The organism is Dactylosporangium sp. NPDC051087 (assembly GCF_055586325.1).
The window spans coordinates 192,189-248,901 of record NZ_JBVJIJ010000006.1; the positions used below are offsets into that span (position 1 = coordinate 192,189).

Genomic DNA, 56,713 nt, shown 5'->3' on the forward strand with positions numbered 1-56,713 from the left:
CCACCCGACCACCCCCTCTCATCTGCGGCCGACCCTCCCCCCCCCCCCCCCCCCCCCCCTCTTCCCCCCCCCCCCCCCCCCCCCCCCCCCCGCGTTCGCGTCGCACGCGGTCCGCGTCGCCGACCCGATCGCCGTCCTCGCCGGCGACCTGCGGAACGGATGGCGGATAACAAATTTCATTCTCATGTGCCGAAATCGCGGGAAATCGCGCCGTCGACATGAAAAGTGTTACGCCGAATGCGTGCGCGAAGTCCGCCGCCTCGGCTCTGGAACTTTCATGGAAACAGTGAATCCGCAGCGTCTGCCGAGCGTGCCGGGTCGTGGGTCCGAGCTGCGTATCTGTTTGTATGCAACGGATTCCGGCACCTCCGGCAACCTGCCGGGAGGTGCACTCTTGCGGCATTGTGATGGGTCCTGGGAACGTGCCGATGTCGGCATGAATGGACCGGGTCGACCCTCTAGCGGCGCATGGCCGGCCGGAATCAGGCCGTAATGATGTGCGGCGTGCGTCAGTCCACATGCAGATAGTGCGCTCGTGCCGCCCGACCGAGTGGAGTGAGATGAAACAACGGGAACCGCTGTGGGCGACCGCCGTGGTCGTGGTGTCGGTCGCGCTCGTGGCGGCGTTCGCCGTGGTCGGTGGCGTTCGCCGTGGTCGGTGGCGCCGCCGGCGGAACGGCGTCGGCCGCCGCCACCGGTGGCTGCGGGAAGGCCCCGACGTTGATCGCGCCCGGCGCGTCGGTCTCCATCGGCTTCCAGGCGAGCCACACCGGCAACACGGCCAAGCCCACCGCGTTCACCCTCAACGGTGCCACCTGCACGGTCCGGTAGGTGCCGGTGTACCGCAACCCCAGTCAGGAGAGGCTCATGAGAAGGCAAAGAAGGACCGGCGCGGCACTGGCGTCGGCGGGCGCGCTGCTGCTGGCCTCGGCCGCTGTCGCCGGTGCGCTGCCGGCGCAGGCGGCGGCGACCGGATGCGCGGTGAGCTACACGGTGTCGTCGCAGTGGCAGGGCGGGTTCGGCGCCAACGTCACCATCACCAACCTCGGTGACGCGGTGAAGAGCTGGTCGCTGACCTGGTCGTACAGCGCCGGGCAGACCGTCACGCAGTTCTGGAACACGGCACTGACCCAGAGCGGCGCGGCCGTCACCGCCAGGAACGTCAGCTACAACGGGGACATCGCGACCAACGGCACGACGTCCTTCGGCTTCAACGCGTCCTCGACCGGGAGCAACCCCGACCCGGCCGGCTTCGCGCTCAACGGGGTCGCCTGTACCGGCGCGACGAACCCCACGCCGACCGGCCCCAGCAGGACCCCGTCCACCGGACCGGCGACGCCGGACATCACGGTGAACAGCGCCACCAGGTACCAGACGATCGACGGGTTCGGCGCCGCGGTGTCGATCTGGGGGAGCGCCTGGTCGACGGCCGAGACGCAGACCCTGGTCGGGTTGGGCGCCAACCAGTTGGGCCTGTCGATCGTCCGGACCGGCATCTCGCCGGTCTCCAGCGAGTGGCCGACCCAGGTGAACGCCTTGAAGACGGCGGAGTCGTACGGCTCGGGGGTGAAGATCCTCGCTTCGCCGTGGACGGCACCGGCGGCCTGGAAGACCAACAACAGCCGGACCGACGGCGGCAAGCTGAAGACCGACTACTACGACGACTACGCGAACCATCTGAACGGCTACGTCCAGTACATGCGCAACCAGGGCGTGACGATCGACGTCACCTCCGTGCAGAACGAGCCCGACTGGCACCCGGACTACGACTCCACGCCTACATCTGGTGGTACGGCAAGCGCTACTACTCCTTCATCGGCGACGGTGAGGCGGCCTACGGGACCACCGCGGGCGCGCCGCTGAAGCGCGGGTACGCGTTCTCGCAGTACGCCAAGTACGTCCGGCCCGGATACCAGCGGGTCGCGCTGACGAAGAGCGCCAAGGCCGCACCGCTGGAGGTGACGGCGTACCAGGGCGGCGGGAAGATCACGCTGGTGATCCTGAACCGGTCGACCAGCGCGGTCAACAACGCCGTCATCCAGGCGCCGCAGAACGTCACGAGAGCGGAGCACTACCTCACCTCGCAGAACGCCAACGCCGCCAGCCAGCCGACGAGCGTGAACGGGGGACAGGTCACCGTGAACGTCGGCGCACGCAGCATCTCCACGGTCGTGTTCACCCTCTGACGTCCTGACCGGGTGGGTGCGGACGGACCGTCGTCCGCACCCACCCGCGGCACGTGTCGCGCCTGCCGGGACGACCTTTCTGCCCGCCGCGCGATAACGGTTTTCCCGGGTCAGTTTCCAGAATTTCGGAGCGTCATTTGACGGCCGGATCGCGGCGACCTCTGGGTCGAGGATGCGACGCCTGGAAGGCGTCCTGCATAACGTTTTCATGGCCTTCTGCATCGCAAAGGCGCGTCTTGCAGAGCGACTTTCGCTGCGCTATGTTAGCGCTCACATCAGGATGTCACCGGTGCGGTCTGAATGTTCAGCCGTGCCAATACCGAGCAGCAGCAGAGGCCGGGACCGCTACCCGGTCGATGCACACAGCGCCCACGACTCCGGCGTCGCGTTGACGGATCCCAGCCGTGCAACTCGCCGTCCGGTGAGGTGCCATGCCCGGAAACGGTTCGCCGGCGACACCCGACACCCCAGCAGGAGGTCCACATGGCAACACGGCTACCAAGGCGCCGTCTGCGCACGGCGGTCCTGGCCGTCGCGGCGACGGCCGCGCTCGCCGCGGGCATGTTCGCGAGCGTCGGAACATCGCAAGCGGCGACGACCCAACCCTGTGACATCTACGCGGCGGGCGGGACGCCGTGCGTCGCGGCGCACAGCACCACCAGGGCGCTGTACGCGGCGTACAACGGCCCGCTGTACCAGGTGCGGCGCGCCTCGGACAACACCACCCGGGACGTCGGGGTCCTCAGCGCGGGCGGCTACGCCAACGCCGCGACGCAGGACTCGTTCTGCGCCGGCACCACGTGTCTGATCACGATCATCTACGACCAGACCGGCCGCAACAACCGCCTCACGCAGGCCCCGCCCGGCGGGTTCCAGGGCCCCGCCGCCGGCGGCTACGACAACCTCGCCAACGCGACCGCCGCGCCCATCACGATCGCCGGGCACAAGGCGTACGGGGTGTTCGTCGCCCCGGGCACCGGCTACCGCAACAACGCCACCAACGGTGTCGCCAAGGGGGACCAGCCCGAAGGCATGTACGCCATCTTCGACGGCACGCACTACAACGGCGGCTGTTGCTTCGACTACGGCAACGCCGAGACGAACAGCCGCGACAACGGCAACGGCACCATGGAAGCCATCTACTTCGGCAACAACACCGTCTGGGGCAAGGGCGCCGGCAACGGCCCCCGGGTCATGGCCGACCTCGAGAACGGCCTGTTCTCCGGCGTCAACCCGAAGCTCAACAGCGGCAACCAGAGCATCAGCCACCGCTACCTGACCGCCATCGTCAAGGGCGAGCCGAACCACTGGGCCATCCGCGCCGGCAACGCCCGGTCCGGTGGCCTGACGACCATGTACGACGGCATCCGCCCCACCGTCGGCGGCTACAACCCCATGAAGAAGGAAGGCGCGATCATCCTCGGCATCGGCGGCGACAACAGCCACGGCGCCGCCGGCACCTTCTACGAAGGCGTCATGACCTCCGGCTACCCCACCAACGCCACCGAGGACGCCGTCCAGGCCAACATCAACGCCGCCGGCTACGGCACTGGCGGCACGGACCCCGGCAACGGATCGCTGACGCCCGGCTCCAGCATCTCGCTGCGCGCCACGACCGCGTGCTGCACCACCCGGTACATCGCCCGCAGCGGCGCCACCGTCAACACCGCGGTGGTGACCTCGTCGAGCTCGGCGACCGACAAGGCCAACGCCTCATGGGTGGTCCGGGCCGGCCTGTCCAACGGCTCCTGCGTGTCGTTCGAGTCCAAGAACACGCCGGGCAGCTACCTGCGCCACCGGAACTACCAGCTGAACCTGAACGCCAACGACGGCAGCGCGCTCTTCGCCTCCGACGCCACATTCTGCGCGCAGGCCGGTAAGAACGGGCAGGGCAACTCTTTCGCGTCCGCCAACTTCCCGTCCCGGTACATCCGCCACTACTCCAACAACGTCTACATCGCCAGCAACGGCGGCTCGAACGCCTTCGACGCCACGGCGTCCTGGTCGGACGACGTGAGCTGGGTCGTCAGCACCCCCTGGACGGCGTAGCCCGCTCAGCTGACGGCCGCCTCGGGTTCGAGGCGGCCGTCGGTGTCGTGGGACATGCGCCGTGCCACCCGGACGATGCGGCAGGATCCCTGCTTCCGGCAGCCGGACGCGACTCGCCGACGCAAGAGCAAATAACACTATTTTGCCGGCGGGAGGCTGCCGTGAATCGCTTCCGGAAACCGGATCGTCGCGGACTTGACTTACCTCGGCCGTGTCATCCACAGTCACCTGCACGCGCCGCCAGCCCGGGACAGTGGTACGAACGATGCGAGCTACAGGCACCAACGAGACACGACTGGTGATCGCCGCCCAGACCGGCGACCGGCGAGCGCTCGACGAGCTGCTCATGGCCTCGCTGCCGCTCGTCTACACCATCGTCAGGAGGGCACTGAGCGGTCACTGCGACATCGACGACGTCGTGCAGGAGACGATGCTGCGTGCGCTGCGGCGGCTGCCGGCACTGCGGGAGCCGGAGCATTTCCGGCCGTGGCTGGCCGCGATCGCGATCCGTCAGGTCGGCACGCACCTGAACCGCCGCCGGGCGGCGGCGGCACGGCACACGGTGCTCGACGCGGCCGCCGACCTGCCGGACGACGACGCCGACGTGCAGGATCTGACGCTGCTGCACGTCGACCTGTCCGCCCAGCGCCGCCAGGTCGTGCTCGCGAGCCGCTGGCTCGATCCGCAGGACCGGACGCTGCTGTCGCTGTGGTGGCTGGAGGTCGCCGGGCGCATGACGCGCAACGACCTCGCGGCGGCACTCGGCGTGAGCGTCGCGCACACCGGCGTGCGCGTGCAGCGCATGCGGCAGCAGCTCGAGCTGAGCCGCACGCTCGTCGCCGCGCTCGCGACCGTGCCGCGATGCGCGGAGCTCGGCATCGCCGCGCAGGACTGGGACGGCGTGCCGGGCCCGCTGTGGCGCAAGCGGCTGGCGCGGCACGTGAGGTCGTGTCCGGCGTGCGGCGCGAGCGGCGAGGACCTGATCGCCCCCGAACGGCTGCTCGTCGGCCTCGCCCTGCTCACCGTTCCCGCGGGACTGACGGCGACGCTGCTCGGGAAGAGCGGTGCCACCGCCGGGGCGACCGCCGCCATGGTGGCGTCCGGTGGCGCCGGTGCCAACGCCGGTCTCCTGGCCCAGCTGGTGCAGGCCGTGGTCGCGCATCCCGTCGCGGCGGCGCTGACCGCCGGGACGCTCGTCGCCGGGGCCGCCGTCACGACCAGCGGCTGGCCCGCACCCGATCCGCCCGCCCCGGCGGTGATCGCCGCACCCGCGGCACCGTCCGCGACGCCTTCGCGGATCCCGGGCCCGGCGCCGGCCGGACCGACGGCGACCGGCGCCGCCACGGTCGGCGCGCCCCCGGCCGCGACGTCGGCGAGCGGCCCGCGCCCGTTCGCGCTCGGACCGATCTCGCTGGAATCGGTCAACGCGCCCGGCAGGTTCGTCGCGACGAGCGGGAGCCTCGGGGTGCTGGTGGAGACCCCGCCGGCCGGCGGCGGTGCGGACCGCCCGCGCGTCACGTTCGAGGTGATCCCCGGCCTCGTGGACACCCGGTGCTTCACGATGCGGGCCGACGGGCGGTATCTGCGGCACGCGTCCTGGCGGTTCCGGCTGGCGGCCGACGAGGGCACCCGCCTGTTCCACGCCGACGCGACGTTCTGCGTCGGGGCCGGTTCGGCGCCGGGCTCGGTGACGCTGGAAGCGTCGAACTACCCCGGATGGTTCCTGCGTCACCGGGATGACGAACTCTGGGTCGACCACTCCGACGGCACCGCAGCGTTCCTCGCCGACAGCTCGTTCCAGCCCCGCAAGCCGCTCACCGGATAACCACGGTCGAGCCCGAACGGTGCCCGGCAGGAGCAGCCGCACGCCGGCCTCGCCGCCCGCGTCGTCACCGGAGAGCAGTGCCCGCCATAGGGCATCGATCGGCATCCGCGAGCGCGGACGTCCGACGGTGCGGTCCCAGATGTTTCATCGTGTTACACCAGTGCTCCGTGATCAGGGAAATTGACTGCCTGTTCAGATGCGGAAACTGGTGTTGACGCGGTGTGGGCGGAATGGTTTGCTCCATGGCGGCACCGTTACATCGATGTTCCAATTTGTTACATGATGTTTCGGCGGCATCGGTCACCACCGCCACGGTGGCTCGCGCTCTCATCGAAGGAGCACCGCATGCACCTCCGCACAGCACTCGGGCTGACGGCCGCCGCCGCGCTCGCCGCCGGTGCCGCGCTCGTCGCGCCCGCCCTCACCGCGCAGGCCGCGACGACCGGCCCGACCGTGTCCGCATGGGTCACCACACCGGACCGGTCCCAGCTGCTCAACCCCGTCGCCGGTCAGGTGTTCAACTCCGACGGCACCCGCGCCGGGCAGATGATCACCATCGATCCGCAGCAGACGTTCCAGACCATGGACGGCTTCGGCGCGTCGATCACCGACTCGTCGGCGGCCCTGCTGTACCGGCTGAGCGCCGCACAGCGCGACCAGGTCATGACGTCGCTGTTCCACCCGGTCGACGGCATCGGCATGAGCATGCTGCGCCAGCCGATCGGCGGCTCCGACTTCGACGACGAGCCGCACTACACCTACGACGACCTGCCCAGCGGTCAGACCGACTACCAGATGACCCGCTTCAGCATCGCCCACGACGAGGCGCAGATCCTGCCGCTGCTGCGCCGCGCCCTGCAGCTCAACCCGGGCCTGAAGATCGTCGCGTCGCCGTGGGGGCAGCCGGCCTGGATGAAGGCCAACAACTCCCTCGTCGGCGGCCGGCTCAAGGACGACCCGGCGATCTTCCGGGCGTACGCGCTGTACCTGGTGAAGTTCGTCCAGGCGTATCAGGCCGCCGGCGTGCCCGTGCACTACCTGACCGTGCAGAACGAGCCGCAGAACCGCACGCCGGACGCCTACCCGGGCACCGACATGCCGGTCGCGCACCAGGCGGCCGTCATCAACGAGCTCGGCCCGATGCTCCGCGACGCCGGCCTCGCCACGAAGATCATGTCGTACGACCACAACTGGACGCAGCACCCCGACGACGCGGCCGACGCGGCCCGGCTCGGTGTGCCCGCGGAGCCGAACTACCCCTACGACGTGCTGCGCACCTCCGCCGCGCAGTGGATCGCCGGCTCCGCCTACCACTGCTACGCGGGCGACGCCGGCGCGCAGACCGCGCTGCACAACGCGTTCCCCGGCAAGGACATCTGGTTCACCGAGTGCTCCGGCTGGCACGGCGTCAACGACTCGCCCGCCCAGGTCTTCTCCGACACGCTGAAGTGGCACGCGCGCAACCTGCAGGTCGACGTGCCGCGCAACTGGGGCAAGTCCGTCATCAACTGGAACATCGCCCTCGACCCGCGCGGCGGCCCCGTCAACGGCGGCTGCGGCAACAACCCCGCCGGCATGTGCTCCGGCGTGCTGACCGTCGACGGCACCACCGTCACCCGCAACGCCGAGTACTACACCATCGGGCACCAGTCGAAGTTCATCAAGCCCGGCGCGGTGCGGCTCGCCTCGAACAACGCCGGCGACCTGTACAACGTCGCCTACCGCAACCCGGACGGCTCGACCGCGCTGTTCGTCGCCAACATCGGCGGCGGCACGCAGACCTTCGGCGTCTCCTGGAACGGCATGGTCGTCAGCTACACGGTGCCGCCCGGCGCCATCACCACCCTCACCTGGCCCGCCGGCGGCGGCACGGGCGGCGACACGCAGCCGCCGTCCGCGCCCGCCGGGCTCGCCGCGACCGGGACGACGGCCACGTCGACCGGCCTGTCGTGGCAGCCGTCGACGGACAACGTCGGCGTCACCGGATATCTGGTGTTCCGCAACGGTACGCAGATCGCCACCACCACGGCGACGAGCTACACCGACACCGGCCTCGCCCCGTCGACCGCCTACACCTACACCGTCCGGGCCCGTGACGCGGCCGGCAACCAGTCCGCCGCCTCCGGCCAGCTCACCGTCACCACCACCGGCGGACCGATCGACCCGGCCGCCTGGTACCAGGTGATCAACGTCAACAGCGGCAAGTGCGTCGACGCGGCCGGCGGCGGCACCGGCAACGGCACCGCCGTCCAGCAGTGGGCGTGCGCGGCCGGCAACACCAACCAGCTGTGGCAGTTCCAGCCGACGGGCGGCGGCTTCTACCGGGTCGTCAGCCGCAACGCCGGCACCGCCGCGTGGGACGTCGCCGGCGGACCCGGCAGCACCGGCAACGGCGCCAAGGTCCAGCTGTGGACGTACGGCGGCGGCACCAACCAGCAGTGGCGACCGGTGGCGTCCGGCGGCTCGTACACCATGAACCCGCGCAACAACACCGGCCAGTGCCTCGACGTCACCGACGTCTCCACCGGCGACGGTGCCCGCCTGCAGCAGTGGACCTGCTCCGGCGGACCCGCCCAGGCGTTCCGCCTGGTCGCCGCGACCGGCTGACCACCACGGCCGGGGCCGGTCCGGAAGATCGCGGACCGGCCCCGGTCCGGCCGCCGGATGCCGGCATGGCGGGTGGCGCCCGGACGGGCACGGTTCCGGTTCGAAGCCGGGAGCAGTTCGCTTGCCCGGGCCGAACCTGGGTAACCCGGCGGTGGAACGAGCCCCCGAGTACCTGGAGGTCCAACGTGCCGACCACCGAGCAGGACCGTGACGTCGTCGACCTGCTGGAAGAACAGCACCGCCAGATCGCGGCGCTGTTCGCCGAGGTGAAGTCCGCCCGGGGTGATGCGAAGGAGGAGGCGTTCCGCCGGCTGGTACGGCTGCTCGCGGTGCACGAGAGCGTCGAGGAGCTGATCGTGCACCCGGCCGCCCGCGCCGACGGCGGGGACGCGGTCGTCGACGCCCGGCTGCGGGAGGAGCACGACGCCAAGCAGACCCTGTCCGAGCTGTACGAACTGGGCGTGGGCGCGGCCTCGTTCGACGGCAGGTTCGCCGCGTTCGAGCAGGCGGTCGTCGCCCACGCGATGCACGAGGAGATGGAGGAGCTGCCGGCGCTGCGCCGCGCCACCGAGCCGAAGGAGCTGCGCCGCCTGGCCGATGCCATGCGTGCCGTCGAGGCGATCGCGCCGACCCGGCCGCATCCCTCGACGGGCGAGTCGGCGACCGCGAACATGCTGCTCGGCCCGCCGCTCGCCGTCTTCGACCGGGCCCGCGACGCCGTCCGGAGCCGGAGCGCCGGCACCGGGCAGAAGGCGGCCGCCCGCTGACCGCACCCGCGGATCACCGGCCCGGACCCGCCGGAGGGACGTCCTCCGGCGGGTCCCCGCCCGCGCCACGGCCGGGCGTCCCGACCGGCCGCCGGCGCGGGCGGCCCGGTCAGCACCAGCCGGCGGACGCCGGGGCGCTCTGGAACGAACCGGACACGGCGTACACGGTCGTGCGGCAGTCCGACCCGCCTGTCGAGGTCGTGGCGGTCACCTCGCCCGTCCCCGCCTGCGCCGGCACCGTGATGGTCCGGTCGACGTAGTACGGGCGGTACGACTGCCCCAGCGCGGGTCGGTGTACGGCTCCCAGTACTGCCGGGTGATCGTGACCCGGAAGTACGCCTCCTCGACGGAGTTGTCCTTGAACCCGATCACCGTGGTCCCGTCCTGGGCCCGGGAGATGGTGCGCGGGCTGCCCGGCGCGGCGATGGTCGCGGTGTACGTCCTGCAGCCCAGCGACGGGTTGCCCGGGTTCGGCGCGCCGGCGGGCACCACGCTGATCGCCCACGCGCAGACCTGGTGCGTGCCGAGCCCCGCCGGGACCGTGGCGTCGAAGCCGCGGTACGCCCCGTACGACGGGTACGCGTCGGCGACGTCCTGCCGGTACGTGTCCGCGCTCAGTGTCCGCTTCCACACCCCGTCGATGTAGACGTCGACGACGAGCGGCGCGGCACCGCTGTCCCGGTCGATGCCCCAGCCGCTGACCCGCACGGCGTTGCCGACGTAGCTGACCGCGTCGAGCGTCCCGTGCACCGGGGTGTCCCGCGGCGCCGGCGGCAGGTCCTCCCCACCGCCGTCGCCGCACGCCGGCGGCGGCACCGGCCGGTCGCACATCGGCTCGGCGGAGGCCGGGCCGGCGGGGATGACGATCGCGCTCAGCACACCGGCGAGCGCGACCGCGCCCACCTGAAGAAGATTTCGTCTCACGGCAGTACTCCTCTGCACCGGTCATCCGTATTGATGACGGGGAGGAATGTAGAAACGGAATCCGATGCCGCGAACAATGCGCCGGGGACGCTGGCACGAAATGGGGATTCGCCGGCCTTTGTCCCGGTGTACCGGGACACGAATCGGGACCGGAGTCAGGACACCTGTCCCTTTCAGGCCGGGCCGGACGCCTGATGGAATTGCGCGTGCCCCATAGCGGGAATGCAATTGATGAATCGTGCCGGAAATGCCTACGACGGTGCGGCGGCCGCGTCGAGGGTGACGACGAAGACCGAGCCGCCGGCCGGGCCGGGCTCGTGGTGGACGTCGCCGCCGTTGGCGTGCGCGAGGCTGTGCACGATGTACAGGCCGAGACCGGTGCCCTTGACGCGGGCGGCGTCGCGGTCGGCGCGGGCGAGCCGCTGGAACAGCCGGTCGCGGAACTCCTCGGGCACGCCCGGACCCCGGTCCTCGACCCGCAGCTGGACGCGGCCGCCGAGATCGGCGACCCGGATGGCGGTGGCGCCGCCGGCGTACTTGGCGGCGTTGGAGATCAGGTTCGTCAGGATGTGCTGCAGATGGCCCGCGTTGACCATCGCGCCGCGGGACGGGCCGTGGACCGGGATCTCGGTGCCGGTCGCGGCGAGCGCCTCGGTGATCTGGTCGTACAGCTGGACCGGCTCGCGGTGGGCGTGGATGGCGCCGGCGTCGATCCGGACCATCGTCAGCACCTCCTGGACGATGTCGTCGAGGCGGTGCGCCTGCCGGGAGATCCCCTCGATGATCTTCGCCTTGCGGGCGTCGTCGATCGCGGTCCAGTCGTCGAGGAAGATCTCGGTGTAGCCGAGGATCGCGGCCAGCGGGTTGCCGATCTCGTGGCCGAGCATGCCGATGAGGTCGAACTTCAGCCGGTTGGCGTCCTCGAGCTCGGTGTTGCGGTCGGCGAGTTCCGCGGCGGCCGCGTCCCGGGCCCGCTCGGCGGTCCGCCGCCGGCTCGCGTCGGTGACGACCCCGATGAAGTGATCCGGCCGGCCGCCGACGTCCCGGACGAGGGTGATCGTCGCCTCCGTGTCGACCCAGTACCCGCGGGCGTGGCGCAGCCGCGCCTCCATCGTGAACGCGGTGGCGTACCCGGTGAGCAGGTCACGGATCGCCGCGGCCGCGACGGGCAGGTCCTCTGGGTGCAGCTTGTGCATGCTGCTGGTCCCGGTGAGCTGGCTGGGCGCGTAACCCAGCATCGCGGCGTACGCGGCGTTGACCTCGGCCAGGCTGCCGTCGAGGTTCCGGACGATCTGCCCGACCGCGGAGTTCTGGAACTGGGCGCGGAAGCGCACCTCGCTGGCCGCCAGGGCGTCCTTGGCGGCGCGTTCCTCGGTGACGTCGGTGTTGACCTCCAGGACGGTCCCGGCCGGCCCGGCGCCCTGCAGGACCTGCCGGCTCAGCACGGTGACCGTGCGGCCGTGCGACGTCGTGTGCTTCAGCTGCCCCTCCCACCGGTTGTCGCGCTGCAGGACCCGGGTCTGGTCCGCCGACGTGCCGCCGTCGGGGAAGCCGGTGCCGAGCAGCTGGTGGGTGACCTTCCCGGTGGCGTCGGCGAGGGACCACCCGTAGAGGTCCTCGGCGCCCTGGTTCCACCAGAGGATGTGCCCGTCGAGGGTACGCACGATGACCGCCGCCGGGATGAGCTGCAGCAGCGCGGCCTGGCGGTGCAGCTGCGCGAGCTCCGCGCGCCGCTGGGTGATGTCCTCGACCTGGTTGACCAGGTACCGCGGCCGCCCGTGCTCACGCACCAGCGCGACGTGCACGGTGGCCCAGATGGTGTGCCCGTCCTTGTGCACGTACCGGCGCTCGACGGTGAGCGTGTCACCGTCCCCCGCGAACAGCTGCCGCACGAGACCGTCCGTGCTGGCCAGGTCGTCGGGGTGCTGCAGGTCCCGGAACGTCATCGACATCAGCTCGCCGGTGCTGTACCCGGTGATCGCGCTCATCGCCGGGTTCGCGTGCAGGTACCGGCCGACCTGACCCGGCTCGAGACTGGCCAGGACCAGACCGAGCGGCGAGTTGTCGAACGCCAGCTTGAACCGGGTCTCGCTCAGCTCCAGCGCCGTCAGCGCCCTGGTCCGCTCGGCGAGCATCGCCGCGGTGTCCGCGGCGACGTCGGCGTGCCGCAGCGCCGAGCTGAGACTGTCGGCGAGCAGCGCCAGCTGCTGCTCGTCCGTGTCGTCGAAGACCCGCGGCCGGACCGCGGACACCTTCAGCGCACCGATGACGGTGTCGCCGGCCGACAGGGGAGCGATGAGCATCGACCCGATCCCGAGCCGCGCGCAGGTCTCCCGGTTGACCCGCGGGTCGTCGCCGGTGTCGGCGCAGGACGCCGGGGCGCCGGTGGCCAGCACGGTGCCGCTCAGCGACCCGACGACCGGCACGCGGGTGCCGAGCGCCGGCGCGAGGGTCCCGGCGGTGGCGGAGTAGACGAGCATGTCGCCCTCGAGCAGCTCGACGACCGCACCGTCGGCGGCGGGGAAGAGGTGCACCGCCCGTTCGGCGACGACACTGACGGCGCTGTCGCGGTCGGCGGCGGCCGCCGTCACCTCCCGCTGCACCAGCAGCGTGTCCCGCAGCCGCTGGAACTCCCGCTCGGTGGCGTGCGCGGCGGCCCGCTCGGCGGTGACGTCGAGCATCTGCAGCACCGCGGACACCGGCCCGTCGGCGTCGGTGATGACCGACGTGTGCCCGGCGACGTCGACCCGGTGACCGTCGCGGTGGTGCAGCACCGACTGCCGCACCGTGCGTCCCTCCCGCCCCTCGGCGAGCGCGTCGAGGGCCTCCTCCATCGCCGCCGGCGAGCCGGCGAGCAGGTCGCCGACGGTCAGCGTCACCGACTCGTCGGCGCTGTACCCGAGCAGCCTGGTGAACGCCGGGTTCGCCAGCGTGATCCGGCCCCGGTCGGCGCCGCGCAGCCCGACGACGACCTTCGCGACGGGGCTGTGATCGAACACCTCCGCGAAGCGGCGCTCGCTGTACGCGAGCCGCTCCAGCGCCGCGAGCGCCTCACCCCGCTGCGCCGCCAGGTGCTCGTTGACGTCGGTCGCCTCCTGCAGCAGCCCCCGGTTGCGGGCGACGTCGTCGGCGTGCCGCAGCGCGCCCGTCAGCGCGTCGGCGAGCAGCGTCAGCTGCTGCTCGTCCGCGTCGTCGAACGCCCCCGGCACCGGGCTGACCACGGTGAGCACCCCGCGCTGCCCGTCGCCGCCGAGCAGCGGCGCCACGATCACCGACCGGACCCCCGGGACGGCGCGCTGCGCCACGGACACCCGCGGGTCGGCGCGGACGTCGTCGCAGCGCAGCGTCGTCGCCGTCCGCATCGCCAGCCCGCCCAGCGAACCCTCGAGCGGGAGCCGGACCCGCTCGCCCGCGGCGGCGCCGGTCCCCGCCGCGACCTGCAGCGCCGTCCCGGTAGGGTCGACCAGCCCCACGATCGCGGCGCTCCCGCCGGGGATCACCTGCAACGCCCGCTCGGCCATCAGCCGCAGCACGGCGTCGGGGTCAGCGGCGGCGGCGGTCACTTCACGCTGCACCGCGATCGTCGTCTGGAGGCGGCTGGTGTACCGGGCGGCGCGCGCCTGCGCCCCGACGGCGGCGGTGACGTCCTCGGCCTGGACGAGGGTGTGCGGCGCGCCGCCCGGCCCGTCGATGGCGACCACCCCCAGCCGCGTCCACACCACCGTGCCGTCGGGCCGCAGCTGCCGCTTGTCGGACCGCTGCCGGTCGTCCGGGTCCTGGTCGTCGGGGTGCGTGAAGTCCCGGTACGAGCGCCCCAGCAGCTCCGCCGGCGCCCGCCCCAGCATGGTCCCGTAGGCGGCGTTGACCCGGACGAACCGCCCGTGCTCGTCGGCGATCGCCATGCCCAGCGGGTTCGCGTCGAACGCCGCCCGCGCCTGCTCCTCGCTGCGCCGCAGCGCGTCCTCGACGGCGACCGCGCCGGTGATGTCCCTGGCGATCCCGACCACCAGGCCCTGCCCGGGCAGCTCGGCGCCGTTCCACTGCAGCCACCGGTAGTCGCCGTCGCGGGTGCGGTACCGGTTGCGCAACCCCTCGACCGGTCCGCTCCGCGCCGTCACGGACTCGGCCGAGGCGGTGCTCGCGGCCACGTCGTCCGGGTGGATCAGCGCGGTGATGTCCATGCCCTGCAGGTCGGCCTCGCTCCAGCCGAGCAGCCGCTCCCAGGAGGCGTTCGCCCGCACCACCTGCCCCTGCGGCGTGCTGACCAGCAGCAGGTCGGGGGTCGCGGACACGATCGTGTCGAGCAGCTCCACCGCCTGCCGCTCACCGGACTCCACGACGTCCATCACGACGTGCCCGTCGTGGGTCGCCACGGCCCTGGTCGCGGTCCACACCCTCGACCCGTCGAGCTTCACGAGCTGCCGCTCGATCGTCGCCTCGCGGCGCTCCCCGCGCGCGAGCATGTCGAGGGTCCTGCGCACCTCGGGCCGGTCCTCGGGGTCGAACAGGACCGTCGCGGACCGGCCGACCAGGTCGTCGTGCTCGCCGCCGACCAGCGCGCAGAACGCCGCGTTCACCTCGACCAGGGTGCCGCCGCCGAGGTCGGCCACCGCCTTCGCGACCGCGCTGTGCTCGAACGCCTGAGCGAGCAGCTGCAACCGCGACTGCTCATCGAGCCGTCCCAACATGCCGACGCCCACTGTCCCCATATCGGCGCCGCCGTGGAGGACCTGAGCGACTCCTGCACTTTCCTCGCGGCGCGCGTGGTTTCACGCCGGCGCGGCCCGTGCCCTTGGTGTGGAGAGCACGGGCCGCGGGGTCAGCGACCGTTACGCGGTCTGATACCAGATGTCCAGTGCGGCGCCGGTCGGCGCGAACCGCTTCCACTGCAGCTGGTCGGTCTCGTTGGGGGCACGCAGGCCGAACGTGATGTCCGCCCCGCCCACGGCCGCCTTCTGCTGGACGGTGCCGGCCAGGCCGGTGAACGTCACCGTCTGCGGCGCCGTGCCGCAGGTGGTGCCGGCCGCCGCGGAGAGCGCCGCCACCTTGGTCTGCCAGTACCCGGTCGAGTTGGCCCAGGTGGTCGTCGCCGGAGCCGTCAGGTCCTGGGTCCGCCACAGGTCGACCGGCGTCGCCGTGCACGTGCCGGACTGGTTCAGCGTCAGCGTGACCTGGGCGTTGAGGATCTGCGTGCCGGCGACCGGGGCCAGGCCGTCGAAGCGGACGAACGACCGCCACACCCGGGTGGTGCCGAACTCCCTGCCGACGCGCATCGAGTCCCGGTTGGTCGTCCAGAACGACGTCGTCGGGTAGCCGCTGGACACCTGGGTCCACACGTACGTCGAGACGTGCACCTGGGCGGTGCCGTCGGCCTGGACCCTCAGGCTGGTGGTGGCGGAGCGGTGGTCGAGCGCCTCGACGGTGATCCCGCAGGCCTTCGCCGCCGCGGCGGCCGCCGCCTCGGTCGGCGCGACCGGGGCGCAGGCGGGTGCCGCGTGCCCCGCGGCAGGCGTGAACAGCACCGATGTGGCGGCAGCGGCCACCGCGAGCAGGCTCTGGGCAGACTTCTTCCAGGCAGACGTCATCGAATCCCCCGTGGATCGCAAAGGCCACCGGCGTGCGACCGCGCCTCAACGCATCGCCACCAGTGGATGTCGATCCACAACTTAGGTCAATGCGCTCCGCGGATCAAGACGGTGCAGTCATCCGACGGATGCCCGCCCGCCGCACGAGCATGCATCGTGGGTCGCACTCCGCGCGTACCGGCGCGCGAAAACACGGTGAGGACAACGTCGTTGAAAGACGTCCGCATGACGCACATCGGAGGCCCGACCGTGCTCGTCGAGGTGGGGCGGTGGCGGCTGCTCACCGACCCGACGTTCGACCCGCCCGGCCGCCGGTACTCGTTCGGCTGGGGCACTGGGTCCCGCAAGCGCACCGGCCCGGCGCTCGCACCCGACGAGGTCGGCCCGGTCGACGCCGTCCTGCTCAGCCACGAACACCACGCCGACAACCTCGACGACCGCGGCCGGGCGCTGCTCGCCGACGTGCCGACCGTCGTCACCACCCGGGCCGGCGCCCGCCGACTCGCCGCCACGGTCCGCGACGCGCGGGGGCTGCGCGCCTGGGAGGAGACGGTCCTCGAGGCGGCGGACCGGCCGCGGATCGCCGTCACCGCGACCCCGTGCCGGCACGGCCCGCCGCTGAGCCTGCCGGTCGCGGGACCGGTCGTCGGGTTCGCGCTGCGCTGGGACGGCCAGGAGCACGGCGTGCTCTGGATGACCGGCGACACCGTGCTGTTCTCCGGGGTCCGTGAGGTGCCGCGCCGCATGACCGTCGACACGGTGCTGCTGCACCTGGGCGCCGTCCGGTTCCCGCTCACCGGCCCGGTCCACTACAGCATGACCGCGACCGAGGCCGTCGAGCTGTGCTCGCTCGTGCGGCCCCGAACGATCGTGCCGGTGCACTACGAGGGCTGGGAACACTTCAGTCAGGGCCGGGAGACGGTCGAGCGGGCGTTCGCCGCCGCACCCGACGGCCTCGGCGACCGGCTGCACTGGCTGCCGCTGCCCGCCGGGGCGTAGTACCGGCGACGCGGCGCCCACAGTGTGGCGGTCGTCGAGGTCGGCCGCACGTGATCTGAGCTCGCGGGCTCAGATCCGCGTTCTCGCCTGCTCGATGTTGCCGACGACGGCGTGGGCCTCGTGCGCCCGGGCGAGGGCGTGCGCCTCGTCGAGGATCGCGACGGCGTCCGCGCGGCGGTCCTGGGCGGCGGCGATGTAGGCGAGCCCGATCATGTTGGACGCCACCCCCGGCATGGCCCCGATCTCGCGCCGCAGCCGCGACGACTCCTCCAGCAGCTCGCGCGCCTCGTCGAGCCGGCCGTCCGTGTGCGCCGCGATGCCCAGGTGCCGCAGCGCCTCGGACCGCACCCACGGGTCGCCGGCCGCCTGCGCCAGCCGGGACGACCGCTCCAGCAACGGCACCGCGGTCGCGTTGTCCCGGCGGATGTACTGGTGCAGGCAGCCGACCCAGAACAGTGCCTCGGCCTCGCCGCGCGGGTCGCCGAGGGCCTCGTACAACCGCAGCGCCCGCTCGAACGACGGCAGCTCCTCGGGATCCTCGCCGCCGGACCCGCTCTGTATCCGCGCGTGCAGCAGCATGCCCCGCGCCAGCGCCGTCTCCGCCTCGACCGCGGCCAGTCCCCGCTCCGCGTCGGCGAGCGCGCTCAGGTCGCCGCCGAACACCGCCCGCTCGTACGCGGCCCTGGCCCGGTCGATCCGTTCGTCGGTGCTCATGCTCGTCCCTCGCCGGCGTCGATGCCGCGTGTCGTGTCGGGTGGGTCGGGTGGGTCGGCGCGCCGGTGCCAGGCGTGCTCGGCGGCCGCGTGCCGCCAGTGCGGCAGGGGCGTGGCGGCGACGGCGGCCGCCGGCTGGTCCGGGTGCAGGCCGAGTGTCCACAGTGCACCGGCGGTCACGAACAGCCGGTGCCAGCCGCGCGCCCGGCCCGACTTCTCGTCCCTGCCGCAGATCACGTGGAGCATGACCTCGTCGTCGGCGAACGGCATCCAGTCGATGCCGCGCTCCCGCAGTCAATGCCGCAGCGCCGCCGGGTGCCGCGGGCCGCCGGGAACGTTCTCGTATTCGAGCACGCAGACCCATTCGGTGTTCGACCGGTCCATGCATCCATGATGCCGCATCCGCGCCCGCCGCACCGGCCCGTTCCGCCCGCCCACGCGCAGGCGACGCCGGTGCTTGCCCACGCACAGGCGACGCAGGTGCTCGCTCATGCGCAGGCGACGCAGGTGCGGGCGAACGGCCGGATCGCGAGGCGGCCGGCCGGGATCGGGCGGCCGCAGCGCTCGCAGGTGCCGTAGACACCCGCGTCCACCCGGGCGAGGGCCTCGTCCACGTCGGCCAGCCGGCGTCGCGTCGCGGCGAGGACTGCGGTCAGCTGCGCGCGCTCGTACGCGATGGTGCTGCCCTCGGGGTCGTGCTCGTCGTCGGCGTTGGAGTCCTGGCTCGCCTCGAACACCGCCCGCAGGTCCGCCTCGAGCCGGTCCACCTCACCGGCGACGGCCGCGCGCAGCCGCTCCAGCTCGGGACGTGCCCCGGAGTCGCCCACCGGTCCACGGTACTGCGTATGGTGCGAACATCATGCCTGTGCCGCCCGCCCGCCCGGCGGTCTCCGTCCCCGCGCGGGTCGCCGCCGCGGTGCGGGCGCTGGGCGCGCCGGGACAGGAATGGCTGGCCGGCCTTCCCCGGCTGCTCGCGGACCTCGAGGCCGACTGGTCCGTCACCGTCGGCGCCGCACTCGACGGCGGCACCGCCGCCTACGTCGCCGAGGCGGTCACGCACGACGGCCACCCCGCCGTCCTGAAGGTCCTGATCCCGGCGGGCAGCGCGGAGCTCACCCCGTTCGAGCGGCAACTGACCGCGCTGCGTCTCGCGGACGGGGACCCGTACGTGACGGTGCTCCGGCACGACGTACCGCGGCAGACGCTGCTGCTGGAGCGCCTCGGCCGGCCGATGGCGGCGCTGGGCTGGCCCGCCGCCCGCCAGCTGGAGGCCCTGGCACGGACCGCCGCCCGCGGCTGGCGTCGCGTGCCGGACGGCGCCGCGCTGCCCGACGCGGCGGCAGCGACCCGCTGGCACGCGGACTTCGTCCCGGCGACGTGGGAGGAGCTCGACCGGCCGTGCCCGCAAGCGGTCGTGGACCTCGCCGTCCGTTGCGCCACCGCCCGCGGTGCCGCCGCCGACCCCGCACGAAACGTCCTCGTCCACGGCGACGTGCACGCCTTCAACGCCCTGCGGGCACCGGCCGGCGGCTTCAGGCTCGTCGACCCCGGCGGCCTCGCCTCACAACCCGAGCACGACCTCGGCGTCATCCACGCCCGCGGCGTCCAGGAATTCCTCGACGCGCTCGCCGCCGCCGACCCGCCCCGGGCCCGCGCCATGCTGCGCGACAGCTGCCGCACCGCCGCCGGCGTGACCGGCACCGACCCCGTCGCTGTGCGGCAGTGGGCGTTCGTCGAACTGGTGTCGACCGGCCTGCTGGTACGCCGCCTCGGCCGGCACGACGAAGCGTCGGCCTTCCTGACCGCCGCCACCAACCTGGCCGCCGCGAGCGTCAGCCGGCCGGGGTGAGCAGGCGAGCCACGCCCGGGACGTGCCAACGGATCTGCCCGGGCACGGTCTTCGTGGCCGGGGAGCTCGGCGATCGTGAAGCTCAGCACCGACCGGACGAAGGCGGAGCCGTCGCGGGCGAGCGGGACCAGGAGCTCGACGGTGCCGGGGTCGGCGAACGGGCGCAGCGAGCCCACGGCCGTCGCCCGGGTCAGGGCGTCCGGGTCGTGCAGCGCGGCGGCGACCACGTCGAACGCCTCCCGCTCGCCGCTGAGGCCGGTGAGCGCGCCGAGCGCGGCCCGCCGGATCCGCGGCAGCGAGTCGGCCGAAGCCTGGCGCAGCAGGCCGAGGTCGCCGGGCTCGACGACGTAGCCGAGCGCCCACAGACCGGCCGCGCGCAGGTCGGGGTGTTCGGCGGCGACGAAGGACAGGATCGTCGGACGGCAGCCGGCGGGGTCGGCCCACATGACGTCGGCGACGAGGGCGCAGATGTTGTCGCGGTCGTCATGGGGTACCGGCCGGGCGAACGCCCGCAGTACCAGCGGAAACGCTGCGGTGCCGCGGATGCCGAGCAGGATTTCGACCATCAGGTCCCGGCCGTACCAGTCGTGCCGGTCGAGATACCGTTCCAGCGCGGCCTGCACCGGCGGGACCAGGGAACGGTCCCCGCTCGCGGCCAGCGCCTGGACCGCCGGCCCCGGGTCCCCGTCCAGCGTCTCGACGTGCCGGAACACGGCGTCGAGCGGCGTGCCGGGTGCGTCGTCCGTCATCGTCGCCACGGTCGGAACCTTGCCAGAACGTGGTCAGAACGTGGCGATCGGGTTGACCGGGCTGCCCGACGTGCCGGCGAAGCGGACCGGGGCGACCGTGAGATGGAAGTCCCACTGGCCGAGCCCGGCGGCCGTCGTCGCGCACGCCTCCAGGTCGCAGTTGTCCAGCAGCCACAGGCCCATCGCGACGAGACCGACGGTGTGGACCGGCATCAGCACGTCGTCGTACCCGGACGGCTGCACCTCCTGCGGGGTGTCGGCGCCGATCAGGGCCACCTGCCGTTCGTGCAGCCACGGCAGGCAGGACGCGTGCCAGCCGGCCTGCGTGACACCGCCGGCCGGGCCGGTCTCGTGCCGGGCGCGGCCACGGCCGGTCCGCAGCAGCACCGCGTCGCCGGGCCGCACCCGCACACCCTGGCGGCGCTCGGCCTCCTCGAGATCTTCGGGGAACACGCCCTGCCCCGGCTCCAGCCACGGCACGTCGCGGACCGTCGCGGTGTCCAGCAGGACGCCACGGGTGACGATGCCGTTCGCCGCCGCCGTGACCGCCGCCCACGCCGACCCCGTTTCGGCGTCGACCAGCGAGTGCGGCCGTCCGTTGTACATCGAACCGTCCCAGAAGATGTGGCACGGCGAGTCGACGTGGGTGAGGGTGTTGCCGTGGAACGTCAGGCCGAGCCGCTCGGTCGAGAAGCCCCAGCGCCGGTCGTTGTGGAAGGCGGCCGGCATGTGCTCCGCGCCGGGCATGTCGGCGGCGCACGGGCACGCCGTCGTCGAGCGCTCCAGCTCGTCCGGGACGGCGATCTCCCACGCGCACGACACGCTCCGGCCGTGGCGCACCGCCCGCGCGGCGGCCAGCCGGACGTCGTCGGTGATGTGGTTCAGCGTCCCGAGCTGGTCGTCGTCGCCCCAGCGTCCCCAGTTGGACAACGTGTCGAAGTATCCGAGGACGTCATCCTGCGTCGGTACCGGTCGCCGCGCCGCCATCCAGAACCGACTCCTCCGGTCGCGCGGTCCGGGACACCGCGGGTGGACCTGACCGTACCGCGGACGCACCGCAGCTGTGCTCAGGCGACCTCGACGGCGAGGAACGCGCGGGCGGCCGCTGCGCCCGCGGCCGCGTCCCACCTGTCGCCGATGACCGCCCTGACCAGCTCGACGGTCACGTCCGCGTCCGCCGCGATCAGCGCCTCGACGGCGGCCGGGTCCGGTGCCGCGCCCTTGCCGCCGCCCTGGACGAACTCGGTGATGAGCTCGGCACAGTGCGCGTCGTCGGTGGCGGGCATCCCGACGGAGTCGAAGCCGTCGTACAGGTCGTAGGCGGCGCGTCGCCAACCGCCGTCGAAGCCGTACACGAAGCCGAGCCGCTCACCGCCGGCGATGACCCGCCGCGCGTGCGGAGCCCACCAGTCCGGCGCCCCGGCGAGCAGGTCGGTCTCCGGCTCGCCGAACATCTCGGCGAACGGACCGTAGTGCGTCTCGGAGTACTCGTGGTCGTTGCCGACCATGACCACCCGGCCGCCGCCGACGTGATGGAGCTCGGCCCAGTTGCCGCCCCAGTCGTCGTAATGCCACAGCGGACCGTCGGCGAAGGAACCCCGCCGGTCGCTGCCCTGCGCACCGCAGATGGCGGCGAACGCGGCGAGCCGGCCACGCATCTGGGCGGGCGGGCACAGATCGACCGTCACGAGCATGGGTTCACGGTACGCGCTGCGTCGCGTCGCGGAACGCCAGCCCGGCCGTGTCCATCGCGGCGCGCAGGTTCCGCAGCGCGTACGGCCCGACGCCGTGCAGCGCCCGCACCTCGGCCTCGCTGAGGTCGGCGACCTGTTCGAGGCGGAGCACACCGTGCGCGGTGAGCGCCCGGGTCGCGGCGGCGCCCAGGTGCGGCAGCGGGGTGCCCGGCTCAGGTTCCGGCCGGTCGGGCGCCGCCCGGGGATGCCCCTCGTGCTCCAGGACGGCGGCGCCCCGCGCCGAGAGCCGGTAGCCGATGTCGAGCGACTCGGTCAGGCCGCGCTCCTTGAGCTTGCGCACGTTCTGCTTGAACGGTGCGGTCTCGCGACCCATCCGTTGCGCGAGGTCGGGTGCCCGGGTGGCCGGCAGCTCGTCGATGAGCAGGAGCGTCGCCCGGGTCCAGGGCCCGGTCGGCGAGGCCCGGTCGAGCCGGTCGAGCCACTCGACGAGCGTGCCGATCTCCGCACCGTCGGGCACCGCTTCCCGCAGCGCGTGCCGCGGGTCGGCGCCCGCGTACCGCAACCCGATCCGGTACACGGGTCGCTCGGGGTGGACGCGGTCCAGACCCTGCCGGAGCGCGGCCAGCGACGCCGCGCCGGCCCGCCGGGCGTCCGCGGCGGTCAGCCTGCTCACCGGCACCCGGTCGACGGACGTGATCTCGACCAGCCCGACGGCCGTGCGCATCCTCGTGCCGACCTTGACCCGGGGCCGGTCCCACCGGCGGAACGCCACGTCGACGTCGCCGGCCCGGATCGCCGCCAGTTCTGCGGGACGCATCTGCATTGCTGTAGTTCAGCACACGGTGGAGGCGCTCAGGCGGATCCCACGGCGATCAGCCCGTTGCGCCGGAAGGTCATCATCTGGCGTTCATGGCCGACCCGGCGACCTTCGACGCCGTGCTGGCCCGCCTCGTCGAAGGTGGCGTGCCGTTCGGCAACGACCCGGCCACCCCGGACAACGGCCGGTTCGACCATCCGCTGTGCGCCCGCGGCGTCTACTTCCGCGACGCATCCGGGAACCTCTACGAGGTCATGACATCCGAATAGGCGCGCACGCTATCCGCTGCTCGGGCCCGGCACCGGCCGGCAACCGTTGGGTATCGCTTCGGATCGGGTCAGGGCGTCCCGTACGGCGCCGGCGAGGGCCTCGATGTACTGGCCCTGCGACGAGTAGCGGTCCGGCACGGAGACGCTGACGGCGATGTCCCGGTCGACGGTGGTCCAGGTCGTCGACCTTCCCGCCGGCCGCGTCGCCCAGCACGTGCCGGAAACCAGGTACACCATGTCGGTCCGCGCCAGGGCCTGCCTGGGCGCGTCGCAGCGCACGAGGATCGGCGGCGCACCGAACGCCGCGGCGAACCGGTCGACGGGTGCGGCGACGGGGCGGCGCGCCGCCTCGAGGAGGTTCCCCGGCAGGCGGCCGACCAGCGCCTCGCACGGCGCGGCCCGCCCGGCGGCGGGCGGTGCGACGGACACCGGCAACGCGTCCGTGGGGACCGGGCCGCTCCCACCCGCCGGCTGCGGGCGGCTCACCAGCCACAACGTGACCCCGGTGGCGACCGCCGCCGGCACGGCGACGGCGGTGGCGATCGCGTAGGGCAGCCTGCTCGTGCGCTCCATGTGAACCTTCCCGGCACCACCGTCGACGGCACGGCGACGCGGGTCATCCTACGATCAGGCCGGGGCGACCGCGTTGTGCTGGGCGGCGAGGAGGTCGCGCAGCGCGGCGGCCGGCATCGGGCGGGCCAGGTGGTAGCCCTGGCCGAGGGTGTAGCCGAGCTCGGTCAGGCGGTGGGCCTGGTCGGCGTTCTCGATGCCCTCGGCGACCGTGTCCAGCCCGAGGGCCAGGGCGAGCTGCATGACCGCCCGGGCCACCGCCTGGCGGGCGTCGGCGGCGGGGGAGCCCGGCGGGTCGAGTTCGATGCCGTCGACGAAGGACTTGTCGAGCTTGATGATGGCGGCCGGGAAGGCGCGGAGCAGGCTGAGGGACGACTCGCCGGTGCCGAAGTCGTCGAGGGCCAGGCGGACGCCGAGGGCGTGCAGCTGGTGCAGGGCGCGGGAGACCTGCGGGCCGCGCAGGACCGCGGACTCCGTCAGTTCCAGCACGAGGCGGTCGGCGGGCAGCCCGGAGTCGGCGAGGGCGGCCTGGACGTCGGCGACGAAGTCGGGGTCGTGCAGCTGGCGGGCGGAGACGTTCGGGCCCATCTTCTGCAGGGCGTCGGGGCCGAACTCGGCGAGCCAGCGGGCCGCCTGGCGGCAGGTCTCGCGCAGGACCCAGCGGCCGAGGGGGACGATCAGGCCGGTGCTCTCGGCGGCGGGGATGAACTCGGCCGGGGAGATCATGCCGCGGGTCGGGTGCTGCCAGCGGACCAGGGCCTCGACGCCGACGACGCGGCCGGTGTGCAGGGCCATGATGGGCTGGTAGTGGATGGTGAACTCGCCGGCGTCGAGGGCGCGGCGCAGTTCGCCGCCGAGCTGGGCGTGGTTGGCGACGGGCTGGGCCATGCCGTCGTGGTAGCGGACCCAGTTGCCCTTACCACGCTGTTTCGCGGCGTACATGGCGATGTCGGCGTCGCGCAGGAGCCGGTCCAGCGGGGTGCCGGCGGGTGAGGTCGCGATGCCGATGCTGGCGTGGACCAGCAGGCGGTGCGCGCTGAGCGGGGCGGTGAAGGCGTCCAGGATCCGTTGCGCGATCGTCTCGCCGAGAGCGGTCGGCTCGGTCACGAGGACGGCGAACTCGTCGCCGCCGAGGCGGACGGGCAGGCCGTCGGTGCCGCTCTCCCGGCCGAGCACCTCGGCGAGGGCGATGAGCAGGTCGTCGCCGACGTCGTGGCCGAGCGAGTCGTTGATGGTCTTGAAGTCGTCGAGGTCGACGAGGAGCACCGTCGCGTCGCCCCGGGTCAGCTGCGCGCCGAGACGCTGGCGGAACAGGGCGCGGTTGGCCAGGCCCGTCAGGCCGTCGTGGGTGGCCTCGTGCTCGAGGCGTTCCTGCGATGCGCGTTTGTCGGCGAGCAGGCGGGCGTTCTCCCGGAAGGCGACGAACTGGCGGACGGTGACGAGCCCCGTCACCAGTACCGACGCGGCGATGACGAACTTGTCGGGCCAGGACGGCTCGCCGGGGATGACGGCGATGAGCGGCACGTCGACGGCCGCGACGGCGAGATAGGGCAGCCACGCACCGGCGCGGCTGGGGCGGGCCGCGTCGGGCGCCCACTGCCGCCGGACCGCCAGGGCGCCGAGCGCCGCCGCGAGCGGCATGACCACCGCGTGCGCCGGCACCGAACCGGGGTCGCCGCCGTGCACCAGCAGCAGCGCGACGACGGCGCCGGCCAGGCCGGTCGAGCCGACCAGGCGCAGCGCCGACCGGTCGATCGGACCGCCCCGCACGTAGGCGACCTTGGTGATGCCGCCGGCCGCGAGCACGAACGACATGCCGAGCAGCGTGATGGCCTGGGTCGACCACTGCTGCGTCGAGGTGATCATCGGGGCGAGCCCGAAGTGGAACAGGACGGTGCCGCTGCCGAGGAACGCGATCGAACGGTCCAGCCACTGCCGCCAGCGTTCGCCGGCGCTGGTGACGCCGAGCGGGACCCGTACCATCGCCCACATCGCGGCGAGGAAGCCGATCCCCGCCAGGACGGCCGCCGCGATCGGCAGCGGCGGCAGGACGGACGTGTCGCGGAACCCGGCGACCGCGAGGACGGCGAAGCCGAGGCCGACACTGCCGAACGCGACGAGCAGCAGCCGCCAGAACCGGCGGGCCGGGCGGCTGAGCGGGGCGCGCCGCAGCAGGTCGAGGACCGCCGCCGCGGCCGCCGCCGACGCGAGCGGCAGCGGCAGGTACGCCACGGTCGCCGGGCCGACGCCGGTGGCCAGCCACAGCACGTACCACAGGGCGCCGGCGACCGTGATGCCGAGCGTGGCCACGACGTAGCGCCTCGGGGCACGGCTGTCAGCGGTCACGAAGGGCACGATCGACCGGCCGGGCGCGCGGCTGAAGGAGCGAACCGCGCCGCCACCGAACGGCAACCGGCCGCCGCGGTTGTGCACTGTGGGACCACGACGTGCACGCACAGCCCCACGACGGCGTGCGGACCGGCCGTAGATTGTCGGCGTGCTGGTGCTCGACACGCAGTCCATGCCCGCGGGCGAGCGGGCCGAGGCCTTCCAGTCCACGGTCAGCTTCAACTGCTCGTCGAGCATGGCCTCGTTCGAGGACCCCGGCGCGATCCACGCGCGGATGACGGTGTCGGACCTCGGCCCGGCGAAGGTGTTCAACATCGACGCGACGGGCACCACCCTGCACCGCACGCCACGGATCGCCCGGTCGTCGGACGAGACCTCGATCGTCCTCGCGCTGCCCGTGCGCACCGACAACCACATGTCGTGGGCGCGGGAGGAGCGGCTGTTCGGGCCGCGCGACCTCATCCTCGTCGACCTTTCGCTGCCGTACGTGTACGGCTGGAAAGGCGCCGGCGCCTCCTACGCCGTGCACGCCGACGTGGACCACCTGGGGCTGCCCCGGGACATGATCCACGCCGCGGCCCGCGAGCTGCGCGGCAGCCCGCTCTACGACCTCGTCCGCGGGCACGTCGCCCGGGTGACGGCGGACGCGGAGACGATCGCCGGCGGCGCCGCCGCGCACGAGGTCGGCGCCGCGTCCGCGGAGCTGATGCGGGCCCTCGTCATGTCCGCCGCCGGCGACGACCGCCGGCAGCGGGAGGCGATGGACTCCTCCCTGCGGGCGAGGGTCGAGGCGTACATCGGCAGGCACCTGCGCGACCCGGACCTGACGCCGGCCCGCATCGCCGCCGCGAACGCCATCTCCGTGCGGGCGCTGTACAAGCTGTACGAGGGGCAGAGCCTCGAACAGCCGATCATCGAGCGGCGGCTGCGGGGCGCGCGGGCCGACCTGACCGCGCCGCGGATGCGGTACACGTCGATCGCCGCGGTCGCCCGGGCGTGGGGCTTCTCCAATCCGAGCTTCTTCACCAGCCGCTTCCGGACCGCGTTCGGGGTCACGCCCCGCCAGCTCGTCGCGACCCGGGCGGACTGAGCGCACGTTCGTGCACGGAGGCGGCAGAACTGTGCGCCCGCAGCACATTCCGGCCGCCGCGGCGGTGCGACATTGGCTCCCGTGACGGATGCGGTGATGCACGGACGCGCCCCCGAGCTCGCCACGGTCGCGCGGCTGCTGGCCGACGCCGGGGCGGGCAAGGGCGCCGCGCTGGTCGTGCGCGGGCACGCCGGGATCGGCAAGACGATGCTGCTGACCGCGGCCCGGCGCGCCGCCGCCGACGCGGGCATGACGGTGCTGCAGGCCAACGGTGCCGAGGCGGAGGCGGCGCTGCCGTTCGCCGGACTGCACCAGCTGCTCGCACCGTTGCTGGGCACCCTGCCGGCGCTGACCCCGCAGCTGCGCCGCACCCTGCGCGGCGCCTTCGGCGAGGTGGACGCCCGCCCCGACCTGTTCTCCGTGGGGCCGGCGGTGCTGGAGCTGCTCGGCGAGCACGCCGCCGGCACCCCGCTGCTCATCCTGGCCGAGGACGCGCACTGGCTCGACCCGGAAACCCTCGAGGTGCTCGTCTTCGTGGCCCGGCGGCTGCGGGCCGAGCCGATCGCGGCGATCCTGGCGGTGCGGGCCGCGCACACCGAGGTGCTCGCTCGCACCGGGCTGCGGCAGGTGTACCTCGGTGAGCTCGACGACGACGCCGCACGCAGGGTGCTGAACGACCACGCGCCAGGGTTGCCGCCGGGACCGCGGGACCGGATCCTCCGGGAAGCGGCCGGCAACCCGCTCGCGCTCGTCGAACTGCCCCGGCTCGTCGGATCCGGCGCCGACGCGGGCCTGCCGGAGCTGCTGCCGCTCAACGAACGCCTGGAGTCGGCGTTCAGCGACCGGTTCGCGCAGCTGCCCGCCGCGACCCGGGCGGTCCTCGCCGTCCTCGCCGCCGACGACAGCTGCCCGCTGCCGGCGCTCCTGACCGTCGCGGCGGCCCTGACCGCCGCGCAGGTCACCGCGGCGGCGATCCAGCCGGCGATCGACGCGGGCCTGCTGCAGGTCCAGGCGCAGCGGCTGCGCTTCCGGCACCCGCTCGTGCGGTCCGCGGTGTACCGCACGGCCGGCGCCATCGCCCGGCTCACCGTCCACGCCGCGCTCGCCGAAGCCCTCGGCGACGGCCCCGGCGGCCCCGACCGGCGCGCCTGGCACCGCAGTGCCGCGACGCTCGGACCGGACGAGGCCGTCAGCGGCGACCTGGAGGCCGCGGCCGGACGGGCCGTCGAACGCGGTGCGCTCGGGGCCGCCGTCACCGGACTGGACCGGGCCGCGGAGCTCACCGGCGACCCGGCCCGCCGCTCCTCACTGCTGCTGCGCGCCGCGGACCTCGCCGTGCAGCTGCACGACCGCGGCGTCGTGTCCCGGCTGCTGGCCAAGACCGACCCCGCCCAGGGCGGCGCCGCCGACCGGGCCCGGCTCGCGCTGCTCCGCGACGTCGTCGAACCCGGCGACGTCCGCGACCCCGCGAGGGTCGAGGCGCTGTGCGACCTCGCCCTGGACGCCCGCGCCGCGGGCGCCGCCGACGTGGCCGCGGCCCTGTGCTGGCGGGCCGCCGCCCGCAGCTGGTGGGCGTGGCTGCCGCCGGAGACCGGGGCACAGATCACCAGGGTCCTCGGGAAGCTGGACCTGCCCGACGACGACCCACGGTCGCTGGCGATCGTCGCGTACGCCCAGCCGGACGTCTCCGGCCCGGACGTGCTGCGGCAGCTGGCCACGCTCGTGCCGGACCGCAGCGACCTCGACGGCATGTGGCACCTCGCCGAGGCCGCCCTCGTCCTCGGCGACTTCGTCACCGCGTCCTCGTTCCTGTCCACCGTCGCCGCCGGGTACCGGGCCCAGGGCTGGGCCGCCCTCCTCGCGCAGACCCTCGCCGCCGCGGGGTTCGTCCGGCTCTGGCTCGGCTCGTGGGCGGCGGTCCGCGCGGACACCGACGAGGCCGAAGCCCTCGCCGAGGAGACCGGCGAGCAGCTGTGGGCCGTCTCCGCCCGGGCCGCCCGCGCCCTGCACGAGGCCATGGCCGGCAACAGCGGCACCGCGACCGCCCTCGCCGACGCGGTCCTCGCCAGCCCGCACGTCGCCGGGGTCCGCTTCGCCGCCGAGACCGCCCAGCACGCCCGCGGGATCGCCGCGAACGCCGCCGGCCGCCACGACGAGGCCCTCGACATCCTCCTGCGCGTGTACGACCCCGCGGACCCCGTGCACCATCTGGAGCTCGCCGGGTGGGCGCTGCCGGACCTCGCCGACGCCGCCGTCCGCTCCGGCCGCCGCCACGACGCCGACCCGATCGTCGCGGCCTTCCGCGCGCGGGCCGGACACTGCCCGTCGCCGATGCTGCAACGCTGCCTCGCCTACGCCGACGCCGTCCTCGACGCCGACTTCGACCGGGCCCTCGCCATGGACCTCAGCGCCTGGCCCCTGCACCGCGCCCGCCTGCAACTGGCGTACGGCTCCTGGCTGCGCCGCCGCAAACGCGTCTTCGACTCCCGGGTGCCGTTGCGCGCCGCCCGCGACGGCTTCGACGCCCTCGGCGCGCGGGCCTGGGGCAGGCTCGCCCGGGAGGAGCTGCGCGCGTCCGGCGAGGAGAGCGCCGGCCGCACCGCCCGCTCCGGCGACCGCCTCACGGCCCAGGAGCTGCAGACGGCGATCCTCGCCGCGGCCGGCCTGAGCAACCGCGAGATCGGCCAGCGGCTGTTCGTGTCGCACCGCACCGTCAGCTCACACCTGTACCGCATCTACCCGAAACTCGGCATCACCGGCCGCGTCCAACTCCGCGCCGCCCTCGACGCCCTCCCCGCGCACGACACCTGACCGGTTGCCGGCCGGTCAGCCGCTGCTGCAGCTGGACTCGTCGCTGTACGGGACACCGCGGTCGCCCCGGTAGCCGCCACGGCCCGTGACGCGTTGCTCCGGCAGGTTCGCGGCCCGGGCGAAGGCCGGGTCGGCGGTCCACAGGACGGCGGTGCCGAAGAGCCCGACGGCGAGCGTGGCGGCGGCCGGGCCGTTGGTGGTCAGCGACGGGTTGTGCCGGGGCGCGAGGGCGTCGTGCCGGCAGCGCAGGTCGTCGACCACCCGGTCGCCGCCGCGGGTGCGGATCCGCGTCATGGCGGCCATCACGATGCCGGTGATCAGCGCGACCAGTCCGCTGACCAGCGTCAGCAGGGCGACCACGAAGGTGGACAGCTCGGGGGTGTCGCCGGTGGGCAGGTTCAGCGCGAAGCGCGCCGCGCCGAACACCGCCAGCACGAACAGCGGCACCGTGGCCAGCCGCATCGCCAGGCGCCGCCCCGGCGGCAGCAGCGCACCCTGCCCGCGGAGCTGATCGCCGATGCGGTCGAGCACGGCACGGACGGCGGGGCTGGACGGCAGCCCGCGGACCGCCATGCCGCCCCGGGCCGCGTGATGGACGGCGACGGCCAGCTCACCGCCGCCGTGTGGCAGCTGCCCGCCCGTGTAGATGACGTCGCCGGACGCCTGGACGCTGCCGGTACTGCGCAGCGCCGCGACCGCCGCGTACAGCGCCTGCAGCGGACCGCCGGTCAGGTAGGCCACGAACTCGGGACCCGGCTCCCGGTCCGGACCCGGACCACCGCCGCCGCGGAGCACCACCCGTAGCGCCACCGCGACGAGCCACGCGAACAGCACGACGACCACGAACGTGATCAGTTCCCGCGCACCGCCGAGCTCGCGGGGATCCAGGCTCGCCATGCCGCCGAGGATAGGTCCGCGCCGCCACCACCGCGCTCGAGGAGCGGCTCGGTTGCCCGGTCGGTTGCGGGACGGGTGCGGCGGAGCAGGCGCCGGATGACATCGCGTCGGGTCATCGGGTGGAACGGGTGGACCGGCGGCCCAAGGTGGGTCACGGGCAGTGACTTACCGGCTGCCTCGGGTCATCGTAGATCTTGCGCCGCACCACTCAGCGGCGGGAACGGAGATCCCATGCCTAGATACGCTTCACGGCGGCGGGCTGCGGCAGGACGCCGGATCGTGGCGGCCGTCGCGGCCGCGGCCGCGGTGACCGCCGGGCTCGGTGCGGCCGCAGGACCCACGACGCGACAGCAGGTCGGTGACGGCGGTTGGGCCGCGGGGGCCTGGCTCGGCGGCAGCACCGGCAGCGGCGGCACGACGCTCGCCGCGGTCCGCCAGTCCATCAACGCCTCCACCGGCGCGGCGGCGTCCCTGACCGGGGCCGGCGTCGGCGTCGCGCTCATCGACACGGGTGTCGCCCCGGTCGCTGGCCTGCCGGCGTCGCAGATCGTCAACGGGCCCGACCTGTCGTTCGAGTCGCAGGACCCGGACCTGCGGTACCTCGACACGTACGGGCACGGCACCCACATGGCCGGCATCATCGTCGGCAACGACCCGACGACCGGCACGGTCGGCATCGCGCCGAAGGCGAAGCTGACCTCGATCAAGGTCGGCACGGCCAACGGCGCGGTCGACGTGTCGCAGATCATCGCGGCGATCGACTGGGTCGTCGCGCACCGCAACGACGACCCGGCGAACCCGATCCGCGTCATCAACCTGTCCTACGGCACGGGCGGCACCCCGAACTCGTGGACCGACCCGGTGCAGTTCGCGGTCGAGCAGGCGTGGCTGAAGGGCATCGTCGTCGTGGCCGCCGCCGGCAACGACGGCAACAACGACATCGTCGTCAGCGACCCCGCCAGCGACCCGGCCGTCATCGCCGTCGCCGCCAGCTCCACGAAGGGTACGGCCAACGCGGCCGACGACGACTTCGCCTCGTTCACGACCATCGGCGGCAGCAACCGCAGCGTCGACTTCGTCGCTCCCGGCGAGTCGATCGTCTCGCTCACCGTCCCGGGCTCCAACGTCGACCTGACCTACCCGTCGGCGAAGGTCGGCACCACCCTGCTGCGCGGCAGCGGCAGCTCGCAGGCCGCCGCGGTCACGTCGGCGTCGGTCGCCCTGCTCCTGCAGGCCCGCCCGACCCTGACCCCGGACCAGGTCAAGACCGTCCTGAACACGTCGGCCAGCTTCGTCTCCGGCCTGGCGATGACCCGCAACATCAAGGCCCTCAACCTCAACGCGGCCCTGGCGTCGCAGAACACGTACGCGACCGGCTGGAACCGGTCGACCGGCAACGGCAAGCTCGACGACGCCCGCGGCTCCAGCCGCGTGGTCCGCGACAACGTCCCGCTCAGCGGCGACAACTCGGTCTGGGGCCCCTTCAGCCCGGCCGCGTGGGCGCCGCGCAGCGCCGCGGTGACCAGCTGGTCCGGCGGCACCTGGATGGGCTCCCGCCTGGCCGGCGACGGCTGGACGGGCACCTCGTGGGCCTCGAAGACGTGGGCCCCGGCGACCTGGACCACCAAGCCGTGGACCGGCGCCTCGACGTGGACCGACCCGGACTGGGAAGGCCACTACTGGTCGGGTCACTACTGGTCCGGGCACTACTGGTCCGGCCACTACTGGTCCAGCGACGACTGGGCGACCGGTTCCTGGTCCTGACAACAGCCGCAACCGCGCCGGGTCACCCTCAGGTGGCCCGGCGCTGGCGGGTGGCTCAGGCCTTGCGCGCGGCGTTGATCGGCGCCGTCATCCGCATCGCGTAGAAGCTGGACGGGATCCGGGTCATGCCGGTCCACACCTCGCCCTTGACCTCGCCGAACGCCTCACGGGCGAGAGCGTCGAAGGCCTCCGGCTCGCGGACGTACTCGCCGCGGTCGTTCTTCGACATCCAGCGCGACACCGCGCCCTGGGACGGCTCGTAGCAGGTGTCGACCGTGACGACCATGCCGCCGGGGGCGAGGGCGCGGGCGGCGAGGTGCAGCAGGTCGCGGGACTGCTCGTCGGACAGGTGGTGCAGCAGGCCCAGCAGGAGCACCTTGTCGATCGGGGGGAGGACCGCGAGGTGCTCCTCGGTGAAGACCGCGCAGTGGAACTCGGCCCGGTCGCCCCAGCGGCCCTTGGCGTAGTCGATGTACTTCTGGGAGGTGTCGAAGCCGTAGTACCGCACGTCGCCGAGGCGCTCGTAGTAGTACGCCGGGCCGCAGCCCACGTCGAGGATCGCGTCGCCGGGCTTGGCCTCGATCGCCTCGAGGCACTTGTACCGCAGCCGGTCGGCGCCGAGGGTCTTCTGCAGCGCCACGTACATCTGCACGTTGCCGAGCAGGTCCTTGGCCTTGTCGAGCATGTCGGGGTTCCCTTTCAGATGCGGGTCGCGCGGAGGACCAGCGAGACGCCAGGCAGGGACTGCACCGGCAGATACCGCTCCGTCTTGATGATCGTGGTCAGGGTCGCGTTGAGCAGACCGCCGACGTCGTCGAGGTCGCTGGTGGTGGCGCGGCGCCGGCGCCATGCGGCGGCCGGGCGCATGAGCACGTTCCAGCTCCACAGCCGGTCGATGCGCAGGCCCGCCTTCTCGATCACGGCGGTGAGGGTGTCGCGGGTGTACCGGCGCACGTGCCCGACGGCGACGTCATGGGCCGACCAGAGCCGCATGTCGCACGGCACCGCGATCAGGGCCGTGCCACCGGGGCGCAGGACCCGCTGGATGTCACCGGCCGCCAGGTCGTCCTCCTCGATGTGCTCGAGGATGTCGAAGGCGAGGACGAGGTCGATCGAGCCGGTCGCGAACGGCAGGTGCCGGGCGTCGGCCCGGATCGCCGCCAGCCCGCGCTCGGCCGCCGCCTGGGCGCCCTCCTCGCCGTACTCCAGGGCGACCGGGTGCCACCCGTGCGCCTTGAGCACGCGGCTGTTGCCGCCGCCGGCCGCGCCGATGTCCAGCGCCACGCCGGGCTTTGCGTCCAGCTTGCGCAGCTCGCGCGCGAGCAGCGCCCGGCGCTCCCGATACCACCAGTGGCGGTCCTCGAGTGCGACCAGCTTACGGACTTCGGTGGCTTCCACCGCGTCTCCCCGCCTTCTCCGCCGTTCAGCGGTTGATCTCGTACACGGCGCTGGTCCCGGACCGGAACCGCAGCGTTGCGAACCTGGACAGATCCGGGCCCACGGCGCCCCGGGCCTCGTCGACGAACAGCCAGGTGACGCCGTACCGGTCGCGCAGGCGGCCGACCGTCTCCGCGGACGGCGTGGCGAAGGCGGCGTCGTTGTCGGCGAGCAGCTGCGCGTCCCAGAACGGGGCGAACCACAGCGGCACACCGGCCTTGTCCGCCTCCAGGTAGGCGCTGCTGACGTAGCCCCAGCCCTCGACGAGCATCCGGCGCTCGCTGACCGCGGCCAGCGAGAAGTGCCGGTTGTCGCACGGGTTGCCGGGCTTCGGGTCAGGGTCCCACAGACAGTGCACGTTCGTCGCGACGAGCGCGTCCGGGTCGGAGTGGTCCCGCAGCCAGAACCCGACGGTGACCGAGTCGCGCGGGAACATCGCGCCCTCGCCGGTCTTGTCGGTCGCGTACAGGTAGGAGCGGTCCGGCGGCCGCCGCCAGCCCTGCGTCTCTCCGGTGTGGACCATGAGCCGCAGCAGGTCCCCGGTCGACGGCAGGGTGGTGCCGAGGCCGAGGACGATGAGCATCGCGACCGCCGTCCGCCGCCCGACCAGGCCGCGGCGCACTGCGACGACCAGCGCGGCACCGGCGAGCAGGAGTCCCGCGACGAGGACGCCGTACGGGTACACCAGCACCCAAGCGAGGTGCCGGTAGCCGTGGCCGGCGTGCGGGATGTACGGGCCGCCCTTGAGCCGGGTCACGTAGACGGCCAGGACGCCGGCGACGGCGGCGCCGAGCAGCAGCAGCCCGGTGCGGCGGGTGACGCGCTCGTCCAGCAGATGCGCGAGCCCCACGACGACGGCGATCGTCAGGTACGGCCGGGCCGAGCTGATGAAGTAGCCCTGCGCCCCGCCGACGTGCCCGAGCAGCAGGAACATCGCCAGCCCGACCGCGCCGAGGCTCAGCAGCAGCGACACCCCCGGCTCGAGGAAGCGGCGCTTGCGGGCGAGCACGCCGATGCCGCCCCAGATGATCAGCCAGCACAGGACGTTGAGCGCCGCGATGAGCGCGACCCGCCGCAGCGGCGCGGTGGCGTTGGAGTAGCCGGTGTCGTTGGCGACGGAGGCGGAGAACATCCGTTCGGCGGACAGCGGGTCGAGGCTCAGCCCGAGGTTCGCGCCGCGGTACAGCACGAGCTGTGCGAACAGGAAACCGATGCCGGCCAGACCGGTCGCGATGACCGCGGGGCGGTCCAGGCGCCGGTTGACGAGCAGCCGCACGACGATCACGCCGAGCAGGGCCGCGACGAGCATCGGCAGCAGGGTCGCCTTCGCGCCGGTCAGCGTCGCGAGCAGCACCGACAGCAGCACCCAGCGGGGCAGCTCGGCCCGCCACGGCCGGTCGGTGCGCAGCAGGTCGAGCAGGACCAGCATCGCGGCGGCGAAGAGCGTGATGCCGAACGTCTGGGTCGGGCTGGTCCAGGTCACCATCGTGAAGACGGAGCCGTCGTCGAACGCGGAGAAGCCGAACCAGCTGTCGCGCAGCCGCCACTCGTACGGGTTGGGGCTCAGCGCGAAGAACGTCGCCGCCGGTGCGAGCGCCGCCGCCCACCAGCGGCCGGTGAGCAGCCGGGCGACCGCCCCGATCAGCACGACGAACGCGGCGATCATGGGCAGCAGCGACAGCCGGTTGAGCAGGACCACGGGCTGCACGCCCGTCACCCAGCTCGTCGCGGCCATCTCCGCGTAGACGAACCAGTGGTACAGCATCGGCTCGCCGGCCACCCACGGCGTCACCGGCGGCATGTGGTGCCGCGCGTCGCCGATGATCGCCAGGTGGAACGCCGGGTCGGGGTCGTAGACGCCGTTGAACGGCCAGTTGACCAGGTGCGCCTGGAAGCCGCGGGTGGCCCGGAAGAGCAGCACGCCGAGGATGCCGGTGAGCGCCCACGACAGCCACCAGGGGGCGCGGTCCGCCGGGTCGGTGCTGCCCGCCCAGTGCCGCCGCAGCGACGGTACGGCCAGGCAGACGCCGATCGTGACGACCGGGAACAGCAGCACCAGCAGCGGCGCGCCGGCCGCGCGGGCCGCGATGTAGGTGAGCGTCTCCAGCGCGTAGCCGAGCGCGGCGCCCGCGGCGACGTCGCCGGCGAACCAGCCGGCCCTGCCGCGCAGGGCGCGCCAGACGAGCGTGCCGGGCAGCACCACCCCGGCGCAGATGTACAGGGCGAAGAGTCCGCTCGCGGGCAGCGGGACGTCGTAGATCCGCAACCCGGCCGCGGTGACCATGGCGAGCAGGACCGCGGGGAGCCAGCTCAGCAGGCGGCTCAGCGGCCGGACGGGGGCGCCGGTGGCTTCGGCCGGCCGCTCGTCCGTCTCTTGTGCAGCGATGGTCATTGTTCGGGTGACTCCGCTCTACGTTTTGTTCCGCGGCAGCCTACCGTTACCTTGCGGGGAGGTGTGAGGTCCCTCCGAGTCGGTTTCACGTGTAATGTCGCGGCTCAGTGCCGTCCGAGCGGAGAGTGACCCATGCCGTTGCTGTCAGTTGTCGTGCCGATGTACAACGAGCAGGATGCGCTGCCCCTGCTGGTTGAGCGTCTGCGGCCGGTGTTGGATGCCGTCACTGACAGTTATGAAGTTGTCGCGGTGAACGACGGCAGTGTCGACGCCACCGGCTCGATCCTGCATCTCATGCGCACCAACTGGCCGCAACTGCGCGTGATCACGTTCAGCCGCAACTGCGGGCACCAGGCCGCTCTCACCGCCGGGCTGCACCGCGCCCACGGCGACTACGTGGTCAGCATCGACGCCGACCTGCAGGACCCGCCGGAGAAGATCGGCGAGATGCTCACCCTGGCCCGCACCGAGCACCTCGACGTCGTCTACGGCGTCCGCAACGACCGCCGCACCGACACCGTCGCCAAGCGGGCCACCGCCGGCATGTATTACGGCCTGATGCGCCGCATGGTCGGCAACCGGGTCCCCGCGCACGGCGGCGACTTCCGCCTGATCAGCCGCAAGGCCGTCGAGACGCTGCGCAGCCTGCCCGAGCCCGCGCCGGTGTATCGGCTGCTCATCCCGTGGCTCGGCCTGCCCAGCGGCGAGGTGCTCTACTCGCGCGAGAAGCGGGTCGCCGGCAGCACCAAGTATCCGTTCGGCAAGATGGTCCGCCTGGCGATGGACAGCATCACCAGCTTCTCTGCCCTGCCGCTGCGCCTCGCGACCTGGCTGGGCAGCGTCGGCTTCGTGCTGTGCACGCTGCTCGCCGTGTCGACGCTGGTGGCCTTCATCGGCGGCGTCACCGTCCCCGGCTGGACCTCGCTGTCCCTGGCCATCATGTTCATCGGCGCGGTGCAGTTGCTGTGCCTCGGCCTGATGGGCGAGTACATCAGCCGCATCTACACCACGGTCCAGGGCCGCCCCGCGTATTTCATCGGCTCCGACACCGCGATGACGGACACGGTCACGGACCCGGTGACCGAGCCGTCGATCCCCGCGCCGCGCGGACCGGGCCAGCTGATCCGGTAGCCGCCCGGCGAAATCGCGTTGTCCCGCCGGCGCACCCCCGCACACAATCGGCTCGTCCGATCTACCGGGGGGAGTCGCCGTGGCCGGCGGGGACGTGTGTGGGTTCGTGCGGGACGACATGGCGGGCGTGCGCGAGGCGTTCGAGCAGAACTTCGCCGAGGGCGCCGAGGTGGGGGCGTCCTTCTGCGCCACCGTCGGCGGGGAGACCGTCGCCGACCTGTGGGGCGGGCACGCGGACGCGGCACGCACCCGGGTCTGGGAGTCCGGCACGATCGTCAACGTCTACTCGACGACGAAGACGGTGGCGGCGCTGACCGCGCTGCTGGTCGCCGACCGCGGCGAGCTCGACTTCGCCGCGCCGGTCGCCCGGTACTGGCCGCAGTTCGCGGCCGGCGGCAAGGACCAGGTCACGGTCGCGCAGGTGATGAGCCACTCCTCGGGACTGTCGGGGTGGCGGGAGCCGCTGCGGCCCGAGGACCTGTACGACTGGGAGAAGGCGACCGGGCTGCTGGCGGCGCAGGAGCCGTTCTGGAAACCGGGCACCGCCTCCGGCTACCACGCGGTCACGCAGGGGTTCCTGATCGGTGAGGTGGTCCGGCGGATCACCGGCCGGTCGCTGGGCACCGTGTTCCGCGAGGAGATCGCCGGGCCGCTCGGCGCCGACATCCACATCGGCCTGCCCGAGTCGGAGGAGCCCCGGGTCGCCGAGCTGGTCCCGCCCGACGTGGAGGCGTTCTCCGGCGACGTGACCGAGCTGCAGGACAACGCGGCGCACAACCCGCGGCTGGACACGACCGTGACCAACTCGCGGGCGTGGCGCGCCGCCGAGATCGCCGCCGGCGGCGGCACGGGCAACGCGCGCGGCATGGCGCTGGTGCACACGATCCTCGCCAACGGCGGGGTCGCCCAGGGCCGCCGCTTCCTGTCCGAGGCGACCTGCCGCAGCGCCCTGGAGGTCCAGGTCGAGGGCCCGGACCTGATCCTCGGCATGCCGATCCGCTTCGGGCTCGGCTTCGCCGTCGGCGGCGACTTCATGCCCAACCCGAACACGCTGTACTGGGGCGGTGCCGGCGGCTCGCTGACCATCATCGACCTGGACGCGCACGCGACCTACGCCTACGCCATGAACAAGATGGGCGGCGGCCTCGCCGACATGCGCGCGCTCGGGCCCATCGCCGCCGCGTGGGCGGCGATGGGTTGAGCCGGTCAGCCGAGCGGCGACCGGTGGAGCGGGGTCAGGCGAGCGGCCGCGACGCCGGGGTGATCGGGGCGGGGAGGTTGCCGCCGCCCTTGAGGTACTGGTGGACGGCCGCCGCCGCCGAGCGGCCCTCCGCGATCGCCCACACGATCAGCGACGGTCCGCGGCGGGCGTCGCCGGCCACGAAGATGCCCGGCGCCGACGTCTGCCACTCGGTGTCCGTGTCGATGGTGCCCCGGCCGTTGCGGGTCAGCTCGACCTGCTCCAGGTGCGGGCCGGCCTGCGTGCCCGCGAACCCGATCGCCAGCAGCGCCAGGTCGGCCGGGATCTCCCGGATGGTGCCCTCGACCTCGGTCAGGGTGAAGCCCGGGCCGAGGACGACGTCGACAAGCTCGACGGCCTTCAGCGCGCCCTGGTCGTCGCCGATGAAGCGGCGGATCGCGCAGCCGTAGTTGCGCTCGCCGCCCTCCTCGTGCGCGGAGCCGCTGCGCAGCATGATCGGCCAGGTCGGCCACGGGTTGCGGCTGCCGTCGCGCTGCGGCGGGGGCAGCGGGGCGACCTCGACGAGCTGCACGCTCGCCGCGCCCTGCCGGTGCGCGGTGCCCAGGCAGTCCGCGGCGGTGTCGCCGCCACCGACGACGATGACGTGCCGGCCGGCCGCGGTGATCGGCGGCGCGTCCAGCTTGCCGGCGACGACCTTGTTCGCGCCCTCCAGGTAGACCATCGCCTGGTGGATCCCGGACAGCTCGCGGCCGGGGGTCTCCGGGACGTCACGGGCGTCGAGCGCGCCGCAGGCGAGGACGACCGCGTCGTGCCGGCGGCGCAGCTCGGCGAGGGAGACGTCCTCCCCGACGTTGCAGTTGGTGACAAACGTCACGCCCTCTGCCTCCATCTGGGCCAGCCGCGCGTCGATGTGATGCTTTTCGAACTTGAAGTCCGGAATGCCGTAGCGGAGCAGGCCGCCGGGGGCGTCGCTGCGCTCGTACACCGTGGTCGCGTGGCCGGCGCGGGCCAGCTGCTGCGCCGCGGCCAGGCCCGCGGGGCCGGAGCCCACCACGGCCACGCTCTTGCCCGACAGGGTCACCACCGGGAACGGCTTCAGCGGCCCGTCGTCGGTCGCCCGGTTGATGATCTCGACCTCGACCTGCTTGATCGTGACCGGGTCGTCACCGATGCCCAGGACGCAGGCCGCCTCGCACGGCGCCGGGCACAACCGGCCCGTGAACTCGGGGAAGTTGTTCGTCGCGTGCAGCGTGTCGGCGGCGCGGTCCCAGTCGCCGGTGCGCACCAGGTCGTTCCAGTCGGGGATCAGGTTCCCCAGGGGGCAGCCGTTGTGGCAGTACGGGACACCGCAGCTCATGCACCGGCTGGCCTGCTCGTGGATCAGCTGGCCGTCGGCGCGCTGATACACGTCGCGCCAGTCGGCGACCCGCTCGGGCACCGGGCGCAGCAGCGGCAGTTGACGACCGTACTTCATGAAGCCCATAGGATCGGGCACAGCTGACCTCCACCGTTACCTGGCGGTGCATCGGAATGCGGTGGGACAGCGTTGGCCCGGCCTTGACGACGCGGCCGTGCACAAGCCGCGGATATCGCACCATAGCGGTTGTGCCCTGGCCTGTCACAAGCCTTGTGGTTGCCAAATCCGCCACACCGGCCCCGCGCGGGCCCTTTGCCCTGAGTGCGGCGCCGGTGAACGGTCGGTCAGGTCGTCTCAGCAGGTGGCGGGGGATCGACGAAGATCACCGGCGGTCAGACGACGCAGAACTCGTTGCCCTCGGGGTCGGCCATGACGACGTGGCTCGGCACCCCGGCGACGGCGACCTCCTCGACGACCGTCGCGCCCGCGCCGACCAGCCGGCGCACCGTCTCGGCGATGGCCGGCCAGCGCTCCTCCTGCGGCCGGTCCCGGCCGCCGACCTTGACGTCGAGGTGCAGCCGGTTCTTGACGGTCTTCGGCTCCGGCACCTTCAGGAACGTCAGCGTCGGCCGGACCCCGTCCGGGTCGTGCAGGTACGCCGCGTCGTTCCACTCCTGCGGCGGCACCTCCCACCGGATCAGCCACTCCTCGCGGCTCGCGAAGCCGTCCGGCACCGGCGCGTCCACATATCCGAGGGCGTCGCGCCAGAACGCGGCCAGCCGCACCGGCTCGGCACAGTCCACCGTGACACCCCACGCGACAGTCATGCGCCCCCTGTACCCGGCCGCCGGTGCCGCCGAACGCCGTCCCGGACGAACCGCGGCTACGGGCCGTCGAGCAGCTACCGGAGCCCGCCGAGCTTCGGCGGCTCGTTCTGAGCGGCGCCGGGGCGCCTTGCAGGGCGGAGCCCCGCGCGGGGCGGCATGATGGGATCATGACCGTTCGCGCCGGGATGCTGCACATCGCCGGGATCGTCCTGCTCGCGGCGGTGGTCGCCGGGGCGGCGGTGCTCATCGGGGTGCCGGACCAGCAGCAGCTGCGCGGGAGCGTCGAGGCGCTCGGGTGGTGGGCGCCGGTGGCGTTCAGCGGGCTGTACGCCGTCGTGTCGCTGTCGCCGCTGCCGAAGACGGTGTTCACCCTCGCCGCAGGGGCACTGTTCGGGGTGGCCGCCGGGGTCGTGGTCGTCGTCGCCGGGGCGATGCTCGGCGCGGTGATGGCGTTCTACCTGGGGCGGCTGCTGGGGCGGGACACCGTGCGGTGGCTGGCCGGCGGGCGGCTGGACCGGTTCGACGCCATGCTGGCCGGCAACGGGCTGCGCACGATCGTGCTGGCCAGGCTGATCCCGGTGGTGCCGTTCACCGCGGTCAACTACGTCGCCGGGCTCACGTCCGTGCGGTTGCGGGACTTCCTCGGCGGGACGGTGGTGGGGATCCTGCCGGCGACGACCGCGTACGTCACCGTCGGCGCATACGGCTCGCAGCCCGGTCACTGGCCGATGTGGGCGGCGCTGGGCACGCTGGTGGTGCTCACCGTCGGCGGCCTGGCCTTCGAACGCCGCCGGCGGCGCAAAGCCGCCGGTTCCGCAGCCGCCGATCCCGCCGATCCCGCCGAGGGCGGCCCGCACATGGAGACGGCGGGCCGCGCTACAGGGTGATCCGCAGCATGACCCGTTCCCCGCGGCGGCCGGCGAGGCGCTCGACGAGCATGAACAGGCGGTACTCCAGACCGTACTTGCGCCGGACCAGGTCGGTCGGCCTGGCGACCGAGGCCGGGTCGGCGACGATCTCGGCGGTGCCCGGGACCGGCTCGTCGCCCGGGTCGACCTTGCCGGTGCGGCCGCACGGCACGAGCAGCACCCGGGGGTCGGCGCGGAGGCGTTTGACCTTGTGGCTCGAGGCGGGGGTGGTCACGACGAGCGCGTCACCGTCCGGGGTGATCCAGACCGGGGTGGCGACCCGCGACCCGTCGCGCCGGAACGTGGTGAGCGAGACGAAACGCTGCGCGCCGAGCGCCGTGGTGATGGAGGTGCGGTTCATGATCGTGCCGGTACCCCGTACCCCGGCCGCTGATGCGAATCGACGCAGCTGTGGTCAGGCCGTGTTCAGGCCAGGGCGGGGTTGTGCGGGCGGGTGCCGTGCGCGACCGCGGTGCGGATGCCGAGCAGGGCGAGGCCGGTGCGGATGTCCGGGCGGACCCGCGCGTCGACGAGCAGGACCGTGCCGGGGTGCGGCGGCACGACCAGATGGGTGGCGGCGCGGTGCCACGCGGTGTGGTCGGCGTAGCAGACGCCGCGGCCGGCGGCGGCGAGGACGGCGCGGTTGAGCTCGGCGGTGTCCTCGTCGAGGTTCGCGGGCCGGCCGGCGTCGTCGGCGCCGTCGAACTCGACGAACCCGGTGTTGATGCGGTACGCGTGCATCGCGTGCGCGGCGAGCGGGCCGGTCAGGCCCTGGGTGCCGGTGACGATGCCGCCGGTGAGCACGAGGGTCTGGTCGTCGCGCTGGTGGGCCTGGAACGCCTGGGCGACGGGCAGTGAGTAGGTGACCACGGTGAGCCCCGGCACGGTCGTGAGGTGCTGGGCGAGCAGCTCCGAGATCGGCCCGGCGGGCAGCGCGACCGTGGTGCCGGGCGCCACGACGCGGGCGGCGTCGGCGGCGATCGTCGCCCGGGCGACCTGCCGCGCCATGACGGCGGAGCGGAGGGGTTTGCGGCCGTACCCGATCGTGGGGCACGCGACGGCGCCGCCGTGGACCCGGGCGACGAGGCCGGACGCGTCGAGCACGGTGAGGTCGCGGCGGATGGTGCCGGTGGACACGCCGAAGAGGTCCGCGAGGCGGCGCAGTTGCGCGCCGCCGTCGCGGTTGACGATCTCGAGGATGGCGAGTTGCCGTGACGATGCCAGCATCTCCAGGGGTCCTGTCCGTGTGTCATCGTTGTCACACCGTTGGGCGGCGAACCGTGATCGTTCCGGTCGTGCAGGACGCCCCGGCGCCGCCGGTCAGCTGTCCGGGCAGGGGCGGGAGGAGCTTCGCGGGACCAGCCGGGTCGGGAGGATGACCCACCGCGCCGGGCCGTCGTAGCCGTCGAGGCGTTCGAGCAGCAGCCGCGCGGTCTGCCGGCCCATGTTCTCCGGGTCGTGGGTGATGACGGTGACGCCGAGGATGTCGCCCATGTCGAGCTCGTCGAAGCCGACGAGCGCCGGCGGTGCCGGGTGCCCGTGCAGGACGCGCAGCGCGCCGGTCGTGATCCGGTTGCTGGTCGTGAAGATCGCCGTCGGTGGCCGGTCGCGGCGCAGCAGCTCGGTCACGGCCCGCTGCGCGGTGGTCACGTCGTGGGCGCCCTCGACCAGGTGGTCGTGCCAGTCGAGGAGGCCGGCCGCCTGCAGGGTCGCGCCGAACGCGGTGACGCGCTCCTGGTGGGTGCTGAGCCGCGACAGGTCCCCGACGATGCCGATGCGGGTGTGGCCGAGCTGCAGCAGGTGCGCCGCCGCCTGTTGCGCGCCGCCGGCGTTGTCCAGCAGGACCGCGTCCGCGGCCAGGCCGGCGGGTGGCCGGTCGACGAAGACGAAGGGCGTGCCGTGGCGGTGCTCGACGGCGAGGTGACCGTGCTCGGACAGGGTGGAGGCGAGGACCAGCGCCCGGACGCGGCGTTCGAGGAGGGCGTCGGTGAGCTGCTGCTCGGACCGGCTGCTCTCGTCGGTATTGACGGTGACGAGCTGCAGCCCGCGCTGCCGCAGCTCGCGCTCCAGGCCGCTGGCGATCCTGGAGTAGAACGGGTTGCCCAGGTCGCCGCCGAGCATGCCGACGAGGGTCGACGTGCTGCCGCCGCGGCGCAGCTCCCTGGCCATCCCGTTGGGCCGGTACCCCAGCTGGTCGGCGGCCTGCTGGACGCGCTGCCGGGTCTCGTGGGCGACATAGCCCTCGCCGTTGAGCGCCCTCGAGGCGGTCTTGACCGACACGCCGGCCAGGGCGGCGACCTCGACGAGGCCTGGACGCCCGGGCCGGTCGGTCCCGGCGGCGTCCTCCGTCATGGCGCCGAGTATGCCAGCACACGCTCGCTCCTTAGGTGGTCGCCGATGCCCTGGTCAGCCCTTGGTGGACCCGAGGGCCAGTCCGGCGATGAACTGTTTCTGCAGGGCGATGTAGACGATGAGGGTGGGGATCGCGGCGATGAGTGCGGCGGCGGCGATCATGTTCTGGTTGGCGACGAATTGGCCTTGGAGGTTGGCGAGGGCTGAGGTGACGGGGCGTTTGTCGCCGGTGGAGATGAGGGTGATGGCCCAGAAGAAGTCGTTGTAGATCCAGGTGGTGAGCAGTGTGGCGAGGGCGGCGAGGGCGGGTCGGCAGAGGGGGAGGATGAGGCGCCAGTAGCGGGTCCAGACTCCGGCGCCGTCGACGATGGCGGCTTCGTCGAGTTCGTGTGGGAGGGCTTTCATGTAGTTGGAGAGGACGAAGACGCAGAAGCCGAGTTGGAAGGCGATGTTGATGGCGATGAGGCCGAGGTAGGAGTTGTACATGAGTTCGCTCTCGCTGAGCCAGTGCGGGAGCGGGATGGCGAGGTACAGGCGGAACAGCGGCGTGATGATGACCTGTTGCGGCAGCAGGTTCCCGGCGGTGAACAGGACGAGCAGCGCGATGTTCCACCGGAAGCGCAGCCTGGACACGACGTAGGCGAAGGACGAGGCGAGCAGGAGCGTGAGCAGGACCGCCGGCACGGTCACGATGAGCGAGTTGAGGAAGAAGTGCCACATGTCTGATTGGGTCCATGCGGCGCGGAAGTTGTCGAGCGTCAGGCGGTCCGGTAGTGAGACGTAGCCGTGCGCGTTGGTGTCGGCGATGGGTCGTAGCGCGACGTACAGCGAGAACAGCACGGGCGTGAGCCACAACGCGATCATCGCGATCATGAAGGCTTGTGCGGCGATCCGGACGGTCCGGGTCATGCGCGGGTTTCCTCTCGCCGGAATGCCTGGACCAGGAAGATCGTGATCGGGATGAGGGAGATGACGAGGAGGATCACGCCGAGGGTGGAGCCGAAGCCGATCCGTTGGGTCTCGCCGACGATGTTCTGGGTGACGGCGACGGAGAGCAGTTCGAGGCCTTTGAGCGGGTTGCCGCCGGAGGTGATGTACACCAGGTCGAACGCGCGCAGGGATTCGATGACGGTGACGACCATGACGACGATGTTGATCGGCCGCATCGCGGGGAAGACGACCCGCCAGAAGGTCTGCCAGGCGTTGGCGCCGTCGACGAGTGCCGCTTCCCGCAGTGCCGGGTCGACGGCTTTGAGGCCGGCGAGGTAGAGGATCATGACGTAGCCGGCCTGCCGCCAGCTGGCCTCGACGAGCAGTGCCCACAGGTTGAGGGATGGGTTGCCGAGCCAGTCGATGAGGTTGTCGTCGCCGGTGCGGTCCAGGATCGAGTTGATGAGGCCGTAGTTGGGGGAGTAGATGAGCTCCCAGATGATGCCGATCAGGGCCAGGGACAGCATCACGGGCAGGAAGAGGATGCTCTGGTAGATGCGGGAGCCGCGGATGCCGCGGTCGATGACGACGGCGAAGAGCATGCCGAGCGGGGTGGCGAAGCCGGCGAAGACGAGCAGCCAGATGATGTTGTGCTGCACGGCCGGCCAGAAGTCGGGGTAGGTGGTGAACGCCTGCTCGTAGTTGCGCACCCCGTTGAGGCAGCCGGGCTGGGGTATGCCCGGCGCCGACGGCAGCGAGTCGCAGGACTGCAACCGCACCCCGCCGACGCCGGTCCACTTCGTGAACGACAACCCGACCGAGGCCAGCGCGGGTCCCCAGATGAGGGCCGCCTCCAGCGCCAGCGGTACGCCCACCATGGCCGCGACGACCAGGCCGTCGCGGCGCGTGAAGGTCCTCACTTGGTGAAGATCGTCTTGGCCTGGTCCTCCGCGCTCTTCTGGATCGACGCGACCGTCTCGGCGGTCGGGCTGTCCACGAAGGTCTGGATGGCTTTGATCATCGCGGTGGCCATGTCGGGGACGGTGTCGCGGTCCATGAACTGGGAGACGTTCTTGCACTTGGCGATCTCGGCGACGGACTTCTTCTGGATCTCGTTGTACGTGGGTGCGACGAGCCCGTTGGCGAGGCCGACGTCCCAGTGGTCGTTCTCCAGGAACTTGGCCTCGGCGGCGCCGGTGCCGATGTACTCCAGGACGGCTTTGGCCGCGGCGGTGTTCTTGCCCTTTTTCGGCAGGATGAACCCGTCGGTGGGGGCGTCCATGTAGTCCTGCCCGTACGTCGGGTTGATCACGGGGTACGGGAAGAAGTCGAGGTCGGGCAGGTTGGCCGGCGAGTAGTTCGCGGCGACCTGGTTGGAGCCCTGGAACATCATCCCGGCCTGCTTGTTCTCCAGGGCCTTGGCGGCGTCCTGCCAGGTGCGGCCATTGGCGCCGTTCTGCAGGTAGGGCATGAGCTCGCGCCACTTGTCGAACACGGCGGTGACGCCCGGGTCGGTCCACGGGACCTCGTGCTTCATGAGCTTGATGTGGTAGTCGTAGCCGTTGACGCGCAGGTTGATGATGTCGAACGTGCCCAGGGCGGGCCAGCCGTCCTTCTCCGCGAACGCGATCGGGATCAGCCCGTCGGTCTTCATCTTCTTGCACAGGTTGATGAAGTCGTCCCAGGTGGTGGGGACCTGGTAGCCCTTCGCGGCGAAGACGCTCTTGTTGTAGAAGACGACCCACGGGTAGTTGTACAGCGGCACCAGGTAGTGCTTGCCGTCGATGCCCTTGGAGAGGTTCTTCGCGGCGTCGTTGAAGTTGCCGCCGATCTTGTCCCAGACGTCGTCGATCGGGGTGAGCAGGCCCTGCGCGGCGAAGAACTGCAGCCGGTACCCGGCGAACCAGGTGGCCAGGGAGTCCGGGGTGCCCTGCAGGTAGTTGCTGATGTTGTTCTGGAACGTGTTGTGGTCGACCGTGTTGACGGTGATCGGCACCTTCGTCGCGGTCGTCGCGGCCGCGGTCAGCGCGGCGAACGCCTGCTTGGTGCTGTCGTCGGAGTAGTTGGACCCGAACGTGATCGGGTCCGTCGCGGACCCGCTGTCGGTGGCGGGTGCGTCGGAGTCGTCGCCGCACGCGGACAGCAGCGTGGAGGCGCCGAGGAACACGGGCAGGCTCCGCAGAGCGGTACGGCGGGACAGTCGCAGCTCGGTCATGGGACTTCTCCAAGTCGAAGGCGGGTTGAAAACTTGAAACGGAACATCCAACAAGTTCCAACTCGGCTGCTCAAAAGTCACCACAGCAAATCGACAAGATGCAATCGTTGTCAAGCGGTACAGCGGACCGAATTTTTGGGAGCTTCGCGTGGAACAGCCGATCCTTGACAGGATCATGATCAAGATGTTCAATGGCCGCATAGTCGCGCACGTATCAACGTAATCCAACGCCGCCATCGTTGACAACGTTGACATCAGCGGTCGTCCCAGGCCGCCGCACGAACCCCCGTCCGTGGTTCCGCCAACCAAGTCCGGAGGACGTCCCCCAATGCGACATCACAAGTCCCTGCTTCGTGGCACGTTCGTGCTCGCGCTGCTCGCCACCGGCCTCACGGTCGCCGCCACGCCGGCGTCGGCCGCCACCACCTGGACGGTCACCGGCCCGTCGGCCGGCTCCCCGACCTCCGCCCAGGTCACGCTCAACGACAACGGGACGCTGAGCTTCTCCGTGTCCAACGGAGGTCGCACGATCCTGTCGCCGTCCGCGATCGGCATCGTGACCAGCGCCGCGAACCTCTCCACGGGCCTGACGTTCAACAGCCGCACCAGCCGGACCGTCACCGAGGCCTACACGATGACCACCGGCAAGCAGCGCAACCGGTCGACGACGTACAACGAGTCGACGCTGTCGTTCACCGGCGCCGGCGGCAACCGGCTCGACGTCGTGGTCCGGGCCTCGGACGCCGGCGCCGCCTACCGCTACGTGCTGCCCGGCAGCGGGTCGGTGACCATCCAGCGGGAGGCCACGTCCTGGTCGGTGCCGACCAACACCAACAGTTGGCTGCTTCCGTCGCACCGCGAGGATCAGGGCTACCCGGTGCAGACGACGGCCGGCGCCGCGGCCACCGGCACGTTCCGCAACCCGGCGCTGTTCGACGTCGCGGGCACGTTCGCGCTCGTCGCCGAGGCTGACCTGGACGGCCGGTACGCCGGCATGAGCCTGCAGCACCAGAACGGCTCGGGCGCGTTCACCGCCATCCTCGACAGCGGCTCGATCACCGCCAACCGGCCGTTCTCCACGCCGTGGCGCACCGCCGCGGTCGGCTCCCTCGCGAGCGTGACCGGCTCGACGATCGTCGACGACCTGTCCGCGCCGTCGCGGGTCAGCAACACCTCCTGGGTCAAGCCCGACACCGTCACCTGGTCCTGGCTGACCGAACACGCCAGCCCGTCGGACCAGAACCGGCAGCGGCAGTACATCGACTTCGCCGCTCGCAACGGCTGGGGCTACGTCCTCATCGACGAGGGCTGGCAGCAGAGCTGGGCGCCGAGCGTCACGCAGTACGCCCGCGACCGCGGTGTGCAGGTCATCCTGTGGTTCAACTCCAACCAGCTGTGGACCGCCGCGCAGCGCGAGCAGTGGCTGCCGCTGATCAAGAGCTGGGGCGTCGCCGGCGTCAAGGTCGACTTCAGCTTCGAGTTCACCCAGCCGACCCTGCAGTGGTACGACGCGATCCTCGCCCGCACCGCCGAGCTCCAGCTGATGATCAACTTCCATGGGTCGGCGACCCCGCGCGGTATGCAGCGCACCTGGCCGCACGTCATGACCGCAGAGGCCGTGCACGGCGCCGAGCAGTACCTGCGGGCCCAGAAGAACACCATCCTGCCCTTCACTCGCAACGCCATCAGCAGCATGGACTACACCCCGGTGATCTTCAGCCCGTACAACCGCGACACCACCCGCGCGCACGAGCTCGCCACCGCGATCGTCTTCGAGTCCGGCTGGCAGCACCTCGGCGACAACCCCGAGAGCTACGAGTCGCAGCCCGAGGCGATGCGCATCCTCAACCAGCTCCCGACCGCCTGGGACGAGACCCGCCTCCTCGGCGGCCGCCCCGGCCAGGAGGCGTACTTCGCCCGCCGCAACGGCGGCACGTGGTACGTCGCCGGCATCTCCGCCCTCGCCGCGAAGACCTACAGCACGCCGCTGAACTTCCTCGGCTCCGGCCAGTGGCTCCTGGAGACCGTCCGCGACAACGGCGGCAACCTGCTGCGTGAGACGCGGACCGTCACCAACGCCGACACGCTCTCCGTCGCCCTCGCCGAGCGTGGTGGGTTCGCGTCCGTCGTCTGCCCGTACACCAGCGGCCTCACGACCTGCGGCGCCCCGCAGGTCGGCGCGCCGCTGCGCGGCGTGCAGTCCGGGCGCTGCGCCGACGTGCCCGGCAACGTGACCACCAGCGGCACCGCCGTCGCCCTGTGGGACTGCAACGGCGGCGCCAACCAGCGCTGGAACGCGACCACTTCGAAGCAGCTGCAGGTGTACGGCAACAAGTGCCTCGACGTCGTCGGCAACTCGACCGCGGACGGGGCGGCCGTGCAGATCTGGGACTGCAACGGCCAGACCAACCAGCAGTGGACGATCAACGCCAACGGCACGGTCGTCGGCACCGGCTCCGGCAAATGCCTGGACGCCTACGACAACGGCACCACCAACGGGACCAAGCTCATCATCTGGCCCTGCAACGGCGGCGCCAACCAGCAGTGGACCCGCTCGTAGGCTCCGCACGCGGCCCCGCCCCATTCGTGGGGCGGGGTCCGCTCAGCTGACGCTGGTCCAGGCCGGGTACTTGGCGGCGCGTCCGTCGCCGGAGGAGCGGCCGCGGGCCCGGCGCAGCACCCACGGCAGGACGTGCTGGCGGTAGTACCGCGCCTGGACGAGCAGACCGCGCGAGCCGGCCTGGGCGCCGTCGATCCGGTGCTCTTCGGCGGCGACGTCCAGCGCGGCGAGGACGAGCCCGGCGACCCGGCGGTGCCCGGCGGCGTTGAGGTGCAGCCGGTCCGCGGACCAGTACCCGGCCCGGCGCAGCTCGGCGTCGCCGAAACAGTCGACGAACAGCACACCGTGACGTCCGGTGAGGTCCCGTACCGCTTCGGTGAGCTCTCCGGCGCGGCGGCGCAGGACCCGGCCGAGCGGCAGGTGGTCCGACGGGTCGGCGCCGCTGAGGACCATGATGCGGACGCCGGCCGCGCCGCACCGCTCGACCGCCCCCTCGATGAGCCGCACGAGGCGCGACAGATCCGCGCCGCGGCGCATCATGTCGTTGCCGCCGCCGTTGAGCGAGATCAGCGTCGGCGGCGGCGACATCGCCAGGGCGGCGTCCAGCTGCGTGGTCACGATCGGCTCCAGCAGCCGGCCGCGGATGGCGAGGTTGGCGTACTGCCAGCGCGGATCGCCGGCGATGAGCGCCGCGGCGACCAGATCGGCCCACCCGCGGGGCGTGCCGTCCTCCCGCTCGTCACCCATGCCCTCACTGAAACTGTCACCGATCGCCACGTACCGCATGAGCCCGACGATACAGACCACCCGGACGCGCTAGCGCCGGTACTGCGCCGGTGAGGTCCTCGTGGCCGGGTCCTCGTAGGCGCCGGCCCGGCCACGGTCGACGTGCCAGCTGGTGAGGGTGCTGACCGCGGCGGCCGGGTCGGTGCGGTTGGCCACCACCCGCAGCCGGGTCGTCCACCGCTGCGGTGTCACCTCGTAGACGTCGTGGCCGTAGCGGTTGCCCTCGAAGTACTGCAGGTGCGGGTTGGCCGCGCCGAGCAGCGGGCCGTTCGTGGCGTTCCAGCTCGCCGAGTACGCGCTGGACGTCGCGGAGTGCGCCACGAACTCGGTGCCGATGACCGGCGCGCCGGCGTTGTCGAAGTCCGGCCTGATGTCCTGGACGAACGCGCTGTGCCAGTCGCCGGTGACGGTCACGAAGTCCGGCCCGCCGGCGGACTGCACGTGCCCGAGCAGCTCGGCGCGCTCGGCCCGGAACCCGTCCCACTGGTCGGTGAACATGAAGCCGCCGCCCGGTGCCCGCTGCTGGCTGAGGAAGATCGAGTTGACCCAGCACTGCCAGCCGCCGGTCCGCTGCGTGATCCGGTCCTTCAGCCACGCCTTCTGCTTGGTGCCCAGGATGGTCCCGTCGGCCAGGTTCTGCTCCGAACGGTGCTGCCGCAGGTCGAGGATGACCAGCTCGAGCAGGTCGCCCCACTGGCGGCTGCGGTAGATCCGCGGGTCCGGCAGTGCCGTGTCGTCGCCTTCCAGGCGCAGCGGCATGTGCTCGTACCAGCCCTGGTAGGCGGCCGCGCGCCGGGCGACGAACGTGGCGGCGCCCCGCGATCCCGAGTAGTCGTTGACGACGTCGTGATCGTCCCAGGTGAGATAGAAGGGATGCGCGGCGTGCACGTCGCGGAGCAGCGGGTCACCCTTGTAGAGCGCGTGCAGCCTGCGGTAGTCGTTCAGGGTGTACGCCGTGCCGAGCTCGGAGCCTTCGTAGATGTAGTCGCCGAGGTGCACGACGAAGTCCAGGGCGCTGTCGGCGGCCAGGTCACGCATCCCCGGGTATTCGCCGGCCCGGTAGTCCTGGCAGTTGAGCGACGCGAACCGGACCAGGCTCGTCGGCCCGACCGGCGCCGTCTTCGTGCGGCCCACCCGGCTGGCCTTGCCCAGCGCCGTGAAGCGGTAGTAGTAGCGCCGCCCCGGCTGCAGCCCCTCGGCGACCACGTGCACGCTGTGCCCGAGCAGTACCGACGCCGCGACGCTCCCGGACGCGACGACGGTGCTCATCGCCGCGTCCGTGGCGACGGCCCAGTCGACCTGCACGATGTCGGCGAGGGGCTGGGTGTCGGCGAGGGGGTCCGGTGCGAGCCTCGTCCACAGCAGGACGCTGGTCGGCAGCGGGTCGCCGGAGCCGACGCCGACGGTGAACGGCGCCGGGTCCCAGCTCGCGCCGAGCGCGGCCGCCGCGGCGTGCGCCGCTCCCGGCCCGAGTCCCTGCATCAGCGGCCAGGCGACGCCCATCGCGCCGGCGCCGGCCGCCGCCCGCAGCAGTGTCCGTCGATCGAGTCGCATCAGGATCCTCCCGTGAGCACGCCGAAGGAGATCGCGTCGGCGTAGCCGTCGTTCGAGGTGCCGCCGGCCCTGCTGAACACGACCTCCACGCGGACGGTCCGCGCCCCGGCGGGCACCGCGCCGGCCGTGGCGCGGCGCAGCAGCCCGGTCGCGTTGCCCCGGTCGGCCGCGGTCACCGCCGCGAGGCTGACGACGCCCAGGGAGCCGCCCACGCTGTTGAGGAACGTGGCGGTGCACGACGCCGTGTCGTTCTGGTCCGCGTAGCCGCCGAGGTACGCGCCGAACTCGTATTGGGTAGCCCCGCCCGGCAGCGGCACGGCCTGGGTCATGCGGCTGCGTGCGCTGGTGCCGCCGCCGAAGAAGTTCGCGCCGCGGTTCGCCGGTCCCGGGCCGGTCGGCGTCGGGTAGCCGGCGGTGCCGTAGGCGATGACGGCGGGGCCGCCCTCGGCGACCGTCCATCCGGTCAGGCCGGCTTCCGCTCCCGGGTTGGTCAGCAGGTTCGTGGGCTGGGTGGTCAGCACGAGGGAGACGCTGTCGGCGTAGCCGTCGTTGGAGGTGCCGCCGTCGCGGGTGAACAGCAGCACGGTCCGCGCGGTGCGGCTGCCGGGCGGGACGACGCCGGACTGGGCGCGGCGCAGCAGGCCGGTGGTGTTGCCGCGGTCCGCGGCGGTGACCGGCCCCAGCACGCAGACGCCGAGCGGCAGGCCGGTCGCGGACAGGAACTCCACCGAGAGTCGCGCGCCGTCGTCCTGGTCGGCGTAGCCGCCGAGCCAGCCGGCGCAGTCGAACGTCGCCGTCCCGGCGTCGATCTGCGCCGTCCACGGCAGCGTCACCTGCTGGCGCAGCCGGGTCCTCGGCGCGTTGCCGCCACCGGCGAAGCTCGTGCCTCGGTCGGCCGGGCCGGGACCTGTCTGGGTCGGGTAGCCGGTGGCGCCGTACGCGATCACCGCCGCCGCGCCCTCGATCGTGGTCCAGCCGGTGAGGCCGGTCTCGAATCCGCCGTTGGCGATCAGGTTCTGAGTCTGCACGCGCACCCACCGTTACTGTTAAGAAGGTGGTCTATATCGTCAGGCGTGAATCTAACATCGAACAAGATCGAACAGAAGGCTTCGGTGTGACGCGCGGCTGAACACGCGGGCTATTCGAAGTCGGCCGCCGTCATGCCCTCCGGATGACCGGGCGGCCACTGCACGAGCTCGATGCGGTAGCCGTCGGGGTCGGTGAGCCACGACGTGAACATCCCCCCGCCGTGATCCGTCGGCGGCTCGGCCGTCACACCCCTGCCCGCCAGCTCGGCGACGGTGGCGGGCAGGTCGTCCACCTGCACGACGAGATGGTTGACCGCGCCGGTGTCCCCGACCGGCCGCTCGGGGTCGTGCACCAGCTCCAGGCTGACGAACGGGTCACCGGGCAGCCGCAGCATCGTCAGGCTGCCGAAACCCGTCCCGGGGACGTGCCCGACCCTGGCATACCCGACGGTGGTGTAGAAGGCGAGCGAGCGGTCCAGATCTGTGACCCGCAGCCCCAGGTGCAGCATGCGCATGTCCGGCAGGCTACCGCGATGTGCTACAAACCCTCCGAACACGGGGGAGGCATCAGCATGCGTCGGTATTTCGTGGTGCTCACAGCACTGGCCGTCGGGGTGGCCGGCTGCGGATCGGGCGACTCGAAGGGCTCGCCGGCCACGGCGGCGGCACCGTCGAAGCCACCGCCGCCGAAGGTCGCCGGGAAGCTGCTCGTCACCGGCGGCAACGGGCTGAAGCTGCTCACCCAGGAGGCCGACGGGCACATGTCGATCGCGCCGTTCGACGTGCCGCGCTCCGACGACTTCGACTACGAGCTCTCCGCCGACCACAAGACGTTCTTCTACCGCAGCGGCAAGGTCGTGACCGCACGGACCATCGCCGACGGCAAGGAACGCCAGATCGCCGCCGACGCCTTGCCGAGGAGCCTGTGCCTGCGCGTCTCGCCGGACGGCAAGCGCGTCTCGTTCCGCCGCGCCGAGGACCTGGTCGTCGCCGACCTCGCCGGCAAGGCGACCGTGCTCGACAAGGTCAAGAAGGAGAAGTACACCCTGGGCGGCGTCACCCAGGTGAGCGCCACGTCCGAGCTGGACTGCGGCGAGTGGCTGGACGACACGCACGTGAAGTTCGACCGCCGCAAGAGCATGCCGCAGCAGGTGTCGGTCGAGATCACCGACACCACCACCGTCGTCAAGGCCGACACCACCACCGTCGCGGTCCTCGGCGGCAAGACCCCGAAGCTGCTGGACTCGCCGAAGATGTGGCACCCCACCGCCGTGTGCGGCAAGCGGGTCGCGGTCTCCATCGGCTCCGCGAAGGAGGCCCTGCACTTCAAGGAGCGCACCGGCGACGCCGACCTGACCAAGGACGGCGCGTTCCACGGCGCCGACACGATCCTCGCGGGCACGACCGTCGGCGGCAACAGCCTGCTCTTCGTCCCCGGCACCTGCCGCCCGGTCCTCTACACCACCGAGACCCGGACCTTCCAGACCGTGGACCCGGCCACGCGGGCCATCGGCAAGGACCCGATCCTCACCCTGCCCTCCGGCGGCATCGACGTGCGACTGTACGACGACCCGGAGACCTGGCAGCCGGCACCGGACAGCGAGGTGCTCGCCGCTGTCGTCGACAAGCAGGTCGTCATCGTCGACCTCAAGGCCGGCACCGCGTCGCTGGTCCCCGCCGACAACCTCGACGCCTCCTCGCGGGTCATCGCCTGGCTGTGAGGTCGGCAGCCGGGCGTGCCGGTGCCGTCGCGTCTATGATCCTTGGACTTTCACGACCACGAACGGGGAGGCGCGCGTCATGCGCATGCGCACGATGACGGCGGCACTGGTCCTTGCCCTCGCGGCCGGACTGAGCGGGGCCTGCGGCACCGACGCCGGTGAGGCGGGCAAGAACGCGGCGCCGGCCGGTGGCGCCGCGTCCGGTGCCGCGACAGGTGCCGCGTCGGGCACGGCGTCGGGCACGGGGGCGGGTGCCCCGTCCGGTGCGGCGGCGAGCCAGCCGGCCGGTGTGAAGGGGGACTCGGAGCGGATCTGCAAGGCCGTCATCGCGGCCTTCGAGGCCGAGAAGACGCAGCTGCTCGAGGTGCTCCTCAAGTTGGCGACCGCAGAGGACCAGGCCACCAAGGACAAGGCCAAGGCCGACGGGGCGGCGCTCGTCGAGCGGCTCAAGACGGCCGTCGACAAGGAGACCGCGACCGCCGACCCGAAGCTGAAGGCGGCGCTGCAGGCGCTCGTCGGGACCCTCGGCAGGATGCTCACCCCGGAGGGCGTCGCCGACCCGGACTTCGAGAAGAAGCTCGACGCGGCCACGGCCGAGGCGTCCACCTACTGCCCGGGCCTCGACGCGGCGTAGCGACAAGCACGACGGCGGGCGCCCCGCCTCAACGGGGGAGAGGCGGGGCGCCGTCGGTGCCGACTTGCGGAGGAGGTCAGCCCGGGCGGCCGTAGCCGTAGAGGCTGTCGATGTCGATCGGGGCGACCTTGACGACGGTGCGGCTGTTGGGGGCGTGGATGATCTGGTTGTTGCCGATGTAGATGCCCACGTGGCCGAGGCCGTTGTAGAAGACCAGGTCGCCGGGGACCAGCTGGCTGCGGGAGATGTGGCGCACCTTGCCCCACTGCTGGGCGGCGTTGTGCGGGAGGGTCACGCCGGCGGCTTTCCAGGCCATCATGGTCAGGCCGGAGCAGTCGAAGGTGTTCGGGCCGGCGGCGCCCCAAACGTACTTCTTGCCGAGCTGGGCCCAGGCGTAGTTGACCGCCTTGCCCGCGTTGCCGGAGACCGCCGGGGGCTTGCCCGGGTTCGTCGCCGGGGCCGTGGTCTTGGGTTTCGCGGCGGCCGCCGCGGCGGCCTCGGCCTTGGCCTGCAGGGCGTCGAGCCGCTTGATGTCGCCCTCGATCTTCTTGCGGCGGGTGGCCAGTTCGGTCTTCTGCTGGCTCTGCGCGGCGAGGGTCTCGTTGAGGCGGCGCTGCTCGGCGTCGAAGGTGTCCTTGGCCGTGCTGTAGGCGGTCAGGTCGCGCTGCTGGCTGCGGGAGATCTGCTGGAGCGTGCCGACCCGGCCGGTGAAGGCGTCGGTCGAGCTCGCGCCGAGCATGAGCGACAGGGTGCCGAGGTTGCCGCCGGACTTGTAGGCGTTGACGGCGAACGCGGTGGCCTCGTCCTGGGCGGCGTCGAGGTCGGCCTGCAGGGGCACCAGGTCGGACTGCAGTTTCGCGATCGCCGCCTGGGTGGCCTCGAGGTCGCCGTTGACCTTGTTGTACTGCTCGACGACGAGCTCGACCTCGTTGTTGCCCTTGTCGATCTGGGCCTGGAGCTCTTCCGGGGTCGGGTCCGCGCGTGCGGCACCGGCGGGCGCGATGAGCGCCGCCACCGCCAGCGCGACGACCGCGGTGCGCATGGTCGTGCGTCCGTTGAACACGGCACAGTCCTTCTTCGCGGACCGCCTACCGGGTTAGCTGACGGATTCGGGCGAGAAGAAGGCGCGCCCTACCGCGCCCCGGTGTGGCGGTGTGGCGGGCGCG

Annotated in this window: 47 protein-coding genes, 2 pseudogenes and 1 riboswitch (1 of these 50 running past the window's edge); of the genes and pseudogenes, 19 read left to right on the top strand and 30 right to left on the bottom strand. The window is 72.5% G+C overall.

From position 1 onward, the window contains the following. Window positions 1–639: 639 nt before the first annotated feature. The gene (locus ACZ6TV_RS13880) at window positions 640–831 is read left to right on the top strand and encodes a cellulose binding domain-containing protein (RefSeq protein ID WP_465297510.1); all 192 of its coding nucleotides are present in this window, start codon (window positions 640–642) and stop codon (window positions 829–831) included. Between the two features lie 36 nt (window positions 832–867). Further along, complete coding sequence (locus tag ACZ6TV_RS13885; protein WP_465297511.1) at window positions 868–1,863, top strand: cellulose binding domain-containing protein; 996 nt, start codon at window positions 868–870, stop codon at window positions 1,861–1,863. Here ACZ6TV_RS13885 and ACZ6TV_RS13890 read toward each other — a convergent pair. Continuing rightward, window positions 1,835–1,990, bottom strand: coding sequence for a hypothetical protein (locus ACZ6TV_RS13890; RefSeq protein WP_465297512.1), 156 nt, complete (start codon window positions 1,988–1,990; stop codon window positions 1,835–1,837). The genes ACZ6TV_RS13885 and ACZ6TV_RS13890 overlap by 29 nt on opposite strands. A gap of 4 nt (window positions 1,991–1,994) precedes the next feature. On the opposite strand from ACZ6TV_RS13890, the gene ACZ6TV_RS13895 reads away from it, so the two are divergent. From ACZ6TV_RS13895 to ACZ6TV_RS13915, 5 genes are all read left to right on the top strand, one after another. Then, entirely contained in the window at window positions 1,995–2,186 is a 192-nt protein-coding gene (locus tag ACZ6TV_RS13895; protein ID WP_465297513.1) for a hypothetical protein, read from the top strand. A 483-nt stretch (window positions 2,187–2,669) separates the two neighbouring features. Continuing rightward, window positions 2,670–4,235, top strand: coding sequence for an alpha-L-arabinofuranosidase B (locus ACZ6TV_RS13900; RefSeq protein ID WP_465297514.1), 1,566 nt, complete (start codon window positions 2,670–2,672; stop codon window positions 4,233–4,235). A gap of 265 nt (window positions 4,236–4,500) precedes the next feature. Continuing rightward, on the top strand, window positions 4,501–6,060 hold the full coding sequence (locus tag ACZ6TV_RS13905) for a sigma-70 family RNA polymerase sigma factor (protein WP_465297515.1): 1,560 nt from the start codon (window positions 4,501–4,503) through the stop codon (window positions 6,058–6,060). A 345-nt stretch (window positions 6,061–6,405) separates the two neighbouring features. Further along, the gene (locus tag ACZ6TV_RS13910) at window positions 6,406–8,667 is read left to right on the top strand and encodes an RICIN domain-containing protein (protein WP_465297516.1); all 2,262 of its coding nucleotides are present in this window, start codon (window positions 6,406–6,408) and stop codon (window positions 8,665–8,667) included. Window positions 8,668–8,852: 185 nt separating this feature from the next. After that, window positions 8,853–9,434, top strand: a complete 582-nt coding sequence (locus ACZ6TV_RS13915; protein WP_465297517.1) for a hemerythrin domain-containing protein — start codon at window positions 8,853–8,855, stop codon at window positions 9,432–9,434. Between the two features lie 207 nt (window positions 9,435–9,641). Here the strand turns inward: ACZ6TV_RS13915 and ACZ6TV_RS13920 are convergent, their stop codons facing one another. The 3 genes from ACZ6TV_RS13920 to ACZ6TV_RS13930 form a co-directional block, all read right to left on the bottom strand. Beyond that, window positions 9,642–10,358, bottom strand: a complete 717-nt coding sequence (locus tag ACZ6TV_RS13920) for a hypothetical protein (protein ID WP_465297518.1) — start codon at window positions 10,356–10,358, stop codon at window positions 9,642–9,644. Between the two features lie 251 nt (window positions 10,359–10,609). After that, complete coding sequence (locus ACZ6TV_RS13925) at window positions 10,610–15,046, bottom strand: PAS domain S-box protein (RefSeq protein WP_465297519.1); 4,437 nt, start codon at window positions 15,044–15,046, stop codon at window positions 10,610–10,612. Between the two features lie 141 nt (window positions 15,047–15,187). Beyond that, entirely contained in the window at window positions 15,188–15,943 is a 756-nt protein-coding gene (locus ACZ6TV_RS13930) for a DNRLRE domain-containing protein (RefSeq protein WP_465297520.1), read from the bottom strand. 225 nt (window positions 15,944–16,168) lie between these two features. On the opposite strand from ACZ6TV_RS13930, the gene ACZ6TV_RS13935 reads away from it, so the two are divergent. Then, window positions 16,169–16,942, top strand: a complete 774-nt coding sequence (locus ACZ6TV_RS13935; RefSeq protein ID WP_465297521.1) for an MBL fold metallo-hydrolase — start codon at window positions 16,169–16,171, stop codon at window positions 16,940–16,942. A 69-nt stretch (window positions 16,943–17,011) separates the two neighbouring features. Here ACZ6TV_RS13935 and ACZ6TV_RS13940 read toward each other — a convergent pair whose 3' ends face one another. From ACZ6TV_RS13940 to ACZ6TV_RS13950, 3 genes are all read right to left on the bottom strand, one after another. Beyond that, on the bottom strand, window positions 17,012–17,656 hold the full coding sequence (locus ACZ6TV_RS13940; RefSeq protein ID WP_465297522.1) for a tetratricopeptide repeat protein: 645 nt from the start codon (window positions 17,654–17,656) through the stop codon (window positions 17,012–17,014). Then, entirely contained in the window at window positions 17,653–17,925 is a 273-nt protein-coding gene (locus tag ACZ6TV_RS13945; protein WP_465297523.1) for a hypothetical protein, read from the bottom strand. The genes ACZ6TV_RS13940 and ACZ6TV_RS13945 overlap by 4 nt, the downstream gene beginning before the upstream one ends. A gap of 218 nt (window positions 17,926–18,143) precedes the next feature. Beyond that, window positions 18,144–18,482, bottom strand: coding sequence for a TraR/DksA family transcriptional regulator (locus tag ACZ6TV_RS13950; protein ID WP_465297524.1), 339 nt, complete (start codon window positions 18,480–18,482; stop codon window positions 18,144–18,146). A gap of 32 nt (window positions 18,483–18,514) precedes the next feature. Between ACZ6TV_RS13950 and ACZ6TV_RS13955 the strand changes: the two genes are divergently transcribed. Then, window positions 18,515–19,504, top strand: coding sequence for an aminoglycoside phosphotransferase family protein (locus ACZ6TV_RS13955; protein WP_465297525.1), 990 nt, complete (start codon window positions 18,515–18,517; stop codon window positions 19,502–19,504). A gap of 149 nt (window positions 19,505–19,653) precedes the next feature. On the opposite strand, the pseudogene ACZ6TV_RS13960 reads toward ACZ6TV_RS13955, so the two are convergent. From ACZ6TV_RS13960 to ACZ6TV_RS13975, 4 genes and pseudogenes are all read right to left on the bottom strand, one after another. Further along, a pseudogene (locus ACZ6TV_RS13960) lies at window positions 19,654–20,253 on the bottom strand (HEAT repeat domain-containing protein); the annotation flags it as partial. Between the two features lie 33 nt (window positions 20,254–20,286). Continuing rightward, window positions 20,287–21,240, bottom strand: coding sequence for a cyclase family protein (locus ACZ6TV_RS13965; RefSeq protein WP_465297526.1), 954 nt, complete (start codon window positions 21,238–21,240; stop codon window positions 20,287–20,289). Between the two features lie 80 nt (window positions 21,241–21,320). After that, complete coding sequence (locus ACZ6TV_RS13970; RefSeq protein ID WP_465297527.1) at window positions 21,321–21,947, bottom strand: hypothetical protein; 627 nt, start codon at window positions 21,945–21,947, stop codon at window positions 21,321–21,323. A gap of 4 nt (window positions 21,948–21,951) precedes the next feature. Next, window positions 21,952–22,764: a hypothetical protein gene (locus ACZ6TV_RS13975; protein WP_465297528.1), complete on the bottom strand. Its 813-nt coding sequence runs from the start codon at window positions 22,762–22,764 to the stop codon at window positions 21,952–21,954. A 71-nt stretch (window positions 22,765–22,835) separates the two neighbouring features. Here ACZ6TV_RS13975 and ACZ6TV_RS13980 point away from each other — a divergent pair. Continuing rightward, window positions 22,836–23,033 (top strand): annotated as a pseudogene (locus tag ACZ6TV_RS13980) (VOC family protein); the annotation flags it as partial. Window positions 23,034–23,042: 9 nt separating this feature from the next. Here the strand turns inward: ACZ6TV_RS13980 and ACZ6TV_RS13985 are convergent. Next, the gene (locus ACZ6TV_RS13985) at window positions 23,043–23,606 is read right to left on the bottom strand and encodes a DUF3515 family protein (RefSeq protein WP_465297529.1); all 564 of its coding nucleotides are present in this window, start codon (window positions 23,604–23,606) and stop codon (window positions 23,043–23,045) included. A 54-nt stretch (window positions 23,607–23,660) separates the two neighbouring features. Continuing rightward, window positions 23,661–25,949: a putative bifunctional diguanylate cyclase/phosphodiesterase gene (locus ACZ6TV_RS13990; protein ID WP_465297530.1), complete on the bottom strand. Its 2,289-nt coding sequence runs from the start codon at window positions 25,947–25,949 to the stop codon at window positions 23,661–23,663. A gap of 151 nt (window positions 25,950–26,100) precedes the next feature. Here ACZ6TV_RS13990 and ACZ6TV_RS13995 point away from each other — a divergent pair, with 151 nt between their 5' ends. Together ACZ6TV_RS13995 and ACZ6TV_RS14000 are read left to right on the top strand one after the other, a co-directional pair. Continuing rightward, window positions 26,101–27,042: a helix-turn-helix domain-containing protein gene (locus tag ACZ6TV_RS13995; protein ID WP_465297531.1), complete on the top strand. Its 942-nt coding sequence runs from the start codon at window positions 26,101–26,103 to the stop codon at window positions 27,040–27,042. Between the two features lie 81 nt (window positions 27,043–27,123). Next, a complete protein-coding gene (locus ACZ6TV_RS14000) occupies window positions 27,124–29,853 on the top strand; it encodes an AAA family ATPase (protein WP_465297532.1) in 2,730 nt (909 codons plus the stop codon). Window positions 29,854–29,868: 15 nt separating this feature from the next. Here the strand turns inward: ACZ6TV_RS14000 and ACZ6TV_RS14005 are convergent, their stop codons facing one another. Beyond that, window positions 29,869–30,750, bottom strand: a complete 882-nt coding sequence (locus ACZ6TV_RS14005; protein ID WP_465297533.1) for a TIGR04222 domain-containing membrane protein — start codon at window positions 30,748–30,750, stop codon at window positions 29,869–29,871. A gap of 279 nt (window positions 30,751–31,029) precedes the next feature. Here ACZ6TV_RS14005 and ACZ6TV_RS14010 point away from each other — a divergent pair, with 279 nt between their 5' ends. Continuing rightward, entirely contained in the window at window positions 31,030–32,514 is a 1,485-nt protein-coding gene (locus ACZ6TV_RS14010) for a S8 family serine peptidase (protein WP_465297534.1), read from the top strand. Window positions 32,515–32,569: 55 nt separating this feature from the next. Here the strand turns inward: ACZ6TV_RS14010 and ACZ6TV_RS14015 are convergent, their stop codons facing one another. The 3 genes from ACZ6TV_RS14015 to ACZ6TV_RS14025 are packed head-to-tail and all read right to left on the bottom strand — an operon-like array spanning window position 32,570 to window position 36,343. Continuing rightward, complete coding sequence (locus tag ACZ6TV_RS14015; RefSeq protein ID WP_465297535.1) at window positions 32,570–33,199, bottom strand: class I SAM-dependent methyltransferase; 630 nt, start codon at window positions 33,197–33,199, stop codon at window positions 32,570–32,572. A 14-nt stretch (window positions 33,200–33,213) separates the two neighbouring features. Further along, window positions 33,214–33,912, bottom strand: a complete 699-nt coding sequence (locus tag ACZ6TV_RS14020) for a class I SAM-dependent methyltransferase (protein WP_465297536.1) — start codon at window positions 33,910–33,912, stop codon at window positions 33,214–33,216. Between the two features lie 25 nt (window positions 33,913–33,937). Then, window positions 33,938–36,343 carry a hypothetical protein gene (locus tag ACZ6TV_RS14025; protein ID WP_465297537.1) on the bottom strand — a complete coding sequence of 802 codons (2,406 nt, stop codon included), beginning with the start codon at window positions 36,341–36,343 and terminating at the stop codon, window positions 33,938–33,940. A 159-nt stretch (window positions 36,344–36,502) separates the two neighbouring features. Between ACZ6TV_RS14025 and ACZ6TV_RS14030 the strand changes: the two genes are divergently transcribed. Continuing rightward, window positions 36,503–37,474: a glycosyltransferase family 2 protein gene (locus ACZ6TV_RS14030; protein WP_465297685.1), complete on the top strand. Its 972-nt coding sequence runs from the start codon at window positions 36,503–36,505 to the stop codon at window positions 37,472–37,474. Window positions 37,475–37,553: 79 nt separating this feature from the next. Continuing rightward, entirely contained in the window at window positions 37,554–38,675 is a 1,122-nt protein-coding gene (locus ACZ6TV_RS14035; protein ID WP_465297538.1) for a serine hydrolase domain-containing protein, read from the top strand. A 34-nt stretch (window positions 38,676–38,709) separates the two neighbouring features. On the opposite strand, the gene ACZ6TV_RS14040 is transcribed toward ACZ6TV_RS14035, so the two are convergent. Beyond that, window positions 38,710–40,170, bottom strand: coding sequence for a glutamate synthase subunit beta (locus tag ACZ6TV_RS14040; RefSeq protein WP_465297539.1), 1,461 nt, complete (start codon window positions 40,168–40,170; stop codon window positions 38,710–38,712). Window positions 40,171–40,424: 254 nt separating this feature from the next. Continuing rightward, complete coding sequence (locus tag ACZ6TV_RS14045) at window positions 40,425–40,859, bottom strand: VOC family protein (RefSeq protein ID WP_465297540.1); 435 nt, start codon at window positions 40,857–40,859, stop codon at window positions 40,425–40,427. Window positions 40,860–41,026: 167 nt separating this feature from the next. Between ACZ6TV_RS14045 and ACZ6TV_RS14050 the strand changes: the two genes are divergently transcribed. Then, window positions 41,027–41,746 (top strand): TVP38/TMEM64 family protein, encoded by a 720-nt coding sequence (locus ACZ6TV_RS14050; protein ID WP_465297541.1) that lies wholly within the window; start codon window positions 41,027–41,029, stop codon window positions 41,744–41,746. Here the strand turns inward: ACZ6TV_RS14050 and ACZ6TV_RS14055 are convergent. From ACZ6TV_RS14055 to ACZ6TV_RS14080, 6 genes are all read right to left on the bottom strand, one after another. Further along, window positions 41,736–42,128, bottom strand: coding sequence for a PPOX class F420-dependent oxidoreductase (locus ACZ6TV_RS14055; RefSeq protein WP_465297542.1), 393 nt, complete (start codon window positions 42,126–42,128; stop codon window positions 41,736–41,738). The two genes, ACZ6TV_RS14050 and ACZ6TV_RS14055, sit on opposite strands and share 11 nt — an antisense overlap. A 65-nt stretch (window positions 42,129–42,193) precedes the next feature. Continuing rightward, a complete protein-coding gene (locus ACZ6TV_RS14060) occupies window positions 42,194–42,994 on the bottom strand; it encodes a DeoR/GlpR family DNA-binding transcription regulator (protein ID WP_465297543.1) in 801 nt (266 codons plus the stop codon). A 93-nt stretch (window positions 42,995–43,087) separates the two neighbouring features. Further along, a complete protein-coding gene (locus tag ACZ6TV_RS14065) occupies window positions 43,088–44,119 on the bottom strand; it encodes a LacI family DNA-binding transcriptional regulator (protein ID WP_465297544.1) in 1,032 nt (343 codons plus the stop codon). 54 nt (window positions 44,120–44,173) lie between these two features. Then, the gene (locus ACZ6TV_RS14070; RefSeq protein ID WP_465297545.1) at window positions 44,174–45,028 is read right to left on the bottom strand and encodes a carbohydrate ABC transporter permease; all 855 of its coding nucleotides are present in this window, start codon (window positions 45,026–45,028) and stop codon (window positions 44,174–44,176) included. Next, window positions 45,025–45,969, bottom strand: a complete 945-nt coding sequence (locus tag ACZ6TV_RS14075; RefSeq protein WP_465297546.1) for a carbohydrate ABC transporter permease — start codon at window positions 45,967–45,969, stop codon at window positions 45,025–45,027. Before ACZ6TV_RS14075 ends, ACZ6TV_RS14070 begins: the two co-directional genes overlap by 4 nt. Continuing rightward, on the bottom strand, window positions 45,966–47,264 hold the full coding sequence (locus ACZ6TV_RS14080) for an ABC transporter substrate-binding protein (RefSeq protein ID WP_465297547.1): 1,299 nt from the start codon (window positions 47,262–47,264) through the stop codon (window positions 45,966–45,968). The genes ACZ6TV_RS14075 and ACZ6TV_RS14080 overlap by 4 nt, the downstream gene beginning before the upstream one ends. A 328-nt stretch (window positions 47,265–47,592) precedes the next feature. Between ACZ6TV_RS14080 and ACZ6TV_RS14085 the strand changes: the two genes are divergently transcribed. Further along, complete coding sequence (locus tag ACZ6TV_RS14085) at window positions 47,593–49,824, top strand: glycoside hydrolase family 97 N-terminal domain-containing protein (protein WP_465297548.1); 2,232 nt, start codon at window positions 47,593–47,595, stop codon at window positions 49,822–49,824. A 42-nt stretch (window positions 49,825–49,866) separates the two neighbouring features. Here the strand turns inward: ACZ6TV_RS14085 and ACZ6TV_RS14090 are convergent, their stop codons facing one another. The 4 genes from ACZ6TV_RS14090 to ACZ6TV_RS14105 form a co-directional block, all read right to left on the bottom strand. Continuing rightward, entirely contained in the window at window positions 49,867–50,610 is a 744-nt protein-coding gene (locus ACZ6TV_RS14090) for an SGNH/GDSL hydrolase family protein (protein WP_465297549.1), read from the bottom strand. A gap of 30 nt (window positions 50,611–50,640) precedes the next feature. Continuing rightward, on the bottom strand, window positions 50,641–52,164 hold the full coding sequence (locus ACZ6TV_RS14095; RefSeq protein WP_465297550.1) for an alkaline phosphatase D family protein: 1,524 nt from the start codon (window positions 52,162–52,164) through the stop codon (window positions 50,641–50,643). Then, the gene (locus ACZ6TV_RS14100) at window positions 52,164–53,192 is read right to left on the bottom strand and encodes a hypothetical protein (protein ID WP_465297551.1); all 1,029 of its coding nucleotides are present in this window, start codon (window positions 53,190–53,192) and stop codon (window positions 52,164–52,166) included. The genes ACZ6TV_RS14095 and ACZ6TV_RS14100 overlap by 1 nt, the downstream gene beginning before the upstream one ends. Before the next feature lie 110 nt (window positions 53,193–53,302). After that, window positions 53,303–53,707 (bottom strand): VOC family protein, encoded by a 405-nt coding sequence (locus tag ACZ6TV_RS14105; protein ID WP_465297552.1) that lies wholly within the window; start codon window positions 53,705–53,707, stop codon window positions 53,303–53,305. A 57-nt stretch (window positions 53,708–53,764) separates the two neighbouring features. Here ACZ6TV_RS14105 and ACZ6TV_RS14110 point away from each other — a divergent pair, with 57 nt between their 5' ends. Beyond that, window positions 53,765–54,913, top strand: a complete 1,149-nt coding sequence (locus ACZ6TV_RS14110) for a hypothetical protein (RefSeq protein WP_465297553.1) — start codon at window positions 53,765–53,767, stop codon at window positions 54,911–54,913. Window positions 54,914–54,992: 79 nt separating this feature from the next. Further along, window positions 54,993–55,547, top strand: a complete 555-nt coding sequence (locus ACZ6TV_RS14115) for a hypothetical protein (protein ID WP_465297554.1) — start codon at window positions 54,993–54,995, stop codon at window positions 55,545–55,547. A 76-nt stretch (window positions 55,548–55,623) separates the two neighbouring features. On the opposite strand, the gene ACZ6TV_RS14120 is transcribed toward ACZ6TV_RS14115, so the two are convergent. Then, a complete protein-coding gene (locus ACZ6TV_RS14120; protein WP_465297555.1) occupies window positions 55,624–56,610 on the bottom strand; it encodes a C40 family peptidase in 987 nt (328 codons plus the stop codon). Between the two features lie 7 nt (window positions 56,611–56,617). Then, window positions 56,618–56,713: riboswitch (cyclic di-AMP (ydaO/yuaA leader) on the bottom strand; it runs 58 nt beyond the window's last position.

What these genes read in the sequence shown, in the direction of transcription:
- ACZ6TV_RS13885 (WP_465297511.1), top strand. Translation starts at nt 868, where the DNA reads ATGAGAAGGCAAAGAAGGACCGGCGCGGCACTGGCGTCGGCGGGCGCG.
- ACZ6TV_RS13900 (WP_465297514.1), top strand. Translation starts at nt 2,670, where the DNA reads ATGGCAACACGGCTACCAAGGCGCCGTCTGCGCACGGCGGTCCTGGCC.
- ACZ6TV_RS13905 (WP_465297515.1), top strand. Translation starts at nt 4,501, where the DNA reads ATGCGAGCTACAGGCACCAACGAGACACGACTGGTGATCGCCGCCCAG.
- ACZ6TV_RS13910 (WP_465297516.1), top strand. Translation starts at nt 6,406, where the DNA reads ATGCACCTCCGCACAGCACTCGGGCTGACGGCCGCCGCCGCGCTCGCC.
- ACZ6TV_RS13925 (WP_465297519.1), bottom strand. Translation starts at nt 15,046, where the DNA reads ATGTTGGGACGGCTCGATGAGCAGTCGCGGTTGCAGCTGCTCGCTCAG.
- ACZ6TV_RS13930 (WP_465297520.1), bottom strand. Translation starts at nt 15,943, where the DNA reads ATGACGTCTGCCTGGAAGAAGTCTGCCCAGAGCCTGCTCGCGGTGGCC.
- ACZ6TV_RS13935 (WP_465297521.1), top strand. Translation starts at nt 16,169, where the DNA reads ATGACGCACATCGGAGGCCCGACCGTGCTCGTCGAGGTGGGGCGGTGG.
- ACZ6TV_RS13940 (WP_465297522.1), bottom strand. Translation starts at nt 17,656, where the DNA reads ATGAGCACCGACGAACGGATCGACCGGGCCAGGGCCGCGTACGAGCGG.
- ACZ6TV_RS13945 (WP_465297523.1), bottom strand. Translation starts at nt 17,925, where the DNA reads ATGCCGTTCGCCGACGACGAGGTCATGCTCCACGTGATCTGCGGCAGG.
- ACZ6TV_RS13955 (WP_465297525.1), top strand. Translation starts at nt 18,515, where the DNA reads ATGCCTGTGCCGCCCGCCCGCCCGGCGGTCTCCGTCCCCGCGCGGGTC.
- ACZ6TV_RS13965 (WP_465297526.1), bottom strand. Translation starts at nt 21,240, where the DNA reads ATGGCGGCGCGGCGACCGGTACCGACGCAGGATGACGTCCTCGGATAC.
- ACZ6TV_RS13970 (WP_465297527.1), bottom strand. Translation starts at nt 21,947, where the DNA reads ATGCTCGTGACGGTCGATCTGTGCCCGCCCGCCCAGATGCGTGGCCGG.
- ACZ6TV_RS13975 (WP_465297528.1), bottom strand. Translation starts at nt 22,764, where the DNA reads ATGCGTCCCGCAGAACTGGCGGCGATCCGGGCCGGCGACGTCGACGTG.
- ACZ6TV_RS13985 (WP_465297529.1), bottom strand. Translation starts at nt 23,606, where the DNA reads ATGGAGCGCACGAGCAGGCTGCCCTACGCGATCGCCACCGCCGTCGCC.
- ACZ6TV_RS14005 (WP_465297533.1), bottom strand. Translation starts at nt 30,750, where the DNA reads ATGGCGAGCCTGGATCCCCGCGAGCTCGGCGGTGCGCGGGAACTGATC.
- ACZ6TV_RS14015 (WP_465297535.1), bottom strand. Translation starts at nt 33,199, where the DNA reads ATGCTCGACAAGGCCAAGGACCTGCTCGGCAACGTGCAGATGTACGTG.
- ACZ6TV_RS14025 (WP_465297537.1), bottom strand. Translation starts at nt 36,343, where the DNA reads ATGACCATCGCTGCACAAGAGACGGACGAGCGGCCGGCCGAAGCCACC.
- ACZ6TV_RS14030 (WP_465297685.1), top strand. Translation starts at nt 36,503, where the DNA reads ATGTACAACGAGCAGGATGCGCTGCCCCTGCTGGTTGAGCGTCTGCGG.
- ACZ6TV_RS14045 (WP_465297540.1), bottom strand. Translation starts at nt 40,859, where the DNA reads ATGACTGTCGCGTGGGGTGTCACGGTGGACTGTGCCGAGCCGGTGCGG.
- ACZ6TV_RS14050 (WP_465297541.1), top strand. Translation starts at nt 41,027, where the DNA reads ATGACCGTTCGCGCCGGGATGCTGCACATCGCCGGGATCGTCCTGCTC.
- ACZ6TV_RS14055 (WP_465297542.1), bottom strand. Translation starts at nt 42,128, where the DNA reads ATGAACCGCACCTCCATCACCACGGCGCTCGGCGCGCAGCGTTTCGTC.
- ACZ6TV_RS14060 (WP_465297543.1), bottom strand. Translation starts at nt 42,994, where the DNA reads ATGCTGGCATCGTCACGGCAACTCGCCATCCTCGAGATCGTCAACCGC.
- ACZ6TV_RS14065 (WP_465297544.1), bottom strand. Translation starts at nt 44,119, where the DNA reads ATGACGGAGGACGCCGCCGGGACCGACCGGCCCGGGCGTCCAGGCCTC.
- ACZ6TV_RS14070 (WP_465297545.1), bottom strand. Translation starts at nt 45,028, where the DNA reads ATGACCCGGACCGTCCGGATCGCCGCACAAGCCTTCATGATCGCGATG.
- ACZ6TV_RS14080 (WP_465297547.1), bottom strand. Translation starts at nt 47,264, where the DNA reads ATGACCGAGCTGCGACTGTCCCGCCGTACCGCTCTGCGGAGCCTGCCC.
- ACZ6TV_RS14085 (WP_465297548.1), top strand. Translation starts at nt 47,593, where the DNA reads ATGCGACATCACAAGTCCCTGCTTCGTGGCACGTTCGTGCTCGCGCTG.
- ACZ6TV_RS14090 (WP_465297549.1), bottom strand. Translation starts at nt 50,610, where the DNA reads ATGCGGTACGTGGCGATCGGTGACAGTTTCAGTGAGGGCATGGGTGAC.
- ACZ6TV_RS14095 (WP_465297550.1), bottom strand. Translation starts at nt 52,164, where the DNA reads ATGCGACTCGATCGACGGACACTGCTGCGGGCGGCGGCCGGCGCCGGC.
- ACZ6TV_RS14105 (WP_465297552.1), bottom strand. Translation starts at nt 53,707, where the DNA reads ATGCGCATGCTGCACCTGGGGCTGCGGGTCACAGATCTGGACCGCTCG.
- ACZ6TV_RS14110 (WP_465297553.1), top strand. Translation starts at nt 53,765, where the DNA reads ATGCGTCGGTATTTCGTGGTGCTCACAGCACTGGCCGTCGGGGTGGCC.
- ACZ6TV_RS14115 (WP_465297554.1), top strand. Translation starts at nt 54,993, where the DNA reads ATGCGCATGCGCACGATGACGGCGGCACTGGTCCTTGCCCTCGCGGCC.